53 protein-coding genes (2 of these 53 cut by a window edge) are annotated in these 56541 nt (G+C 69.3%); 33 read left to right on the forward strand and 20 right to left on the reverse strand.

Annotated features, from left to right (window positions below; all coding sequences use genetic code 11):
* Positions 1-654 carry the 5' portion of a glycosyltransferase family 2 protein gene (locus tag D9R14_RS11330; RefSeq protein ID WP_170168582.1) on the reverse strand. The gene continues 255 nt to the left of window position 1, outside the view, so the window shows 654 of its 909 coding nt (coding positions 1-654); its start codon is at positions 652-654; the stop codon falls past the left edge of the window.
* 103 nt (positions 655-757) lie between these two features.
* On the opposite strand from D9R14_RS11330, the gene D9R14_RS11335 reads away from it, so the two are divergent.
* Positions 758-2041: an alpha/beta hydrolase family protein gene (locus tag D9R14_RS11335; protein WP_121623448.1), complete on the forward strand. Its 1284-nt coding sequence runs from the start codon at positions 758-760 to the stop codon at positions 2039-2041.
* Between the two features lie 12 nt (positions 2042-2053).
* Positions 2054-2644, forward strand: coding sequence for a protein-S-isoprenylcysteine O-methyltransferase (locus tag D9R14_RS11340; protein WP_121623449.1), 591 nt, complete (start codon positions 2054-2056; stop codon positions 2642-2644).
* Positions 2645-2763: 119 nt separating this feature from the next.
* Here the strand turns inward: D9R14_RS11340 and D9R14_RS11345 are convergent, their stop codons facing one another.
* The gene (locus D9R14_RS11345; protein ID WP_121623450.1) at positions 2764-3033 is read right to left on the reverse strand and encodes an exodeoxyribonuclease VII small subunit; all 270 of its coding nucleotides are present in this window, start codon (positions 3031-3033) and stop codon (positions 2764-2766) included.
* A gap of 131 nt (positions 3034-3164) precedes the next feature.
* On the opposite strand from D9R14_RS11345, the gene D9R14_RS11350 reads away from it, so the two are divergent.
* From D9R14_RS11350 to D9R14_RS11365, 4 genes are all read left to right on the forward strand, one after another.
* Complete coding sequence (locus D9R14_RS11350) at positions 3165-4328, forward strand: ATP phosphoribosyltransferase regulatory subunit (protein ID WP_245420749.1); 1164 nt, start codon at positions 3165-3167, stop codon at positions 4326-4328.
* Positions 4325-5302 carry an ATP phosphoribosyltransferase gene (gene hisG, locus D9R14_RS11355; protein WP_121623452.1) on the forward strand — a complete coding sequence of 326 codons (978 nt, stop codon included), beginning with the start codon at positions 4325-4327 and terminating at the stop codon, positions 5300-5302. Before D9R14_RS11350 ends, hisG begins: the two co-directional genes overlap by 4 nt.
* 170 nt (positions 5303-5472) lie before the next feature.
* Positions 5473-6204, forward strand: coding sequence for a cytochrome c biogenesis CcdA family protein (locus D9R14_RS11360; protein ID WP_121623453.1), 732 nt, complete (start codon positions 5473-5475; stop codon positions 6202-6204).
* A 600-nt stretch (positions 6205-6804) separates the two neighbouring features.
* Positions 6805-8307: an amino acid permease gene (locus D9R14_RS11365; protein WP_121623454.1), complete on the forward strand. Its 1503-nt coding sequence runs from the start codon at positions 6805-6807 to the stop codon at positions 8305-8307.
* Positions 8308-8349: 42 nt separating this feature from the next.
* Here D9R14_RS11365 and D9R14_RS11370 read toward each other — a convergent pair whose 3' ends face one another.
* Together D9R14_RS11370 and D9R14_RS11375 are read right to left on the reverse strand one after the other, a co-directional pair.
* Positions 8350-9480, reverse strand: coding sequence for a helix-turn-helix transcriptional regulator (locus tag D9R14_RS11370; protein ID WP_121623455.1), 1131 nt, complete (start codon positions 9478-9480; stop codon positions 8350-8352).
* A gap of 242 nt (positions 9481-9722) precedes the next feature.
* Positions 9723-10109 (reverse strand): hypothetical protein, encoded by a 387-nt coding sequence (locus D9R14_RS11375; RefSeq protein WP_121623456.1) that lies wholly within the window; start codon positions 10107-10109, stop codon positions 9723-9725.
* A 234-nt stretch (positions 10110-10343) separates the two neighbouring features.
* Here D9R14_RS11375 and D9R14_RS11380 point away from each other — a divergent pair, with 234 nt between their 5' ends.
* Positions 10344-10694, forward strand: coding sequence for a hypothetical protein (locus D9R14_RS11380; RefSeq protein ID WP_121623457.1), 351 nt, complete (start codon positions 10344-10346; stop codon positions 10692-10694).
* Positions 10695-10751: 57 nt separating this feature from the next.
* Here the strand turns inward: D9R14_RS11380 and hydA are convergent, their stop codons facing one another.
* The gene (gene hydA, locus D9R14_RS11385) at positions 10752-12152 is read right to left on the reverse strand and encodes a dihydropyrimidinase (protein WP_121623458.1); all 1401 of its coding nucleotides are present in this window, start codon (positions 12150-12152) and stop codon (positions 10752-10754) included.
* Positions 12153-12200: 48 nt separating this feature from the next.
* On the opposite strand from hydA, the gene D9R14_RS11390 reads away from it, so the two are divergent.
* The 6 genes from D9R14_RS11390 to D9R14_RS11415 all read left to right on the forward strand — a co-directional run bounded on the left by D9R14_RS11390 (position 12201) and on the right by D9R14_RS11415 (position 18178).
* Entirely contained in the window at positions 12201-13055 is an 855-nt protein-coding gene (locus D9R14_RS11390; protein ID WP_210210841.1) for a GntR family transcriptional regulator, read from the forward strand.
* Positions 13056-13399: 344 nt separating this feature from the next.
* A complete protein-coding gene (locus D9R14_RS11395; RefSeq protein WP_170168583.1) occupies positions 13400-14302 on the forward strand; it encodes a transporter substrate-binding domain-containing protein in 903 nt (300 codons plus the stop codon).
* Positions 14303-14555: 253 nt separating this feature from the next.
* A complete protein-coding gene (locus D9R14_RS11400) occupies positions 14556-15209 on the forward strand; it encodes an amino acid ABC transporter permease (protein ID WP_121623461.1) in 654 nt (217 codons plus the stop codon).
* A 5-nt stretch (positions 15210-15214) separates the two neighbouring features.
* Positions 15215-16024, forward strand: coding sequence for an amino acid ABC transporter ATP-binding protein (locus D9R14_RS11405; RefSeq protein WP_121623583.1), 810 nt, complete (start codon positions 15215-15217; stop codon positions 16022-16024).
* Positions 16025-16029: 5 nt separating this feature from the next.
* Positions 16030-17388, forward strand: a complete 1359-nt coding sequence (locus D9R14_RS11410; RefSeq protein ID WP_121623584.1) for an amidohydrolase family protein — start codon at positions 16030-16032, stop codon at positions 17386-17388.
* A gap of 4 nt (positions 17389-17392) precedes the next feature.
* Positions 17393-18178, forward strand: a complete 786-nt coding sequence (locus D9R14_RS11415) for an aspartate/glutamate racemase family protein (RefSeq protein WP_121623462.1) — start codon at positions 17393-17395, stop codon at positions 18176-18178.
* Between the two features lie 35 nt (positions 18179-18213).
* On the opposite strand, the gene D9R14_RS11420 is transcribed toward D9R14_RS11415, so the two are convergent.
* From D9R14_RS11420 to D9R14_RS11445, 6 genes are read right to left on the reverse strand one after another with little or no spacing between them, the layout of a single operon-like run.
* On the reverse strand, positions 18214-18831 hold the full coding sequence (locus D9R14_RS11420; RefSeq protein WP_245420751.1) for a MarR family winged helix-turn-helix transcriptional regulator: 618 nt from the start codon (positions 18829-18831) through the stop codon (positions 18214-18216).
* Positions 18832-20076, reverse strand: coding sequence for an amidase family protein (locus tag D9R14_RS11425; RefSeq protein ID WP_121623464.1), 1245 nt, complete (start codon positions 20074-20076; stop codon positions 18832-18834).
* Between the two features lie 4 nt (positions 20077-20080).
* Positions 20081-20890 carry an SDR family NAD(P)-dependent oxidoreductase gene (locus D9R14_RS11430; protein WP_121623465.1) on the reverse strand — a complete coding sequence of 270 codons (810 nt, stop codon included), beginning with the start codon at positions 20888-20890 and terminating at the stop codon, positions 20081-20083.
* Between the two features lie 7 nt (positions 20891-20897).
* Complete coding sequence (locus tag D9R14_RS11435) at positions 20898-22403, reverse strand: AMP-binding protein (RefSeq protein ID WP_121623466.1); 1506 nt, start codon at positions 22401-22403, stop codon at positions 20898-20900.
* Positions 22404-22405: 2 nt separating this feature from the next.
* Positions 22406-23188 carry an enoyl-CoA hydratase-related protein gene (locus D9R14_RS11440; RefSeq protein WP_121623467.1) on the reverse strand — a complete coding sequence of 261 codons (783 nt, stop codon included), beginning with the start codon at positions 23186-23188 and terminating at the stop codon, positions 22406-22408.
* Positions 23185-24045: an alpha/beta fold hydrolase gene (locus D9R14_RS11445; RefSeq protein ID WP_121623468.1), complete on the reverse strand. Its 861-nt coding sequence runs from the start codon at positions 24043-24045 to the stop codon at positions 23185-23187. Before D9R14_RS11445 ends, D9R14_RS11440 begins: the two co-directional genes overlap by 4 nt.
* Positions 24046-24444: 399 nt before the next feature.
* Between D9R14_RS11445 and D9R14_RS11450 the strand changes: the two genes are divergently transcribed.
* The 8 genes from D9R14_RS11450 to D9R14_RS11485 all read left to right on the forward strand — a co-directional run bounded on the left by D9R14_RS11450 (position 24445) and on the right by D9R14_RS11485 (position 33434).
* A complete protein-coding gene (locus tag D9R14_RS11450; protein WP_121623469.1) occupies positions 24445-25611 on the forward strand; it encodes an ABC transporter substrate-binding protein in 1167 nt (388 codons plus the stop codon).
* Between the two features lie 39 nt (positions 25612-25650).
* Positions 25651-26550, forward strand: a complete 900-nt coding sequence (locus D9R14_RS11455) for a branched-chain amino acid ABC transporter permease (RefSeq protein ID WP_147453009.1) — start codon at positions 25651-25653, stop codon at positions 26548-26550.
* On the forward strand, positions 26550-27533 hold the full coding sequence (locus tag D9R14_RS11460; RefSeq protein ID WP_121623471.1) for a branched-chain amino acid ABC transporter permease: 984 nt from the start codon (positions 26550-26552) through the stop codon (positions 27531-27533). The genes D9R14_RS11455 and D9R14_RS11460 overlap by 1 nt, the downstream gene beginning before the upstream one ends.
* Positions 27530-28306, forward strand: a complete 777-nt coding sequence (locus D9R14_RS11465; RefSeq protein WP_121623472.1) for an ABC transporter ATP-binding protein — start codon at positions 27530-27532, stop codon at positions 28304-28306. The genes D9R14_RS11460 and D9R14_RS11465 overlap by 4 nt, the downstream gene beginning before the upstream one ends.
* On the forward strand, positions 28306-29010 hold the full coding sequence (locus D9R14_RS11470) for an ABC transporter ATP-binding protein (protein ID WP_184759436.1): 705 nt from the start codon (positions 28306-28308) through the stop codon (positions 29008-29010). Before D9R14_RS11465 ends, D9R14_RS11470 begins: the two co-directional genes overlap by 1 nt.
* A gap of 70 nt (positions 29011-29080) precedes the next feature.
* Entirely contained in the window at positions 29081-31480 is a 2400-nt protein-coding gene (locus tag D9R14_RS11475) for a xanthine dehydrogenase family protein molybdopterin-binding subunit (protein WP_121623474.1), read from the forward strand.
* A complete protein-coding gene (locus D9R14_RS11480; RefSeq protein ID WP_170168584.1) occupies positions 31477-32298 on the forward strand; it encodes an FAD binding domain-containing protein in 822 nt (273 codons plus the stop codon). Before D9R14_RS11475 ends, D9R14_RS11480 begins: the two co-directional genes overlap by 4 nt.
* A complete protein-coding gene (locus D9R14_RS11485) occupies positions 32295-33434 on the forward strand; it encodes a 2Fe-2S iron-sulfur cluster-binding protein (RefSeq protein ID WP_121623476.1) in 1140 nt (379 codons plus the stop codon). Before D9R14_RS11480 ends, D9R14_RS11485 begins: the two co-directional genes overlap by 4 nt.
* 27 nt (positions 33435-33461) lie before the next feature.
* On the opposite strand, the gene D9R14_RS11490 is transcribed toward D9R14_RS11485, so the two are convergent.
* The 8 genes from D9R14_RS11490 to D9R14_RS11525 form a co-directional block, all read right to left on the reverse strand.
* Positions 33462-34085 carry an HD domain-containing protein gene (locus tag D9R14_RS11490; protein ID WP_121623585.1) on the reverse strand — a complete coding sequence of 208 codons (624 nt, stop codon included), beginning with the start codon at positions 34083-34085 and terminating at the stop codon, positions 33462-33464.
* 245 nt (positions 34086-34330) lie between these two features.
* Complete coding sequence (locus tag D9R14_RS11495) at positions 34331-34921, reverse strand: GAF domain-containing protein (protein ID WP_121623477.1); 591 nt, start codon at positions 34919-34921, stop codon at positions 34331-34333.
* Positions 34922-35085: 164 nt separating this feature from the next.
* The gene (locus tag D9R14_RS11500) at positions 35086-36585 is read right to left on the reverse strand and encodes an amidohydrolase family protein (protein ID WP_121623478.1); all 1500 of its coding nucleotides are present in this window, start codon (positions 36583-36585) and stop codon (positions 35086-35088) included.
* Positions 36582-37646: an ABC transporter ATP-binding protein gene (locus D9R14_RS11505; RefSeq protein WP_121623479.1), complete on the reverse strand. Its 1065-nt coding sequence runs from the start codon at positions 37644-37646 to the stop codon at positions 36582-36584. The genes D9R14_RS11500 and D9R14_RS11505 overlap by 4 nt, the downstream gene beginning before the upstream one ends.
* On the reverse strand, positions 37643-38626 hold the full coding sequence (locus tag D9R14_RS11510) for an ABC transporter ATP-binding protein (RefSeq protein ID WP_121623480.1): 984 nt from the start codon (positions 38624-38626) through the stop codon (positions 37643-37645). Before D9R14_RS11510 ends, D9R14_RS11505 begins: the two co-directional genes overlap by 4 nt.
* Complete coding sequence (locus tag D9R14_RS11515) at positions 38623-39549, reverse strand: ABC transporter permease (RefSeq protein WP_121623481.1); 927 nt, start codon at positions 39547-39549, stop codon at positions 38623-38625. Before D9R14_RS11515 ends, D9R14_RS11510 begins: the two co-directional genes overlap by 4 nt.
* A complete protein-coding gene (locus D9R14_RS11520; protein WP_121623482.1) occupies positions 39546-40529 on the reverse strand; it encodes an ABC transporter permease in 984 nt (327 codons plus the stop codon). Before D9R14_RS11520 ends, D9R14_RS11515 begins: the two co-directional genes overlap by 4 nt.
* Before the next feature lie 205 nt (positions 40530-40734).
* Positions 40735-42336, reverse strand: coding sequence for an ABC transporter substrate-binding protein (locus D9R14_RS11525; protein ID WP_121623586.1), 1602 nt, complete (start codon positions 42334-42336; stop codon positions 40735-40737).
* 297 nt (positions 42337-42633) lie between these two features.
* On the opposite strand from D9R14_RS11525, the gene D9R14_RS11530 reads away from it, so the two are divergent.
* The 11 genes from D9R14_RS11530 to D9R14_RS11580 all read left to right on the forward strand — a co-directional run bounded on the left by D9R14_RS11530 (position 42634) and on the right by D9R14_RS11580 (position 53503).
* Entirely contained in the window at positions 42634-43410 is a 777-nt protein-coding gene (locus tag D9R14_RS11530; RefSeq protein WP_121623483.1) for a maleate cis-trans isomerase family protein, read from the forward strand.
* A gap of 20 nt (positions 43411-43430) precedes the next feature.
* A complete protein-coding gene (locus tag D9R14_RS11535) occupies positions 43431-44102 on the forward strand; it encodes a GntR family transcriptional regulator (protein ID WP_121623484.1) in 672 nt (223 codons plus the stop codon).
* A gap of 246 nt (positions 44103-44348) precedes the next feature.
* The gene (locus D9R14_RS11540) at positions 44349-45443 is read left to right on the forward strand and encodes an extracellular solute-binding protein (RefSeq protein ID WP_170168585.1); all 1095 of its coding nucleotides are present in this window, start codon (positions 44349-44351) and stop codon (positions 45441-45443) included.
* Between the two features lie 24 nt (positions 45444-45467).
* Positions 45468-46325: an ABC transporter permease gene (locus tag D9R14_RS11545; RefSeq protein WP_170168586.1), complete on the forward strand. Its 858-nt coding sequence runs from the start codon at positions 45468-45470 to the stop codon at positions 46323-46325.
* Positions 46322-47143 (forward strand): ABC transporter permease, encoded by an 822-nt coding sequence (locus tag D9R14_RS11550; RefSeq protein ID WP_121623487.1) that lies wholly within the window; start codon positions 46322-46324, stop codon positions 47141-47143. The genes D9R14_RS11545 and D9R14_RS11550 overlap by 4 nt, the downstream gene beginning before the upstream one ends.
* On the forward strand, positions 47140-48222 hold the full coding sequence (locus D9R14_RS11555; RefSeq protein WP_121623488.1) for an ABC transporter ATP-binding protein: 1083 nt from the start codon (positions 47140-47142) through the stop codon (positions 48220-48222). The genes D9R14_RS11550 and D9R14_RS11555 overlap by 4 nt, the downstream gene beginning before the upstream one ends.
* Entirely contained in the window at positions 48219-49712 is a 1494-nt protein-coding gene (locus tag D9R14_RS11560; protein ID WP_121623489.1) for an amidohydrolase family protein, read from the forward strand. The genes D9R14_RS11555 and D9R14_RS11560 overlap by 4 nt, the downstream gene beginning before the upstream one ends.
* Positions 49709-50179, forward strand: coding sequence for a GAF domain-containing protein (locus tag D9R14_RS11565; RefSeq protein WP_121623490.1), 471 nt, complete (start codon positions 49709-49711; stop codon positions 50177-50179). Before D9R14_RS11560 ends, D9R14_RS11565 begins: the two co-directional genes overlap by 4 nt.
* 69 nt (positions 50180-50248) lie before the next feature.
* The gene (locus D9R14_RS11570) at positions 50249-51481 is read left to right on the forward strand and encodes an amidohydrolase family protein (protein ID WP_121623491.1); all 1233 of its coding nucleotides are present in this window, start codon (positions 50249-50251) and stop codon (positions 51479-51481) included.
* A 10-nt stretch (positions 51482-51491) separates the two neighbouring features.
* Positions 51492-52721, forward strand: coding sequence for an amidase (locus D9R14_RS11575; RefSeq protein WP_121623492.1), 1230 nt, complete (start codon positions 51492-51494; stop codon positions 52719-52721).
* A gap of 110 nt (positions 52722-52831) precedes the next feature.
* Positions 52832-53503: a TetR family transcriptional regulator gene (locus D9R14_RS11580; protein ID WP_281042000.1), complete on the forward strand. Its 672-nt coding sequence runs from the start codon at positions 52832-52834 to the stop codon at positions 53501-53503.
* Between the two features lie 38 nt (positions 53504-53541).
* Here the strand turns inward: D9R14_RS11580 and D9R14_RS11585 are convergent, their stop codons facing one another.
* Positions 53542-54036 (reverse strand): Lrp/AsnC family transcriptional regulator, encoded by a 495-nt coding sequence (locus D9R14_RS11585; protein ID WP_121623494.1) that lies wholly within the window; start codon positions 54034-54036, stop codon positions 53542-53544.
* A gap of 372 nt (positions 54037-54408) precedes the next feature.
* Between D9R14_RS11585 and putA the strand changes: the two genes are divergently transcribed.
* Positions 54409-56541 carry the 5' portion of a trifunctional transcriptional regulator/proline dehydrogenase/L-glutamate gamma-semialdehyde dehydrogenase gene (gene putA, locus D9R14_RS11590; protein ID WP_121623495.1) on the forward strand. Its footprint extends 1575 nt past the window's final position, so 2133 of the gene's 3708 nt are visible here — the first part of the coding sequence; the start codon lies at positions 54409-54411; its stop codon lies off the right edge, out of view.

Below are 56541 nucleotides of genomic sequence, written 5' to 3' on the forward strand. Positions count from 1 at the left end.
CGCGCCGGGGACGACGATGATGGGCACCCCGGCCGCAATGGCGCGCAGGGATAGGTCGTCGTCCTCGTGGTAGAGGAAGATCGCCTCGTCGAACCCGCCCATGGCCAGGAAGGCGTCGCGCGCCATCATGAAGGCGGCCCCGTGGACGAAGCGGGTGCAATAGTCGCCCGCCACCTCCTCCGGCCGCAGCCGCGCGCCGCGCCGCACCGGCTCGAAGATGGTGCCCTCCTTGCGCATCAGCCGGCCGTCCTCGCCGACGATGGCCGGCATCAGCACTGCGGGCGCGCCATAGCGGGCGGCGGCGGCGCGCAGGGCGTCCACCGCGCCGGCTTCGAGCGCCGCATCGGGATTGAGGAACAGCACGTAGCGGGTGCGCGCCTCCCGCGCGCCGGCATTGCAGCCGGCGCCGAAGCCCACATTGCGCGCCATCGGCACGAGGCGCGCCGGCCGTGCGAGGCCCGCATGCCAGGCGGTGCCCTCGGGGCTGGCATTGTCCACCACCACCACGTCGCAGTCCGGCGGCACCGAGGCCACCGCCCGGCCGATCACCGCGCCGCTGTTATAGGTGACGAAAACCACCGTCACCCCGTCGGCCGCCGCGTCCGTAGCGGGCGGGATCGCGGGATCGGGTGTGGTCGCACTCACCTCGGGCATGCCTTTCGCCTCTCGGATGCGCCCTCTCCTGCCCTCGCGCCGGAGCGAATGCAAGGCCGCGCCCCGGTAGCCACCCGGCGCGAACTTCGCTAGAAGGCCGCCCATGTGGGATGGCGCGAGATGGCGGACCGAGCGCCGGCACCTGTTCCTGGTGCCGGGCTACGACCCGATGCCGGTGGATGGCCACCGCCGCATCTTCGAACGCGAGCTGAACCGCTTCCGCGAGACCTGGAGCCTTGAGGAGGCCACCTGCCTGGAGGACGCGCCGCGCGCCACCCCGACCGGCGCCGCCTGGTCGATCGCGGCGCGCGGCGGCAACTGGCGCACCGGCGCCACCTTCGAGCTTCTCGCCTGGAACGACCTGGTGCAGGCCGACATGGCGCGCAGCCCGCTCTCCCACATGGGCGGAACGCTCCGGGCGCTGGCCGACATGGTCACGAGCGGGACACTGGGGCGCTATTTCCGCAGCAGCCCGCGCTACGGCTTCTTCTTCCTCTTCACCTATGCGCTCACGCTCCTGTTCTGGGCCATCGGCGCCGGCCTCGGCCTACTGGCCTATGACGCCGCGGCGCCGGCGATCGGAACCCTCGGCGCGGCGCTCTTCGGGATCGCCCTCGCGGCCGGCGCCGGCGCGGTCCTCATGCGCTGGCCGGGGCGCAAGTTCCGCCTCAAGCAGTCGCTGGACCTCGCCGAATTCTCGGTGGACTTCGTGCGCGGGCGCCATCCGGCCATCGACGCGCGGGTGGAGGCGTTCGGCGCGCGCATCGCCGCGGTGGCGGCGGCCGGCGAGGCGGACGAGATCGTTCTCGTCGGCCACAGCCTCGGGGCCATGCTGGCCGTGAGCGCGCTCGCTTACGCCTTGAAGCTGAACCCGGCGCTCGGCCGGAGCGTGCCGGTGCGGCTGCTGACGGTGGGCTCCACCACCGCCAAGTTCGCGCTCCACCCGGCCGGCGGACGGCTGCGCGAGGCCGCCCGCATCGTCGCCGAAGCCGAGGCCATCGGCTGGCTGGAGATCCAGGCGCGCGACGACGTGGTGAGCTTCTACCGCATCAATCCAGTGACGCTGGAGGAGGCCCGCTTCGCCCCCCTGCGCACGGTGACGGGCGACTTCTCCGAGCGCCCCTTGATCCGCGCCCATCCGATCCGCGACATGCTGAGCGAGGCGACCTTCGCCCGCTTCCGGCTCGACATGATGCGCCTGCACTGCCAGTACCTGCTCGCCAACGACAAGCGCGCCGGCTACGACTTCTTCGCCGTGCTGGCGAGCCCGCTGCGCTTCGACCTCCTGGCGGCGAGCGCCAACGGCCTGCGAACCTATCTCGACGCACGCGGCCTCTTGATGCGGCCCTATTCCCCGGCCGATCCGGGGCCGTGGCGTGCGCTTTGACCTGAGGAAACGATGAGCCTGCTCGCCTTCTCCAAGATCGCCTGGGCCCTGGGGGTCGCCGCCTGGTTCGTCATGCGCCTGCCGTTCGAGCGCAAGGCGCGGCGCATGAAGGTGGCGGACGCGCGCCACCGCACCGCGCGCGAGATGGCGCTCCTGTCGATCTCCACCCTCGGCCTCGGCATCATCCCCGCGATCTATGCCGCGACGGGCTTCCCGCGCGCCTTCTCCTATGCGCCCTCGGCGGTGCAGGTGGCAGCGGGCGTCGCGGTGTTCCTGGCCGCGCTCTGGCTGTTCCGGCGCACCCATAGCCAGCTCGGGCGCTACTGGTCGGTGACGCTGGAGATCAAGGACAGCCACGAGCTCATCACCTCGGGCGTCTACGAGAGGGTGCGCCACCCCATGTATTCCGCCTTCTTCCTGTGGGCGCTGGCGCAGGCGCTGCTGCTGCCGAACCTGGTGGCCGGGCTTTCCGGGCTGGTGGGCTTCGGCATCCTGTTCTTCTTCCGCGTGGGCCGCGAGGAGCAGATGATGCGCGAGGCCTTCGGCGCGAAATACGACGCCTACATGGCGCGCACCAAGCGGATCATCCCGGGCATCTACTGAGGGGCATGGCGAGCGCTGGACGGCGAACGAAGCGCGAAGCGGACGCCGCCGCCGATTCGGTCACGCTCGGTTCGCCCTGCGTCCCGCAAACGGCGCGCCGGTGTCCCGTTCCGGGACGCCTACCCCTCCGGATCGAGCGGGGCGGTGCCCGCCGGGCGGCCGTCGGCGTCGCGGGTGATGGTGGCGACGCGGGCCTCGGCCTGGGCGAGCAGCGTCTCGCACCGCTTCTTCAGCGCTTCCCCGCGCTCATAGATGGCGATGGACTGCTCCAGCGGCACATTGCCCTTCTCCAGCGCGGACACGATGGATTCCAGCTCCGCCAGAGCGTCCTCGAAGCTGAGCTTCGCCACGTCCGCCACGCCTTGTGCGCCCTTGGTTGTCTCGGCCATGTCAGCCTCGATCCTTCGCCTCGATCCGCCTCGCGGGTGATTCCCAGCCGACACCATAGCCGAGGTGGCCGGCCGCCTTAAGGCCGGCGGGGTGGCTAGCGGGCCGCGGCTTTGCTAGAAGCCGCGCGACCATGGAAGACACGCTCATGCCCAAAGAGGCGCCAACGACTGCCGTGCGCGAGCCCCGCGCGCTGGAGGAAGCCCTGCTCGCCCGCTTCGAGGCGGCGGGCTTTGCCCATCTCGACCCGCCTTTGCTCCAGCCGGCGGACGTGTTCCTCGATTTGTCCGGCGAGAGCATCCGCCGCCGCATGTACCTGACGGTGGACGCGGAAGGGCGCGAGCTGTGCCTGCGGCCCGACCTCACCATTCCCGTCGCCCGCGCCGTGCTGGAGGCGAAGCGCCCCATGCCGGCGGCGGTGAGCTATCTCGGGGCGGTGTTCCGCTTCCGCGGCGAAGGCTCGGGCGAGTTCCGGCAGGCCGGCGTGGAATCCTTCGGCCGCGCGGACATCGCCGCGGCCGACGCCGACATCCTCGCGCTCGGCCTTGACGCCTGCACGCTCTATGGCCTGCCGGAGCCGCAGATCCGGCTCGGCGACGTGGGGCTGTTCGCGGCGCTCTTGGAAGCGCTGCCGCTGGCGCCCGCTATGCGGCGCCGCCTGCTCAAGGATTTCGGCCAGAGCCGGCTCGATGCCGACCTCTCGCGCGTCGACGCCCCGGCGCCCGAGGCGGCGAACACCCATTCCGGCGTGCTGGCGGCGCTGACCGGGGCCGACCCTGAGGCGGCGCGCGCGCTCATCACCGATCTTCTGTCCATCGCCGGCATCTCGACGGTGGGCGGGCGCTCGGTATCGGAGATCGCCGCACGGTTCCTGGAGCAGGCGGCGCTGGAGAGCGGTGCCGGCCTGTCCAGCGAGGCGGGCGCGGTGCTGAAACGCTACCTCGCCATCGCCGGCGATCCCGATGCCGCGTCCGCCGACATGCGCGCGCTGGCACGCGACGCAGGGCTCGACCTGTCCCGTGCGCTCGACCTTTTCGACGCCCGCGCCGGCTTCCTCACCGCGCACGGCGTGAGCCTGCCGGCGGTGCGCTTCTCCACCGCTTTCGGCCGGCCGCTCGATTATTACAGCGGCATGGTGTTCGAGCTGCACGACCCCGCCGGGCGCGGCGCCGGTCCGCTGGTGGCAGGCGGGCGCTACGATCGCCTTCTGTCGCGCCTCGGCGCGGCGGACTGCGTGCCGGCGGTGGGGCTGGCGGCCTGGGTGGAACGCCTTGCGGCGGTGGAGGACGCGCGATGAGCGGCAAGCTGATCCTCGCCGTGCCCTCCAAGGGCCGGCTTCAGGACAATGTCCACGCCTTCTTCGCCCGCGCCGGCATGCCGCTGATGCAGGCGCGCGGCGCGCGCGACTATCGCGGCGCGCTGGGCGGCGTGGACGACGTGGAGGTCGCCTACCTCTCCGCGTCCGAGATCGCCGCCGCGCTCGCCTCCGGCGCCGCCCATCTGGGCGTCACCGGGGAGGACCTGGTGCGCGAAAACATCCTCGACGCCGACGCGCGCGTCACCCTGCTGGAAGGCCTCGGCTTCGGCCATGCCAATGTGGTGGTGGCGGTGCCCCAGGCCTGGATCGACGTGCGCACCATGGACGACCTCGACGACGTGGCCGGCCATTTCCACGGCCGCACCGGCCGGCGCATCCGGGTGGCGACGAAGTACGTCAACCTGACCCGCGGCTTCTTCGCGCGCCACGGCATCGTCGACTACCGCATCGTCGAGAGCGCTGGGGCGACCGAGGGCACGCCTGCCGCGGGCACCGCGGAGCTGATCGTCGACATCACCACCACCGGCGCGACGCTGGCGGCCAACGCGCTGAAGGTGGTGGACGACGGCGTGATCCTGAAGTCCGAGGCCAACCTCGTCGCCTCGCTCTCCGCGTCCTGGACGGCGCCGGCGCGCAATGCCGCGCGGGTGATGTTCGACCGCATGGCGGCGGAGAAGCGCGCCCGCACCATGCGCGAGGTGCGCACCCGCTTCGCGAGTTGCGACGCCTCGCTGGTGGACGAGGCGGTGGCGCGCTTCCACTGCGTGGCGCCGTTCGGCGGGCCGACCTCCTCCGGCATGCTGACCCTGCACTGCCCGCCGGGCACGCTGCACGGCCTCGCCACCTATCTGCGCGAGAAGGGCGCGAGCATGGTGACGGTGGGTGCCATCGACTACGTGTTCTCCACGGAAAACCCGCTGTTTGCGGCGCTGGAGGCGCGGCTCGGCGCCTGAGGCGGGCGGCGCGCGCCCGCAGCGCGCGCCCCTCACAAGGCGGAGAGCGCGGCATTGCGCGCCTTGCCGGCGCGCGCACAGGGGGCGCAAAAGGGGGCGCGCCGGCAAAGCGGGCCGAAAGGTCCGGGGCCGGCGCCCGCCCTGAGCACGGGGCGCACCCGAAGGACCCCATGGCCGACGTCACCCTCCCCGCCGCCTTCCTTGCCGGTTTCGTGAGCTTCGTCTCGCCGTGCGTGCTGCCGCTGGTGCCGCCCTATCTCGCCTATCTCGGCGGCTCGACCCTGGACGACCTCGCCGGCAGCGAGCCGGTGAAGGAAGTGGGCCGGCGCGCCATGCTCGGCGCGGTGCTGTTCGTTCTCGGCTTCACCGTCGTGTTCGTGGCGCTCGGCGCCGGCGCCTCGGCCGTGGGCGACCTGCTGCGCGCCCATCTCGACACGCTCTCCATCATCGCCGGCATCGCCATCATCATCATGGGGCTGAACTTCCTCGGCGTGTTCCGCATCCATCTCCTGCACCGCACGGCGCGGCCGGACGTGCGGGCGCCGAACGGGATCTGGGGCGCCTTCGTGATGGGCCTCGCCTTCGCCTTCGGCTGGACGCCGTGCCTCGGCCCGGTGCTGGGCGCGATCCTGGCCGTGGCCGGCTCCGAGGCGACGGTATCGAAGGGGGCGATGCTGCTCGCGGTCTATTCGCTCGGGCTCGGCGTGCCGTTCCTCGTGGCGGCCATGGCGGTGCGCCCGTTCCTCGCGGGGCTCAAGCACATGCGCCGCTTCCTGCCCGCCATCGAGAAGGGCATGGGCGCGCTGCTGGTGCTCACCGGCATCGCCTTCATGTCGGGCTGGATCGCCCATGTGAGCTACTGGCTGATCGAGACCTTCCCCGCCCTCTCCACCATCGGCTGACGCGCGGTCGAGCCTCGCCCCCGCCAACGGCGAACCCGGGCGACGCTCCGCCGCCCGGCACCGGTTGCTGCCGTCATCCCCCGGCGTGTCGGGGGATCCGCGGCGGTCGGGCCTATGGCCGGCTTTGGGGCGCGCGACGGGCGTCGCCGTGGATGCCCCGGTCAATCCACCTGTGTCATGCTCGCTCTCCCCAGGCTTGTGCTGCGGGCTCGGGTCCCGGAAGACTGGCCCTGCCAACTGTTCGGGGTTTCGAGGGAGCGGACGGGGCCTTGCTCGACCTCGGCCTCAGGGTCCTCGCCGGACCCCCGGCCTGCCGGAGTAAACGGCCTCCCGCCCGCGCCTGCGGAGCGTTAGGGGCGCTCCGCAGGCGCTCTCATTCCAACACATCTCAAACAGACAAGCCGGAGGGCGACGGTCCGAGAGATGGCGACGTTGCGCGTGCCCCCCCTCGCTCCTCTCCGCATGGTAGGAGACGCGGCCGCAGGGCGCCGCGAAGGAGCGGATCTGACGTTAAGTAAGATTATGAAAAGGCATGCATTTTGCTTTTCCGAAGCCTATGGGTCGCGGGCGGTGCATTCCCGCTACGGAAGGGCTGGTGTCATGGCTGACGGCAAGCATGCGGGCGTGACCTATACGCGTGTCGACGTTTCCTATTTCGAGCAGCGGGCCCTGAAGCGCCATGCGCGGGTCTGGTCGCTCTGGGCGCTCGGCGTGGGCGCGGTCATCTCGGGGCATTTCTCGGGCTGGAACCTCGGCCTCGCCTCGGGCGGCTGGGGCGGCATGTTCATCGCCGCAATCGTCATCGCCGTGATGTATCTCGGCCTCACCTTCTCCATCGCCGAGATGTCGCCCGCTTTGCCGCACACGGGCGCGGCCTATTCCTTCGCCCGCACCACGATGGGTCCGTGGGGCGGCTTCATCACCGGCCTGTGCGAGAACGTGGAATATGTCATCACCCCGGCGGTGGTGGTGTCGTTCATCGGCTCCTATCTCGGCTCGATCTTCGGCACCCCGCCTGCATTTCAGCCGGTCTATTGGATCTTCGGCTACGCGATCTTCGTCGGGCTCAACATCGTCGGCGTGGAGCTGTCGTTCCGGGTGACGCTGGTGGTCACGCTCGCGGCGCTGGCCTGCCTCGTCGCCTTCTGGGTGAGCGCGATCCCGGTCGCCGACTTCTCGCGCTGGGCGCTCAATATCGGCGTCGGCCCGGACGGCGCGGCAGTCGAGCTGCCGAACGGCGGGGGGCCGTTCCTGCCGTTCGGCATCGGCGGGGCGCTGGCGGCGCTGCCGTTCGCCGTCTGGCTGTTCCTCGCCATCGAGCAATTGCCGCTGGCGGCGGAGGAATCGGTCGACCCGAAGACCGACATGCCCAAGGGCATCATGCTCGGCATGGCGACGCTGATCGTCTCCGCCTTCATGATCCTGTGGCTCAATTCCTCGGTGGCCAAGGGTGCGTTCGGCCTCTCCACCTCGCTGGAGCCGCTGCTCGACGGGTTCAAGGCGATCTATGGCGACGGCCTCGCCAAGCTGCTCGCCGGCGTGGCGGTGATCGGGCTGATCGCCTCGTTCCACACCATCATCTATGCCCAGGGCCGGCAGATCTATTCGCTCTCGCGCGCCGGCTATTTCCCGCGCGGCCTCTCCGTGACCCACGGCGGGCGCAAGACGCCGCACGTCGCGATGGCGGCGGGCGCGGCGGTGGGGCTCGCCATCATGCTCGCCATCTGGTTCGCGCTCGGCGCGGAGGCGGGCGCGGCGGCGATCGGCGGCACGCTGCTCAACATGGCGGTGTTCGGCGCCATGCTGTCCTACGTGATGCAGGCACTGTCCTTCATTCTCATGCGGAAGAACATGCCGCAGATCGAGCGGCCCTATAGGAGCCCGTTCGGCGTGCCCGGAGCGGCGGCGACCATCCTCATCGCCCTCGTGACCATCGCCTACCAGCTCGCCGATCCCGTCTACCGCAATGGGGTGATCGGGGTGGCGATCTGGTTCGCGGTGGGCATCGCCTATTTCGCGGCCTTCGGGCGGCACAAGCTGGTGCTCTCGCCGGAGGAGGAGTTCGCGCTCTCGAAGGGCACGGCGGACTACAGGAGCTATTGACCGGAAAGCCCCGCCGGGCGGCCGGCGGGGTGCTTTCCGGGCCTACTTCTGCGCGCGGCCGACCGCGTAGAGGCGCGCCAGCAGTTCCGCCTGGCGCCGTGTCCCGGTCTTGGCGAACACCTGCTTCAGGTGCGCCCGGGTTGTCTCATAGGAGATGTTGAGGGTCGCGGCGATCGCCTGCAGGGAATGGCCGGCCACCAGGGCCATCGTCACCTCCGCCTCCCGCATCGTGAGGTTAAAGGTCGCCGCCACAAGGTCTGCGGGCAGCATGCCCCCGTGCTGCTCCTCGCTCAGCAGCACGGTCACGGTCGGCCCGGCGAAATAGCGCTCGACGAGGCTCTGGCCGGAGCCGGCGAGGGTCACCCGCAGCGCGGCTCCGGAGCGGCGGATGATGCCGGTCAGGGTCCGCGAGCGCGCATCCTGCGGCACGCCCAGTTCAACCATCTGCCCGAGCGCGGCATCCAGGGTCTCGTCCGCCAGCCGCAGGCGGTCGGCCGCATCCCGGTGCAGGCCGTCGCCGCTGCCCACCAGGGCGCGTGCGGCGTCGTTGAGCCATTGGATCTTCCGTCCGGGACCGACGCGCATCACGCCGGTCTCGTGGGCCGCAAGGGCCTGCCCAATCGCCAGCAAAGACGAGCGCTCGTGCGCCTGGCCATAGATCTTGAAGACCCGGGTGAGGTGCGGCGCGAGCCGGGTCAGCATGTCGGCGGCGCGCTGCTCGTCCGCGTCGGGCTGCCTGGCGCCGATGACGCTCAAGAGGAAATTCAGCGACCCGGAGCGTTGCAGGGTGATTCCGATGCCAGACTCGATGCCGAACGATCTCAGGAGATCATTGTAATATTCAGACTTCTTTACTTCGGCGAACGGGACCATGAACTCCGAACGGACGCCGAGCCCGATCGGCCTCTTGTGCAGGTTCTGCATCCATAGATTCTTGGGCGCATACTGGGGATAGAGGCGCTCGAATTCGCGGTCCACGCCGTGGGAGAGCGAAATCGACCCCGCCGCGGAGAATTCATCGTGGAAGAACAGGGTGCTCTGCCCGTTCGGGGTGCAGGTGGCGAGTTCCCTCAGAAAATCGCCCCATGCGCCCTCGTCCACCAGCGCGGCGTAGATCAGGTCGATCAGCCGGCTTTCCAGCCGATCATACTGCGCGGCTGATCCCAGATGCATGGCGCCCCGACCCGCGACGACCGGACACCGGAGAGCCCAGGCCCGTCGTCGCTCGTTGACGCAGCGGCTATCTGGACCACCTTTCCGAATGAGCCGGCGTCAATCGCCATTGTCCGACGGGTGAGGCGCGGCCGCACCCCCCATTTGGGTCTTGCCATCCGCACACAATGGCCGGCGGCATCAAGGGTGCGGCGATGCCACAGGCGTCCGGGGGTTGAGCGCGGGCGTCCCGGAGGCGCGTCTCAGCGCAGGGATTCCACCGACACCACGCGGAAGGTGTGGATCTCGTCCTCATCCTCGCGGATGGAGACGTATTCGCCCACGTCGAACTTTTCCTCGCCGAAGCGGTAGCCCGCCTCGTCGTCGTCGGAGCCGTGGATGTCATAGCGGAAGGCCCAGCTCCCGCCGGGGCGGCGCACCAGGTGGCCGCTCTCATCCGCCTCATCGGGCCGGAAGCGCAGCACGCGGCAGGCGTCGCGGTGCTTGGCCCAGAGCGCGGGGTCGATGTGGCCGCTCTCGTCGAGCGGGGCCACGAAGCTGTAGCCGAAATTGCGCGCGCCCTCGGGGTGGCCCTTCTCGCGCGCAAGCTCCAGCCGGATCTGGCGGAAACCGGGGGGCAGTTCGGTCATGGGGGCGTCTCCTCGATGGCGGAACAAAACGCAGGCTCGGGCGTTAAAAATCGATCGGCGGAGCCTAGCCAGCGGCGCGTGCCGATCGATCCATTGGCGCCGCATTAGAGTGATTATCTCGCGCGCTGTTTGACGTGGCGCAAGGACCCATTCGGCGCGGATGAGGATTTTGGGGCCGGGCAATCACCGGACCGCCGGCGCAGGGGCGCGGGCGGCAGAAAGGGAGGCGCTCAGATGAACGATTCCGCCATATTCCAGGGACTGACGCGCGCCTGGAGCGTTGGCACGCCCCCTGTCGCCTGGCCCGTCGCGTTCTGGAAGAACTGCTTCTTCGACTGCCCCGTGGAGGTCGCCTCGCACATCCAGCGCTTCGCCGGGCGCCAGATGCAGGACCAGGTGCAGCTCTTCTCCGAGCTGTCCAAGGAGGAGAACATGGCCAACGCCTTCACCAAGGAGGCGGCGTTCCTCCAGCAGTCCGCATTGGCGTGGAACAGCGAGATGCTGGAAGTGGCGGAACTGGTGCAGTCGAAGCTGCTCGCCTCCACCCAGACCGTGCTTCCGGATACGGACGCGGCCCCCAACTGAGACGGCGCGGGCCGCGCGGGCGCAATGTGCCCCGCAGCGGCCCACCTTCCGCGCCCCTCACAGCCTTCGCGGCACGTGCTGCCCGAAGCCCTTGGCGCCCGTCAGGACGCCGTCGCGCGCCACCACCCTGCCCCGCACCATGGTCAGCACCGGCCAGCCGGTGATCTCCATGCCCTCATAGGGCGTGTAGTCGGACCCGTCCTGAAGCGCGTCATGGGTCAAGGTGCGCGTCAGCTCCGGGTCCCAGATGGCGATGTCGGCATCCGCGCCGACGGCGATCGTGCCCTTCTTCGGATAGAGCCCGTACACCTTGGCGTGGTTGGTGGCGGTGACGGCCACGAACCGGTTGATGTCGATCCGCCCCTTCACCACGCCTTCCGAGAACAGGATCGGCAGGCGCGCACCGACGCCGGGAATGCCGTTCGGCACCCAGCGGAAGCTGGTGCGGCCTTTGGGGGTCAGCTTGCCCTGCGGGTCGTCGTAGCGGAACGGGCAGTGGTCGGACGAGAAGGTCGCGAACACGCCCTGCTGGAGGCCTTCCCAGCAGGCTTCCTGGCTCGCCGGATCGCGCGGCGGCGGCGAGCAGACATATTTCGCCCCCTCCATGTTGAGGCCGTCCAGGTCTGCCGCCGTCAGGACGAGATATTGCGGGCAAGTCTCCCCGAGTATCTTCAGTCCCTTGGCCTGGGCCCGGCGAATCTCCTCCATGGCTTCGCGGTTCGAGACGTGGACCACCATCAGCGGCACGTCGGACAGCTCGGCCAGCGAGATGGCGCGGGACGTGGCCTCCCGCTCGGCGATGATCGGCCGCGAGGCCGCGTGGTAGCGCGGCGCGGTGCGGCCGTCCTGCTCCAGCCGGTCGGTGAGGAAGCGGATGATGTCGTAATTCTCCGCATGCACCATCACCAGCGCCCGCGTCTGGCGCGCCACCTCCATCACTTCGAGGATCTGCCGGTCGGTCAGCGCCAGCCCCTCATAGGTCATGAACACCTTGAAGGAGGGATAGCCGTCCGCCACCAGCGCCGGCAGTTCCTGGCCGAGCACGCTTTCGCTCGGATCGGTGATGATGAGGTGGAAGGAGACGTCCACATAGCATTCGCCCTCCGCCTTGGCGTGGTAGGCGCTGACCGCGCTGCGCAAGGTGGTGCCGCTCTCCTGCATGCAGAAGGGCAGCACCGTGGTGTTGCCGCCCAGCGCCGCCGAGCGGGTGGCGGAGGCGAAGTCGTCCGCCATCACGATCCCCTCGCCCGAGGGCTGGGAGATGTGGACATGGCTGTCGATGCCGCCGGGCAGCACCCACTTTCCCGTAGCGTCGATCTCCTCCCGCCCGGCGAGACCCTCGCCGAGGGCCGCGATGCGCCCGTCCCGGATGCCGATGTCGCAGGCGAAGACGTCGGCGGCTGTGGCGATCCGGCCGTTGCGGACGACGAGATCGAAGGCGGGCGGGCGCTCGGACATGGACAGGTCTTTCACGGTGGCAAGTCTTTCACGGTGTTGGAGTTGTTTTTGCTAGAACCGGTCGGCGGGCGCGATTCCCGCGGCGAGGCGGACGGCACCACGATGGACGGGACGGCGGCGAAGACGGGCACGGCGCGCAAGCGCGGCGCGGGAGCGCGCGCCGCATCGGCTTCCGAGGCCGCCCGCAAGGCGGCGCCCCAGAAACCGGCGCCGCTCTCGCGCCGCGTGCCGTTCGCGCGGCAGGTGGCGGACCTGCTGCGCGACCAGATCATCCGCGGCACGCTGCCGCCCGGCGCGCGCATTGTCGAGCGCAGCCTGTGCCAGAGCCTCGACGTCTCCCGCACGCCGCTGCGCGAGGCGCTGAAGCTGCTGGAGGCCGAGGGCCTCGTGGAGATCTCGCAGAACAAGGGCGCGCGCATCATGTCGTTCACGCCCCAGGAGGCGGAGCGGCTGTTCGAGGTGATCGCGGGGCTGGAGAGCCTCGCGGCCGAGCTGGCCGCCCAGCGCATGGGCGCGGACGAACTGGCGCAGCTCGATGACCTGCATGCGCGCATGTGCGCTCACTACGATCGCCAGGAGAAGGACCCCTATTTCAAACTCAACACGCTGATCCACGACGCGGTGGTGCGCGCCAGCGACAATCCGATCCTGATCGCCACCCATGCAAGCCTCATGCTGCGCGCCCGGCGCGGCCGCTACATGGCGATCATCGATCCGTTCCGCTGGGAGGAATCGGTCGGCGAGCACGCGGCCCTGATGGATGCCCTCCATGCCCGCGATGCGGAGGCCGCGCGGCGCGTGTGGCGGCGCCATCTGATCCGCACCGGAGAGACGGTGTCCGCGGTGCTGGAGGCGGCCGGCATCGCCGATGCCGAAGGGGACGAAGCGGGCGGACCGGCCTGAGGCCTGCGCCGGCCGCGCGGCGGCCGGTCCGCTGCGCAGATTGTCGGCACCGCGCACCCGCGCTGCCGCTGGAGCACACCGCGAGCCGCGCGGCGCTCCTGCGCGAACTTTCCCATAGAGACCAGACAGATGCCGGGCGGAAGCAGCCGTGCCCGCTCTGGCGACGCTGCGAGCGTCGCCGCCGACTGCCTGCTTTCGCGCCACCCGTTGCCCAATCATTCAGCGTCACCGCCCCTAGCATTGCGCGACTAACTCATTGCATATAATATCGAAAATCAAATGGAATGCAATTTTATCCGGTTCGTTCGCCTCCCCAACCCCTTCTGAACGAGAGAGAATTCCCCATGGCACGTCCCTCGTCCGACCGCCCGTCGCGCGGCCCGCTCGCCTCCCGGCGCCGGTTCCTCGCCCTGTCCGTCTCCGCGCTCGCCGCAGCCACCGCCACCCCCGCGCTGCTGGCGCAGGTGGCCGGCCGCGCCGAGGCCGCGCCGCTCACCATCGAGGACATCAAGAAGCGCGGCGTGGTGCGCATCGGCGTCGAGGCGGCCTACCGGCCCTTCACGTTCCGCGAGGGCAGCGCCATCGTCGGCTATGACGTGGACCTCGCAAAGGAAATCTTCGCCCCGCTCGGCGTTAAGGTGGAGATGGTGGACACCGCCTGGGCCGGCGTCATCCCGGCGCTCTATGCGGGCAATTTCGATGTCATCATGACCTCGCTCACCTACACCAAGGAGCGGGTCGCCAAGGTCGGCTATTCCATCCCCTACACCGAGGCGACCCAGGAACTGCTGGTGCGCGCCGGCGATGCCGGCACCATCAAGGACCTCTCGGGCATGTCCGGCAAGGTGCTGGGCGTGAAGCTGGGCTCCGCCGGCGACACCATGAAGACCGGCCTCGACGAGAAGCTGAAGGCCGCCACCGGCAAGGGCTTCGCCCAGGTGAAGACCTATGACGACCACCCGGCCGCCTACCTGGCGCTGGCCCAGGGCTCGGTGGATGGCGTCATCAACACCCTCGCGACCCTCACCCAGGTGGTGAAGGACGCGCCCGGCAAATATGCCATCGTGCGCGACATCGGTCCGCGCAACTGGGCCGGCATCGGCACCCGCAAGGAGGACGAGGACCTGATCTCCTTCCTCAATCAGCGCATCACGGCGCTGAAGGAGAGCGGTGAGCTCTACAAGCTGCAGGAGAAGTGGTTCGGCGTGCGCATGCAGCTCGCGGACAAGGTCCCGAGCTTCTCCTGATCCCGTCGCCCCGGCTGCCTGCGGCCGCCGCGGTCCATGCGGCCGGGCGCGGACCGGCACCACCAGGGACTTAGCCGCGCCGTCATCCCCCGGCTCGTCCGGGGGATCCACCGGAGGGCATATCCAGCCGCCGGGGTGGATGCCCCGGACGCGCCCGAGCATGACGGGGTCCTGCCGCCATGCTCCCCGGCTGACGGCGGAAGCGAACGCGCGCCCGCCGCGCCGTAGCTGAAACTGAGGAAGCACCCACCCCATGTCCATCGACTGGTCCGTCGTCCAGATGGCCATCCCCCTGCTCGCGGAGGGGACGGTGATGACGCTGAAGATCGCCGCCATCGCCGGCATCCTCGGCCTTGCCGGCGGCGTCGCCCTCGGCCTCATCTCGCTCGGCGGCCTCGCGCCGGCGCGCTGGATGGTGCGGGCCTATGTGGACTTCATCCGCGGCACGCCGCTGCTGATCCAGATCTTCATCGTCTTCTTCGGCCTGCCGGCGATGGGCCTGAGGCTCGGCGAATTCTGGGCCGGCGTCATCGCGCTTTCGCTCAATTGCGCGGGCTATGTGGCGGAGGTGGTGCGCGGCACGGTGGGCGCGGTGGAGAAGGGCCAGACCGAGGCCGCCAAGTCCATCGGCATGACGCACGGGAAGATCCTCGTCTACGTCCTTCTGCCCCAGTCGATCCGCCCCATGATGCCGGCGCTCACCAACGACGTCATCACCTTGCTCAAGAACACCTCGCTCCTGTCGGTGATCTCGGTCTACGAGCTGACGCGCTCGGGCCAGGCGATCATCGCCTCCCACTTCGCGCCGGTGGAGATCTTCACCCTGCTCGCCATCTACTACTACGCCATCATCAGCGTCCTCTCCTGGATCTCGCGGGTGATCGAGCGTCGCCTGCCGGCCTGGTGATCGCCATGACCTCCATCGCTCCCACCCCCGTGCCGCGCGGCCTGAAGCCGCTGCTCGCCGTGCGCGACCTGAGGAAGTCCTTCGGCAACCGGGAAATCCTCAAGGGCATCTCGTTCGACCTCATGGCCGGCCAGACTTTGGTGCTGATCGGGCCGTCCGGGTCGGGCAAGACCACGGTGCTGCGCTGCCTCAATCATCTGGAGACGCCCGACGGCGGCACCATCGAACTGCTCGGCGAGCCGATCGGCGGCGCCTATATGGGCGAGGGGGCGAAGTGGCGCGCCCTGCCCGAGGCCGACATGGCGCGCCAGCGCCGCAAGTTCGGCTTCGTGTTCCAGCGCTTCAACCTGTTCCCGCACCTCACGGCGCTGGAGAATGTCGCCATCGGGCCGGCGAAGGTGCTCGGCCTGTCCCGCAAGGAGGCCGAGGCGCGCGCCGCGGTGCAGCTCACCCGCGTCAGCCTCGCCGACCACATGGACAAGCGCCCGTCCCAGCTTTCCGGCGGCCAGCAGCAGCGCGTCGCCATCGCCCGCGCGCTCGCCATGGAGCCGCGCCTGATCCTGTTCGACGAGCCCACCTCCGCGCTCGATCCGGAACTGGTGCACGAGGTGCTGGACGTGATGGCCGAGCTCGCCCGCGAGGGCATGACCATGGTGGTCGTCACCCACGAGATGAGCTTCGCCCGGCGCGTCGCCGACCACCTGATCTTCATGGCCGATGGCGAGATCGTCGAGGAGGGCCTGCCCGAGGCAGTGTTCTCCGCCCCGCGCGAGGAGAAGACCCAGCGCTTCCTCGCCCATGTGCTGAACCGGTGAGCGTCATGACCGAGACCAACCAACCCGCGCTCGATCTCCTCGTCACCGGCGCGAGCGTCCTGACCGGCGATCCGGCCCGGCCCGAAATCGAGAAGGCCTGGATCGGCGTGAAGGACGGCCGCTTCGCGCTCATCGAAGAGGCGCGCGCCGACGCGCCCGCTCCTGCCGCCCACCGGCGCATCGACCTCACAGGACGGGTGGTGACGCCCGGATTCCTGAACATCCACACCCACGCCAACCTTTCCATGGTGCGCGGGGTGGCGGAGGACCTCGGCTTCGCGCCGGCCTATACGCCCGGCATCCCCCAGGGCCACATGGTGACGCCGGACGAGGCCTATGCCATCGCGCGCCTCGGGGCGCTGGAGGCGCTCCTGTTCGGCTCCACCCTCATCAACGACACCTTCGTCCATGCGGACGTGGTGACGCCCGCAATGGCCGAGGTCGGGCTCAGGGTCTGGTCGTGCGGGCGCATCCACGATGTCGACTTCTCCGGCGTCTCGGTGGGCCGCTGGGAGCATGTGGACGCCATCGGCGACGAGAAGCTGAACGATGCGCTGGAGCTTGCCGCCCGCTACGAGGGCAAGAGCGGTGGCCGCATCGGCGTGCAGCTCGCCGCCCATGCGCCGGACACCTGCTCGACGCCGTTCCTGAAGCGCATCGCGCGCGCCGCCGAGGAGACCGGGCTGCGCGTCACCACCCACCTGTCGCAGAGCAAGGTGGAGGTGGCCCGCATCCGCGCGCGCGACGGCAAGAGCCCGCCGGAACTGCTGGAGGAGCTGGGCCTGCTCAACGACCGCCTGCTGGCGGCCCACTGCATCCATGTGAGCGAGGACGACATCGCCCGCATCGGCCGCGCCGGCATCCATGTGGCGCACATCGCCAAGGGCAACGCCACCGGCGCCACCATCGCTCCCACCCAGAAGCTGCGCGCGGCCGGCGCCAAGCTCACGCTGGGCACCGACAACATGCACGCCGACATGGTGGAGGTGATGCGCTGGGCGCTGGCAGTCGGCCGCATCCAGATGGGCGCAGTGACGGACGACTGGCAGCCCTCGACCGTGTTCGAGATGGCCACCATGGCCGGCGCCCGCGCCATGGGCCTGGAGACCGAGATCGGCTCCATCGCGCTCGGCAAGAAGGCGGACTTCGTCGCCTTCGACTTCCGCCGCGTCCACCTCACGCCCCGCACCAACGTGCTCGGCAACCTCGTCCATGTGGCCCACGGGCGCGACGTGGAGCTGGTGGCGGTGGACGGCGAGGTGGTGGTGGAGGCCGGCGCCCCCACCAAGGTCAACGAAAGCGACATCCGGCGCGACGCCGAGGCCGCCATCGCCGCGCTCTGGCAGCGTGCGCGCGGGAACTGACGACATGCGCATCCTGCTCATCAATCCCAACACTTCGGCCGACATGACCGAGCGCATGGTTGCGACCGCCGGCCCGGTGCTGGCGCCGGACGTGGAACTGGTCGCCCTCACCGCGACGCAGGGCCTGCCCTACATCGCCAGCCGCGCCGAGGCGGTGGTCGCCGGCGCGCTCACGCTGGAGATGATCGCCGCCCACCAGGACGGCATGGACGCAGTGGTGCTCGCCGCCTTCGGCGATCCCGGCCTGATCGCGGCGCGCGAACTGTTCGACCTGCCGGTGGTCGCCATGGCGGAGGCGGCGATGCTCACCGCCTGCATGCTGGGGCCGAAATTCTCCATCGTCACCTTCTCGCCCGCCCTCACCCCCTGGTACGAGGACGCGGTGGCGCTCAGCGGCATGCAGGCGCGCTGCGCGTCCATCCGCGTGCCGGAAGCCGGCTTCCGCTCGGTGGCCGACGTGCAGCACGAACTGGAGGCCGAACTGGTGGAGACCACGCGCCGGGCGGTGGCGGAGGACAAGGCGGACGTGGTGATCCTCGCCGGGGCGCCTCTCACGGGCCTCGCCCAGCGGGTGGCGGACCGCGTGCCGGTGCCGCTGATCGACCCGCTCAGCGCCGCCGTGGGCCAGGCGCAGGTACTGGCGCGGCTCAAGCCCCGCCCGGCCGCCGCCGGCCGCTTCGCCCGTCCCGGCCCGAAGCCCGCCACCGGCCTCTCCCCGGCGCTCGGCGCCTGGATCGAGCACCGGCCTGCGGCTGCGCGCACCAACGGGGCGCATCGCAGCGGGGGGTGACGGGCCCCGGGCGCCTCAGAACACGACCAGACGATTCAATTTGATCGGATCGCTCTCTCGGCGCCCGTCATCTTGCGCAGCAGGCGGATCAAGCGGGTCCGCTCCGTCGGCGTGAGGGCGGCCAACGTCTCGGCGGTGATCTCGACGCCGACGGTTTCCGCCTTCGCCATCACTTCTGCGCCCTTGCGCGTCAATTCCAGGAACTGGCGGCGGCGGTCCGACGGATCCTCGGAGACGGCGATGAAGCCGCGCGCCTTCATCCGGCTGATCACGCCGTTGATGGTCGCCGAATCGAGGCCGATGAGACGCACCAGGTCGCTCTGCGAACAGGAGCCCATCTCCCTGATCTTCGCCATCGCTGCGAACTGGGTCTGGGTCAGGTTCGCCACCATGCGATCGGTGAAGATGGCGGTGTGGAACTGGAACGCCAGGCGCAGGATGAAGCCGATCTGGTCGTCGATCTGGTAGGCCCGTGCCTTGGAGGCGGGGCTACTGTCCTTCGCGCGGCGCGGCATCATGCTGTTTTCGGATCGGTTGCGTGGCACGGCGCCAAGAACCTGAAGCCGGCGCTCAGCGGCATTCCTAGCATATCCGCCCTGCCGCGGAAGAAGCGACTTTGCACGGCGACCGGGGATTTTCGACTTGTCCGACATTTACATTGCCATGTTGGAGAGGCCCGCGCGGATGCGCTCGGCCATGCCGAGCAGCGCGAGGTCATGACCGGGACGCCCGGTGAGATGAAGGCTGAAGGGTGCGGCGCCCAGCGGCAGGCCGATCCCCGGACATGCGGGAAGCGGCATCGCCAATGAGGGAGCGCCGAGCACGTTGGCGAACGCGGTGGCACTCAAGGTGGCTGCCAGGAGCGGCCAGCGCCGACCGCCCGTCTCGATGTGGTGCACGCCGCGGGCTGGCATCGGCGCGAACAGGGTCGGCGAGAGCAAGGCGTCACTGTCCGCGAGGCAGGCGTCATAGCGGCGCGCGGCGGCGGCGAGACGGGTGCGCGCGGCGGCCACGTCGGCCGATGCGGCACCGCGCAGCGCGCGGGCGGCTGCTTCTCCGAGGCCGTCCGCCGGCATGCCCAAGTACAGGGGCGCGGCTTCCGCCACCACCACGGCGCCGAATGCCGCGGCGGACGCCAGCCGGTCCGGCAGATCGAACCGGACGATGTCGTGACCTGCGGCGCCGAGGGCCTCGACCACGCGCTCGAATGCGGAACGGATGCCGGGATCGATGAGATCCGGCATCCGTTCCTCCACCGCGAGACGCAAGCGGTCAGGGCTTGCCGCGCCTGCAGCGGAATCGGCGAGAAGGATCGGCACCGCAGCACGGATCAGATCGAGATCGCGTGCGAGGAGGCCCACATGGTCGAAGGAGGGAGCGAGCGGCCACACACCCTCCAGCGGCACCGAGCCCCGGCTCGGCTTGAACCCGAAAAGTCCCGTGGCGGCGGCGGGAACGCGAATGCTGCCGCCGGTGTCCGTTCCGAGGCCGAGATCGGCCAGCCCCGCCGCCACCGCCGCCGCCGCCCCGCCCGAGGAGCCGCCGACGCTCCGGCCGGCTTCCACGGGATTGGCGACGCCCGGCGTGGTCATGCCGAAGCCGCCGGCATCGGTGCGCGTCATGCCGACGAACGCGGCGCCTGCATCGAGCAGCCGCTGGACCGCCGGAGCGGTCTCCGCCGCGCGCCGCCCCGCGAAGACCGGATGGCCGGCGGTGAAGGGCTCGCCCGCCACCGCGATATTGTCCTTCACGCACAGGCGCACGTGCGCAAGCGGCCCGCGGCCCGCCGTGCCGGCATGCCGCGAGAGGAAAGCGCCGAAGGGATCAAGCCCCGTCTCGCCGGACGTATCCATTGGATTGGGAATCGCGGCGATGGCGCCGAGCGCCATCGCCGTCATTCGCTCACTGGTCCCGCAGGCGGTCCATGAGGGCCTTCTCCTGGCCGCCGTCGATCTCGATCATGGTGCCGTTGAGATAGTGCATCAGCGGCGAGGCGAGCATCACCACGAGGTCCGCCACTTCCTTGGTCTCGGCGATGCGGCCCATGGGGATCGAGGCCGGGGCGAGCCGGTCGGCCTCCTCGTAGGAGAGCTTCATGTCGCGCGCCATCGCGTTCACCAGACCCGACCAGCGCTCGGTGCGCACCGGGCCGGGATTGACCGCCACCAGGCTGATGCCGTGCTTGCCGTACTGGCCGGCGAGCGAGAGCGTGAGATTGTATCCGGCGGCATTGGCGGCGCCGGGGGCGATCTCCCAGTAGGAGGGCTTGCGGCCGTCATTGCCGATCAGGTTCACCACCCGGCCGCCGCCCTGCTTCACCATCAGGGGAAGCGCGTAGCGCATGCAGCGCACATAGCCCATGAACTTCAGCTGGAGGGCCTGCGCCCAGTCGTCCTCGCTCAGGTGCTCCAGCACGCCACCAGGCGCGGAGCCCGCATTGTTCACCAGGATGTCGATCCGGCCGAGGGCCTCGTGACCCTTGGTGACGAAGGCCTTGGCGTCGGCATCCTTGGTGAGGTCGGCGGCAATCGGGATCACCTTGCGCCCGGTGGCGTCGGAGATCTCCTTGGCCGCCGCTTCCAGCTTGTCGAGACGGCGGCTGCAGATGGCGACATCGACGCCCTCCTTCGCCAGGCCCCAGGCGATGGCCTTGCCGATGCCTTCGCTGCCGCCCGTCACCAGCGCGGTCTTGCCGGTAAGCTCAAGGTCCATTTCATCCTCACTTCGTTTGTTGCTTGGGGTCGGTAAACAGGTCGCCATGGGCCGTGCGCAGGTCGCGCTTCAGCACCTTGCCCATGCGGTTGCGGGGAATGGCGGTGACGGGAAGGATGCGCTTCGGCACCTTGTAGGCGGCGAGCGTCAGCTTCATCGCGCGCTGAAGCTCCGGCTCGTCGACGACGGCGCCCTCCACCACGGCCACCACCGCCTCGCCGAAGTCGGGGTGAGGCACCCCGAAAACGCAGGATTCCCCCGCCCCGAGAATGCCGTCGAGCACGTCCTCCACTTCCTTCGGGTAGACGTTGAGGCCACCGGTAATGACGATGTCCTTGCTGCGGCCGAGCAGACGAACGCAGCCGCCGGCGTCGATCTCGGCCACATCGCCGGTGATGAACCAGCCGTCCGCGGTGAAGGCGTCGGCGTCCGCCTCCGGGCGCCGCCAATAGCCGGCGAAGACATTGTGGCCGCGCGTCTCAAGTCCGCCGACGGCGTCTTGGGACGCCGTTGTCCCATCGTCCGCGCGGGTGCGGATCTCCACTCCAGGCAGCGCCCATCCGACGAAGCCGGCGCGGTCCTCGGTGCCGGCAGGCAGCGCGGTGACGATCGCGGTCTCCGTGGCGCCGTAGCGCTCGATGATCCGCACGCCGGTGGCCGCCAGGAAGCGATCGGCGAGTTCGAGGGGCAGCGGCGCCGAGCCGCTGATGGCGAGCCTCAGCCCGCGCGTCGCGGTGGCGATCCCCGCCTCGCTCAGCAGACGCGCATAATGGGTCGGCACGCCCATGATCACGCTCGCATCCGGCAGCGCCGCCACCACCTCGGCGGCCTCGAAGCGCTCCAGGAGCAGGATCGATGCGCCTGCGACCAGCGCGGTGTTCACCGAGGTGAGCAGGCCGTGGGCGTGATAGAGCGGCAAAGCGTGCAGCAGCCGGTCGCCGGGCGTCATGCGCCAGACCTCGGCGAGCGCGCGGGCGCTTTCGGCGAGATTGCCGTGGGTGATGCAGGCGCCCTTGGGCCGCCCGGTGGTTCCCGACGTGTACAGGATCGCCGCGACGGCGTCCGTGCCGAGGGGGTGCACGTCGCAGAGCGGATCGGCCGATGCCGCCGCAGCACCCAGCGCGCCGCCCATGCCGGCCTCCAGGCTGGCGGTGCGGATCCCCGTGAGTGCGCCGAGTTCATCGGCCTCGGCAGCGGACGCAACCAGAAGGCGCGGCGCGGCATCGGCAACCAGATAGGTAATCTCAGCCGGCGTATAGGTGGTGTTCAGAGGATGGATCACCGCTCCGAGCTGGAAGCAGGCATGGGCCAGCACCAGCACCTCCGGCGACTTCTCCAGCTTGAAGGACACCCTGTCGCCCGGCGCGACGCCCGATGCCTTGAGCGCCCGCGCCACCTGGCCGACCTTGCGCCGCAGCGCATCGGTCGACCAGACCTCGCCGCCGGCGAAGCGAAGCGCCTCTGAGGCAGCGGCCCGCGGCGCGTAGAGCGCATGAACGAGGTTGCCGTCCATGGTCAGGCGCCGGTGAAGCGCGGGTGGCGCTTTTCCGCGAAGGCGGCGCGGCCTTCCGCATAGTCGGCGCTGGCGTCGGCGCGGGCGCAGAGGGCGGTGGCCGCCTCCAGCATCGCCCCGTCCTGCGCGCGCAGCGCCCGCAAGGTGAGCTTGGCCGCCGCGAGGGTAAGCGGCGCATTTTCCGCGAGGCGGAGGGCGAGAGCGAACGCCGCCGCCTCCACCGCCTCGGCCGGCAGAAGGCGATGCACGGCGCCGAGCGCAAAGGCGCGCGCCGCCGCAAGGCGCTCGGCGGTCAGCAGCAGATCGCCGACGGCGGGTCCGAAAACCTTGAGAAAGCGGGCGACGCCGCGCGGATCATAGCCCAGCCCGAGCCGCGCGGCCGGGACGGCGAAGTGGGCGCCCTCGCTGGCCACCCTGAGGTCGCAGCTCGCCGCCAGCGAGGCGCCGGCGCCGATGCAGGGACCCTCGACGAGGGCGACGGTCGGCTGGGGGATGGCCTCCACCGCCCGGCAGGTGAACTCCACCAGGTCGTCATAGGCCACCGCATCGGCAGCGCCGGAGCGGGCGGCGGCGAAGCCCGAAATGTCCGCCCCCGCCGAGAACACGCCGCCGGTGCCGCGCAGCATGACCACGCGCACGTCCGGATGGTTCGGAACCTGCTCCGCGAAGGCCCCGACCTCGCGCCACATCGCAGCACTCACCGCGTTGCGCCGACCGGGATTGTCGAGCCGCAGCACCGCCAGCGACGGTCCCGAGGGGAACTCGACGTGGACCGCGCCGCTCATGCGCCGCCCCCGCGATTGCGATGGCTCATCCAGGTGCCCGCCTCGGCGGCGGCGAACAGCTCGCCGAGCGCCGCATTCACCGCCGCCGGCTCCTCGCTGGTGATGGTGTGACCGGCACGCGGCAGCATCAGCAGGCCAGCGGTGGGCACCACGCGCTTGAGGAAGACACTCCCCTCGATGCAGGGGAAATCCTCATCGCCGACGATCACCAGAAGCGGCGGCTCGAACGCCTTCAGATCGGCTTCGAGCTCCCACAGGGTCGGGCGCTTGATCTGCAGGTTGAGCATGGTCAGCGCCGAGCCGAGCCCGGAATGCTCGGCGAGCATGCGCTCGAACTCGGCGAATCCGCGCGGATCCTTCGCCTCGAAGGTGAGGCGCATGGGCGCGCGGGCGTACTTGGCAGCCGCCTCGGCGATGGGCTCGCTGCGGAACATGTCGGCGATCGCCTCGCAGGCGATGATGGAGGCGTCACGCTCCGCCGGGTTGGAGCCCCATCCGCAGCCGAGGGCGGCGACCGAAAGGCAGCGCTCGGGATGGAAAAGACCCACGTGAAGCGCCGTATAGGCCCCCATGGAGTGCCCCACCACGTGGGCGCGGTCGATGCCGAGCCCATCCATCACCGCGATCACGTCGGCACGGGCGCGATCCTGGCCATAGGCGGCGGGATCCTCCGGCACATCGGAGGGCAGGTAGCCGCGCGCGGCGAAGGTGACGCACCGATGGGCGCGCGAGAAGAAGCGCATCTGCGGCTCGAACGAGCGATGGTCCCCCGCGAACTCGTGAACGAACACGACGGGCGAACCGGAGCCCACATCCTCCACGTGGAGGCGGACATTGTCGTCGGTGATCACCTGCATGTTTCGCACCCTCTAAATTGGCACGCACGCTAGTCGTAAAAACACTTGCACGCAAGTCTATTTCGGACTGAGATGCTGACGTTATGCGGCTGAAAATATGTGACGATACGTGAGCAGGATTTCCCGCATGATCCGTTCTGAATAAAGAATTTTATCGAAATCGCGGATCTTCAAAATACGCTTGTACGCAAGTGATAAAATCGCTAGCATGCGAGCATATAAAGCGAGGGCCGAACATGGCTGACTTCTGTGCAGGCGAGCGCCTCCGATCGTGCTTGCCGCCCTCGATCCAGCCATGCCGCATCTGCCCGAGCAAGCACACGGGACGGCTCGCAAGCTGGGCCTCCCGCCAAAGAAAAAAGCCAGAATCCAGAAATTGAAAGCCAGAAGGGACGCAAGATGAAGAGGTTGCTTCACACGCTATTGCTGCCGGCCGCGCTCTTCGCCTGGTCCGCCAGCGCCCAGGCCCAGGATGCACAGACCCAGGGCATCACCGACACCGAGGTGAAGGTCGGGGCGTTCGGCCCGTTCGGCGGCCCCGCCTATCTGTTCGGCAAGATCGCCATGAACGGCATCGAGGTGGTGTTCGACAAGGTGAATGCCGAAGGCGGCATCAACGGCCGCAAGCTGGTGCTGATCCGCGAGGACGACAGCTGCCGCGCCGAAGGCGCCATCGCCGCCGTCAAGAAGCTGGTCTATGATGAGAAGGTGTTCGCTCTGATCGGCGGCGCCTGCTCCAACTCCACCCTGGCCGCCCGCGCCGAGATCGAGAAGGCGGGCGTGCCGTTCATTCTCAATTCGGCCACGTCCGACGCGATCACGACGCCGGTCGCGAGGAACATCTTCACTTCGCAGATCACCGCCTCGGTGGAGAGCCGCGCGCAGGTCGACTTCGCCATCGCCCGCGGCGCCAAGAAGATCGCCGTGGTGGCGATGAAGGACGCCTGGGGCATGTCGCGCTACACGCCCCTGATGAAGTATCTCGACGAAAAGGGCATCAAGCTCGTCGCCAATCTCGAACTCTCGCCGGATGCATCGGACGCCACCCCCCAGGCGCTTCAGCTCAAGGCGGCCGGCGCCGACGCGGTGATCCTGCTGCTCTATCCGAAGCCGGCGGCGATCATGGTGCGCGACGCCACCAAGCTCGCCTTCGATCCGATCTGGATCGGCCAGTCCACCATCAACGATCTGAAGGCGTTCAACGCCCAGGTGGGCATGCCGGGTGCGCTGAAGAACTTCGCCTCCATCACCTCCACCAAGTTCGACCCCTCCGACCCCGCCATCGCTGCGTGGAACGATCGGCTGAAGGCACGCTTCCCCAACGACGAAATCTCGCCCTTCAACATGTATGGTCTGGGCAGCGCGCAGGTGTTCGTGGAGGCGCTCAAGCTCGCCGGGCGCGACCTGACGCGCGACAAGTTCCTGGCCGCGCTGGGCCAACTGAAAAACTTCAAGTCCGACGCCTATTTCGGTCCCATCACCTGCAACGCCCCGACCGACCACCAGTGCAACCGTACGCCTGGGTGGTTCGCCTGGAAGGACGATAAGCTCGTTACCCTCGACTGATCGGGCGTGGCGCCGGCCGGCAGCGGCCGGCGCCCGAGCATGAAGACGCAGGACATGATGATCTTTGGCTATCTCATGGCGACGGGATTGACCACGGGCGCTCTCTACGCGCTCGTGGCGATCGGCGTCGTCGTCGTCTTCCGCGCCACGGGCGTGGTCAATTTCGCCCACGGCGAGATGTTCATGATCGGCGGCTTCCTGGCGTGGACCGCCCATGTGATGTTCGGGCTGCCGTTCCTGGTCGCATTCGCTGCCGCGGTCGCCGGCACGTTCGTGCTCGGCATCATCACCTATCAGACCACGTTCCGGCCGCTTGCCTCCACCGGCAACCAGAACGCGATCCTGCTGGCGATGGTCGGCCTGTCCTTCGTGCTCAAGGGGATCGCGCGCGATCTGTGGGGCGGGAGAGGCGACTATCTTTCCTTCCCGCCGCTGGTCTCGCCGACCCCGGTGGACATCTTCGGTTTCATGATCATGTCGCAGCAGCTCATCGTGCTGGGCGCCGCCATCGCGGTCATGATCGGCTTCTGGCTGTTCTTCCGCTTCACCCGGGCGGGCAAGTTCATGCAGGCCACCGCGGACAACACCAAGGCGGCCCGGCTTGTGGGCCTGCGGGTGGACCGCGTGTTCATGCTTACCTTCGCCGTGGGCGCGGCCATCGCCGGAGCGGCAGCCACCCTCATGGCGCCGCTCACCCTGCTTTATCCGGACGTGGGCTTCAGCCTGTTCGTCAAGGGCTTCGCCGCCGCTGCGCTGGGTGGCCTGGGCAGCATTCCGGGCGCCATCGTCGGAGGCTTCCTGCTCGGCGTCACGGAGCAGCTCTCGGCCAACTACATCGCCACCGGACTTCAGGAGGTCGCGGCCTTCATCCTCATCTTCCTGGTGATGATCTTCATTCCCAACGGACTGTTCGGAACCGCGGCGCGGAGGCGCGTGTGATGCTGCTTCGCCTGACCTCGCCGATGGCGGCGGGAATCGCGCTGTTCGCGCTCCTGTTCGCCGCCCCCCTTCTGGGAGCCAACGAGTACTACAGCTACATCCTCAACCTGATGATGATCCATGTCATCGTCACGGTGGGGCTCAATCTGGTCATGGGCCATGCCGGCCAGCTGGTGTTCGCCAATGCCGCCATCTTCGGCATCGGCGCCTACGGGACGGCCCTGCTGATGAAGCATTTCGGCCTGCCGTTCTGGCTGTGCCTGCCGCTCGGAGCGATGCTGGCGGTCTCCATCGGCCTCGCGCTGGTGTTCCCGGCCCTGCGCCTTTCCGGCATCTATCTCGCGCTTGCGACGCTCGCTTTCGCGCAGTGCGCGCTCTGGGTGATGGTGCACTGGACCCCGGTGACGTTCGGCGCCGGCGGCTTCACCATTCCCGCGGTGTCGTTCGCCCCCCTGCCGATTTCGCCCGACATGGGCATGTACTATCTGGCCTGGGCCGTCTGCGCATTGCTGGTGGTGCTGGCGCGCAACATCGTGCGCTCGCGCATCGGCCGCGCCTTCGTGGCGCTGAGCGACAATGAGATCAGCGCCCAGTCCCTCGGCATCGATCTCCTGCGCTACAAGGCGGCCGCGTTCGGCCTCTCCAGCCTGTTCGCCGGCATCGCCGGCGGCCTGTTCGCGGGAACGCTGCGGTTCGTCGGCCCGGAGAGCTTCGACCTGCACCAGATGATCCTGCAACTGGTGGCGGTGGTTCTGGGCGGGATCGGCTCGCTCGCGGGCTCGGTCATCGGCGGCGTGCTCATCGTCGTCGTGCTGGAATTCACCAAGGCGACGAAGATGTCGGTCGAGATCGTGTTCGGCGGCCTCCTGCTCGTGTTCGTGCTGTTCGCGAAAGGCGGCCTCGTGGTGTTCATCCGACGCTTCCTGCCCTCGTGGAACGAAACGCTGCACGCATCGCCCGCGCCGCGGAGCAAAGCGCCATGAGCATCGCCCTCGAACTGTCGAACGTGTCGCTCGCCTTCGGCGGCGTCTATGCGCTCAGCGACGTGTCGGTGGCCTTTCCCAAGGGCAAGATCATCGGCATCATCGGCCCCAACGGCGCCGGCAAGACCAGCCTGCTCAATGTCGCAAGCGGGCTGTCCGTGCCGCTCCAGGGCCGGGTCCTTCTCAAGGGGGCGGACGTTACCGGCCAGAAGCCCAACCGCATCGCCGGGCTGGGGCTGAGGCGCACGTTCCAGGCCTCCCAGCTCTTCCCAAGCATGACGGTGCTGGAAAACATGATGGCCGGGCTGCATCTCGGCAGCCATGCGGGGCTGTTCGCCTGCGCGCTGCGCACGCCGCGCATGCGGCGCGAGGAGGAAGAGATGCGCGAGCGCGCCATGGCGGCGCTCGATTATGTGGGCTTCGCCCATTTCGCGGACCGGCCCGGCAACGCCCTGTCGTTCGGCCAGCAGCGCATCGTGGAAATCGCCAGGACCCTCATCGATGCGCCCGAGGTCGTCCTGCTGGACGAGCCGGCCGTCGGCCTCTCCGTCAACCGGGTCGCGGAGCTCGATGCGCTGCTGCGGCGCATCCGCGACGAACGCGGCGTGACCATCGTCATGATCGAGCATGTGATCCGCCTGGTGATGGGCGTGTCCGACCACATCGTGGTCATGAATTCCGGCCGCAAGATCGCCGAGGGCTCCGCCGACGAGGTGCGGGAGAACCAGGAGGTGGTGACCGCATATCTCGGCGCGCAGGGGAGCGGGCACTGATGCTTCAGGTCGAACATCTCAACGTCTTCTACGGCATAACGGAAGTCCTGCGCGACGTCTCGTTCACCGTGCCCCAGGGCGAGATCTTTGCCCTCCTCGGCGGCAACGGCTCGGGCAAGACCACCATCATCAACACCCTCTGTGGGCTGGTGAAGCCGCGCAAGGGGTCGATCCGGTTGCTCGGCCAGGATCTCGCCGGCCGGCCGTGCGACCAGATGGTGCGTGCCGGCCTCATCCAGGTGCCCCAGGGGCGCGAGGTGTTCGCGTCGATGACGGTGCGGGAGAATCTGGAGATCGGCGCGGCGACCCGTCCGGCCGGCGAGATCGCCGGCGACCTCCAGGAAATGTATGCCCTGTTCCCGCGCCTCCGGGAGAAGCGGGACCGCCTGGCCGGCGCCCTTTCGGGCGGCGAGCAGCAGCAGGTGGCGATCGCCCGCGCGCTCATGGGCCGCCCGCGCCTGCTGCTCATGGACGAGCCCTCGGTGGGCCTGTCGCCCATCGTGGTCGAGGGCATGGTCGAGACCATACGGGACCTGAACCGGACCCGCGGCCTGACCATTCTCATCGTCGAGCAGAATGTGGGGGTCGCGGCCGCGGTGGCGAGCGGCGCCTATGTGCTGAAGGACGGCGAGATCGCCTATTCCGGTTCCGCCCCGGACCTGATCGGCAATCCGGAGGTTCTGGCCTCATATCTCGGGCGATAGAGGATGTACCGGTCGGCCGGATACCGGCCGGCCAGATACGTCGATGCGGCAATTTGAGTGAGGTGACGGCATGAACGCCGAGGCAAAGACCGGCCAGGGCATCGGCGCGCGCGTCCTGCGAAAGGAGGATGCGCGCCACCTCCACGGCCGCGGCCGCTTCATCGCCGACATGAAGATGGCGGGGCTGAAGGAGGTGGCCTTCCTGCGCAGCCCCGTGGCCCACGGGCTGATTCGCGCCGTCGGCAAGCCGGCGGGCGCCGAGGGCGAGGTGTTCACGCGCGCCGATCTCGCCCGGGTGAAGCCGATCCGCTCCACGATCCAGCTGCCCACCTTCAACGGCTCCGACCAGCACCCCCTCGCCTGCGGGAAGGTGCGCTTCGTGGGCGAGCCGGTCGCCATGTGCGTGGCCTCCGGCCGTGCCGAGGCCGAGGACCTTGCCGAACAGGTCACGCTCGACATCGACCCCCTCCCCGCCGTGGTGGATGCGCGGGCGGCGCGCGACGACGGTGCCGGCCCGTTCCTTCACGACGAATGGGGCAGCCACCTCGTCCTCACCACCGCCCTCGATACCGGCATCGACGAGGTCGCGCGAACGGCGCCGGTCAAGGTGACGCGCAGCTACCACATGGCCCGGCAGGTCATGAACCCGCTCGAAGGCAAGGCGGTGCTCGCCTATTGGGACGATCTCAAGGGGCAGCTGGTGGTCTACACCTCGACCCAGGTGCCGCACATGATCCGCACCGCCATCGCCGAGCACCTGGGCCTCGACCAGCGGGAGGTGCGGGTGGTGGCGCCCGACGTGGGAGGCGGCTTCGGCTACAAATGCGTGCTCCAGGCCGAAGAGCTGTGCCTCGCCTGGCTGGCCCTGACCTTCCGCGCCCCGTTCCGCTGGACCGAGGATCGGCGCGAGCACCTGACCTCCGGCGCCAATTGCCGCGAGCACGTCTACGAGGTCACCGCATACGCGGACACGCAGGGCCGGCTGCTCGGCATCGATGCGGACATCACCGTGGATGCCGGCGCCTACTCGGTCTGGCCTTTCACGGCATGCCTTGAGGGCACCATGGCGGCGCGCCAGCTGCCCGGGCCCTATGCCTTCCGCGCCTATCGCGCGCGCACCTGGACGGTGGCGACCAACAAGCCCTCCATCGTCCCCTATCGCGGGGTTGCCAGGACCGGCATCTGCTTCGCCATGGAACTGACCCTGGACGCGGTCGCCCGCGCGGTCGGCCGGGAGCCGTGGCAGGTCCGGCGAGAAAATCTGATCGCCGCCGAGGCGATGCCGTTCACCAGCCCCGGCGGCGCCGTCTACGACATCGGCAACTATGCCGGCAGCCTCGATATGGCGCTCGGCGAGATCGACGTCGGTGCGGTTCGCCGGCGCCAGGCGGCGCGGCAGGCCGGCGAGCCGCTGGTCGGCGTCGGCTTCGCGAACTTCATCGAGATGACGGCGCACGGCACCCGTGCCTTTGCCCTCGCCGGCCTGCCCTTCGTCCCCGGCGCCGAGCCGGCGGCGGTGCGCTTGACCCCCGACGGCGGCCTGGAGGTACGCGTCGGCGTGCAGTCCCACGGCCAGGGCATGGAGACCTCGCTGGCGCAGATCGCCCACGAGGTGCTGGGCATCGACGTGGCCCGGATCGCGGTGGTCCACGGCGATACGGAGCTGACCCCCTTCTCCACCGGGACCTATGCCTCGCGCTCCATCACCATGGCGGGCGGCGCCGTGGCCGAGGCCTGCGACCAGCTGGCCCGGCGCCTCGCCAAGGCGGCAGCGCACCTGCTGCAGTGCGCGCCCGAGCAGGTCGAACTGTCGGCCGGCCTGTTCCGCGGCCCGTCGGGCGACATCGCGGTGAGCGAGGTGGCGCGCATCTGGTACCTGAAGCCGGAGCTGCTGACGCCGCAGATGAGCCTGGAAAGCCTGGAAGTGACCGGCATGTTCCGCCCCAAGACGGACACCGGACAATACAGCTACGGCACCCATGGCGTTGTGGTCGCCATCGACCCGGCGACCGCGACCCTCGCCATCGAGGACTATGTGATCGTCGAGGATTGCGGAACCCGCGTGAACCCGCTGATCGTCGAAGGCCAGACCTATGGCGGCGCGGCCCAGGGCATCGGCACGGCGCTGCTTGAAGAGATGCCCTTCGACGGCGCCGGCCAGCCGCTCGCCTCGACCCTTGCCGACTACCTGATGCCCGGCGCCGCCGAGATGCCCCCCATCCGCCTCCGCCACCTGGAGATCCCCTCCCCCAACACGCGCTTCGGCATCAAGGGCGTCGGCGAAGGCGGGGCGATCCCGCCGCCCGCGGCCATCTTCAATGCCGTCAACGACGCGCTCGCCTCGGCCGGTGTCGAAGTGTCGGCGACGCCGCTCACCCCGCGACGCCTGTTCGCAGCGATCGCCGCGTGGGAAGCCGCCCAGCCGGGCGCGACGCCTCCGGTTCCGGCCCCGCGGGAGCGGGCGCCGTGAAGCCCGCCCGCTTCGACTATGTCCGCCCCCGCTCCGTGGAGGACGCCCTCGCGCGCCTGGCCTCCGAGCCGGGCGCCAAGCTCATCGCCGGCGGCCAGTCGCTGGGGCCGATGCTGAACCTGCGCCTTGCGCGGCCATCGCTGCTGGTGGATATCGGCGGCCTGCCGGAACTGTTTCAGGCCGACGCCGGAGCGGACGAGAGCTTCGTCGGCGCCGGGATCACCCACGCCATGATCGAGGATCGAATGGTGGCGGACGGCAGCGCGGGATTCATGCCCCATGTGGCACGCACCATCGCCTACCGCGCGGTGCGAAACCGCGGCACCATCGGCGGCAGCATCGCGCATGCCGACCCGGCGGCCGACTGGCTCCTGGCTCTGACGGCCCTCGGCGCGGATGTGATCGTGGCCCGCAGCACAGGTGAACGGCGGATCGCCCTCCCGCAATTCGTCATCGCCGCCTTCACGCCGGCCCTCGGCGAGAGCGAGATGGTGCTCGGCTTCACCTTTCCCAGCCTGTCGGCTGGCGCGCGCTTCGGCCATGCCAAGCTCGCCCGCAAGTTGGGCAAGTTCGCCGATGCCGCGGCGGCGGTGATCGTCGATCGCCCGCGCGGCGTCTGCCGCATCGCGCTCGGCCGGCCCGAGGGGCAGCCCGTGCTGCTGCCCGGCCTCGCCGATCAGGTCGCCGCCGACGGGCAACCCTCGCCGCAGGACATCGCCGCAGCCCTCGCATCCGCCCTGCCGGAACTCGATGCCTTCGAGCGACGCATCCTGAGCGGCGCCCTCGGGCGCGCCCTTGCACAGGCCCTCATGCCATGACCCACACGATCCGCCTGCGCGTGAACGACGTGCACCGCGCCGCCGACGTCGAGCCCCGCACCAGCCTCGCCGACTTCCTGCGCGACGCGTGCGGGCTCACGGGCACCCATCTGGGCTGCGAGCACGGGGTGTGCGGCGCCTGTACCGTGCTTCTGGATGGCGCGCCCGTGCGCGGCTGCCTGACCTATGCGGTTCAGGCGGATGACCGCGCGGTGGAAACGGTCGAAGGCTTCGCCGACGATGCCATCGTCGCGGACCTGCGAACGGCGTTCTCCCGGCATCACGCGCTCCAGTGCGGCTTCTGCACGCCCGGCATGCTGGTGACCGCGCAGGACATCGTCCGGCGCCTCGGCGCGGTCGACGAGGCACGCATCCGCGAGGAGCTTTCCGGCAATCTGTGCCGTTGCACCGGCTATGCCGGCATCGTCCGCGCCATCGCCGAGGTTGCGGCGCGCCATCCCCAGGGTGGCGCGCCGCGCGCCGGCGCCGTGCCGGCCGTGCCGGAGCCCGTCGCCCGCACGCCGCGCCCGCCGGTCCAGGCGGCCCCCGCGCCTGCTGCCGCGCCTTCAGCCGCGCGCACGCCCGCCGTGGTGTCCCGCGAGGGGGCCGGCTTCCGCGTGGACCAGGAGATCATCATCCGCCATCCGCTCGATGCGGTGTGGTCGGCGCTCGCCGATCCGGCCGCGGTGGCGGCCTGTCTGCCGGGCGCCGAGATCACGCGCCAGGAGGGCGATGCCCTCGAAGGCGTGGTCCAGGTGCGCATGGGGCCCATCCGGGCGCGCTTCGAAGGCGCCGCCACCTATCAGCGGGACGCCGCCGCCCATCGCGGCACGGTGGAAGGCGGCGGACGGGACTCCCTGTCCGGCTCGCGCATCGCCGGGCGAATGGCCTTCGCCGCTGCAGCGGCCGAGCCCGGCGCCACGCGGCTGCGCGTGGAGCTCGCCTTCACGCTCCAAGGCATGCTGGCGCAGTTCTCGCGTCCCGCGATCGTCAGCGACTTCACCGCCTACATGGTGGGCCAGTTCGCGGACAATCTCGACCGCAGGCTGGCCGGAGACCTGTCCGCCGCCGCGACCGGCCCCATGGATGCGCTGAAGATGCTGCGCTGGTGGATCGGCCGCCTGCTGCGCCGCTGAGCCGGGAGGCCCCGGCTTTCCGGGGATCTATCTCAGCAGCCCGCGCCGCTCGGCGTCGGAGATCATGTCCTCCGCCAGCGTCGCGAGCCGGGGCGAGCTATCGCCGATAATGGCCATGGCGCGCCGGACATCGGCGGCGGCGACGGCGTTCTGCCGCCAGACCCGGCCCTCGGTGTGATAGCTGTGGAGCAGCGGCTGAAGCCGGTCGATGGCGCGCGCGAAGCGCGCCTCCCGGGTGTCGCGCCGCTCGAAGGCGCGCCACACCTCCCTGAGATCGTGCGCATGGGGTTCCGGCAGAAGACCGAACAGCCGTTCCGCCGCGCGCTCCTCGCGCTCCGCCTGGGTCTGCGACGCCGCGGCGTCGTAGACGTAGGTGTCGCCGGCATCGATCTCGACGATGTCGTGGACCAGCAGCATCTTGAGCACCGTGAGCAGATCCGTCCCCGGCTCCGCATAGGGGTGCAGCACCAGCGCCATGGTGGCCATGTGCCAGCTGTGCTCCGCGTCGTTCTCGACCCGCGAGGCATCCAGCAGAAGGGTGCGGCGGAGCACCTGCTTGAGCTTGTCGATCTCCAGGATGAAGGCGACGCGGCGGGCGAGGTCCGGTGCGTCGGGGAAGAGGTCGACGGCGGATGCTTGGGGTTCGGTCACGCTCGGGTCCTGGCGCTCGTTCGAGCACGCGCCGGTCAGCCTGCGCCGCAAGCTGACCGGATGACGCGGTCTCAGCCAATAATTCAGAGGGCGATTCACCGCTCCAGGTCTGGCGCGGATCACATCGCGGGCGCCTTGACCTCGGAGCGGCACGCGCCCGTTCCGCGCGCGCAAGGTAGGCCAGGATGGAGAATGCTTCCATCCCGCCCCGGTCGGAAAGATGCGGCAAACCGGGTAGGCAGCCTTCAGCCCGGCCAGGGGCCAAGCTCCTTTGCGACCGCAGCCACCTTGTCCGGGCCGCCGAGGCCCATCCACACCGCCACGGCGCAGGCGGCGAACAGCTTCTGCACCTTCATGTCGGTTTCGTCGAACATGTAGCGCGCCTGCGAGGCGGTGTTGAACATGCCCACCACCTCGCCCTTCCACATCACCGGCACATAGACCGAGCAGCCGACGCGGCCGGTCTTGATGATCTGGCGGAAGATCGCATCCTCGTCGGTGTTCTTCACCACCGCCGCCTGCTTGGTCTGCACCGTGTGGCCGGGACGGCTGTCGGTGACCGAGATGCGGGCGCGGCCGAGGCCGAAATTGTCGGCGAACACGATCATGTGGTCGCGGCTCGGGGCGATGAAGAAGCAGGCCGAGACGATGAACTGCGTCTCTCCCGGCTTCAGCGCGCCCGGCTTCATCGGCGCATCGGGATCGCCGAGCAGCCCACGGGTGGCATTGGTGAAATGGCGCACGCCCTCCTCGGGGTCGCTCTCGCGCCAGGCGGCCTCGTTGACATCGTGCAGCACGTCGATGGCGCGCACGTGGAAATCCGCGGGACGGGTCATGGGGGATTGGCTCCTGCAAGGGTGCGGTTTCGGGTGAAGACGGGCGCGCGCGCCGGAACGCTCAGGCGGACGCGCCGCCTCGGCCTATCTGGCGCGCTCCCCTCCCCCTGCGGAGGGAGCGGGACGGTGTCGACGGTGCGAGGGCCCGGCACGGCTTCCCGATCTCAGTGGCTCAAGCGCGCGGGGAAGGTGTCGGCGGCGATCTCCATGCACTGGCAGCGCCGGAAGATGCGCTCGTAGTGCGGGGAGATGCGCTCCACATCCTTTTCGGATTCGGTGAGCAGCGGCGCGATGCGGGCGTGCGCCTCGGCGATCTCGTCGAGGATCGCCGCCTCGTCGATGCGCGTGAGCTTGCCGTCCTTCTCGATCACCGCGCCGTCCACCATGACGAGGTCGACTTCGGCGCGCGAGGCGGAATAGACCAGCTGTTGCAGCGGGTTGTTGAGCGGCGTGAAGGGGATGGAATCGAGCTTGTAGCCCACGAGGTCGGCGATGCGGCCGACCTCCACCGCGCCCAGCTCCTTCTCGCGGCCGAGCGCGCGGGCGCCGCCCATGGTGGCGGCATGGAACGCCTCGTCCGCCCCCACCCATTCGGTGTGGTCGCCGCGCAGCTTCTGCAGCAGCGCCGAAAGGTAGAGCGCATTCTGCATGTCGGTGCCCTCGATGGAGCCGCAGCCGTCCGTGCCCATGCTCACGTTCACGCCCGCCTTGAGCAGCGCGCGGATGGGCGCGAGGCCCGAGCCGACCTTCAGGTTCGAGGGCGGGTTGTGCTGGATGGTGACGCCGGTGCGCGCCATGATCTCGATCTCGCGCGGGTTCAGCCAGATGCCGTGGATGAAGGCGGTCTTCGGCTTCATGAACCCGATGCGGTCGAGATACTCGATCATGGTGGAGCCGTAGAACAATTGGCCCGTCACCACCTGCATCCGCGTCTCCTGCACGTGGATCATCAGCGGCAGGTCGTAATCGTCCGCCATCCGGCGCACCGCCATCAGGAAGTCTTCCGTGCAGCGCTGCGGCGCCGAGGGCGCGGCGATGTAGGAGACGCGGTTGGTGGACGGATGGCGCGTGCGCGCCAGGCCGGTGACGAAGTCGAGAAGCTCGGCGCCCGAATACATGGGCGTGCCGTCGAGTTCGGCGAGCAGCTCCTTCGGGAATTCCTCGTCCACGAACGGCACGGCGCGGAAGAACGGCTTGTCGAACAGGGTGATGCCCACATTCGCGCGGATGCCGATATCCTCATAGGCCTGGAACACCTGCTCCACGTGCTCGGGGCGGATGCGCGGGCTCTGGTTGGTGTCGTCGCTGATCGTGGTGGTGCCGCTCCGGACCGCCTCGATGGCGCCGATCATGGTGCGCAGATAGATGTCGCGCGCCGAGAACTCGATCGGCTTCAGCGGCCGCACATAGTTCATCCACAGTTCGAGCGGCAGGTTGTCCTTGCGGCCCTTGTAGAAGCCCTCGTGGCTGTGGTGGTGGCCGTTGATGAGGCCGGCCGCCACCAGCATGCGGCGCCCGTCGATCACCTCGCCCTCGGGGGCGCGGGCGCCGGCGGGACGGATGTCGGCGATCAGCCGGCCGTCGATCTCGATGTCGACCGGGCCGGGAGCCGGGGTGGCCGTCTCGCCGAGCAAAGCATGGCAATTGACGATGGTCGTCTTCACGCGGCGTCTCCACTCTGTTCGAGGCTTTGTTGGTCTTTGGGGCGATCGGGTTGCGCGGCGTCGATGCGTCCCTCCGCCACCGCATGGCAGGCGACGGAAACGGCATCGACGCGGATCGGCTCGGGCCGCTCCGCGGCGCAGCGCGCGTCGGCGAGCGGGCAGCGCGGATGGAAGGCGCATCCGGAGGGCGGCGCGAGCGGGCTCGGCACCTCGCCCGAAAGCCGCGCCCGCGGCCGGTGCGGGGCATGGGGATCGGGCACCGTGTCGAGCAGCGCGCGGGTATAGGGATGAAGCGGGCGGGCGAGGATCTGCTCCGCGTCCCCCTGCTCCACGAGGCGGCCGAGATACATCACGCCCAAGCGGTCCGCCATGTGGGCCACCACGGCGAGGTTGTGCGAGATCAGGAGGAAGGTGAGGCCCAGCTCGCGCTGGAGCTGCTTCATCAGGTTCAGGATCTGCGCCTGCACCGACACGTCGAGCGCGGAGGTCGGCTCGTCGCACACCACGAAGGCGGGGTTCGCGGCGAGCGCGCGGGCAATGGAGATGCGCTGGCGCTGGCCGCCGGAGAACTGGTGCGGATACTTCTGGGCATCCTTGGGCGAGAGGCCCACCGTCGCCAGCAGTTCGGCGATGCGGGCATCGAGCGCCGCCCCGCGCGTCATCAGCCGGTGGGTCAGGATCGGCTCGGCGATGATGCGGCCGATGCGCCAGCGCGGGTTGAGGCTGGCGTAGGGGTCCTGGAAGATCATCTGCAGGTTGCGGCGGTAGGGCAGCGCCGCATGCCGGGTCCTGAAGCCGGCGACGTTCACGCCCATGAACGAGACCGCGCCTTTGGTGGGCGCCTGGATGCCGGCGATGGTGCGGGCGATGGTGGACTTGCCGCACCCGCTCTCCCCCACCAGCGCGAAGGTGGAGCCGCGCTCCACCTGGAAATCCACCGCCTCCACCGCGTGCACCGTGCGCCGCTTGGCGCCGGTGACGAGCCGCTTCAGGAGCGGCGGCGAGGCGTCGAACCGCACGGTGAGCTGATCCACCGAGAGGATGATGTCGGTGCCGTTCATGCGGGCACCCCCTCGAACGCCGGATCGGCGAGCCAGCAGGCGACCCGCGCGGCGCCCACCGGGAACGCCGGCGGCCGCTCGGCGGCGCAGCGCGCGAAGGCCTGCGGACAGCGCGGATGGAAGGCGCAGCCGGCGACCGGCGCATCCGGGCGCGGCATGGCGCCAGGGATCTGCGTCAGCTCCTTTTCGCGCCGGCGCATGGAGGGGATCGAGGCCATGAGGCCGCGCGTATAGGGATGGGCCGCGTGCGCGATCAGCTGCCGCGTCGGGCCGATCTCCGCGACGCGCCCCGCATACATGACGGCCACGCGGTCGGCGACCTCGGCGATCACGCCCATGTCGTGCGTCACCAGCATCACCGCGGTGCCGCGCTCGCGGCACATGCGGCGCAGCAGGTCGAGGATCTGCGCCTGGATCGACACGTCGAGCGCGGTGGTGGGCTCGTCGGCAATGATGAGGCGCGGCGCGCAGCAGAAGGCGAGCGCCAGCACCACGCGCTGGCGCATGCCGCCCGACAGTTCGTGCGGATAGGCCTGGAGGCGCTCGCGCGGCGCCGGGATGCCGACTTCCGCCAGCAGTTCGCCGGCCCGCGCCTCACCCTCGGCGCGCGTCATGGGCAGGTGGGTGAGCATGGTCTCGGTGAGCTGGTCGCCGATGGTCATCAGCGGGTCGAGGCTGGTCAGCGGGTCCTGGAACACGGCGGCGATCTCCTTGCCGCGCAGCGCCCGCATCCCCTCCTCGCTTAGCGTGTCGATGCGCCGGCCGTCGAACAGGATGCGCCCGCCCGCCTGGACCGCCGGTGCTTCCAGAAGGCCGAGCACGGCGGTTCCCGTGACCGACTTGCCGGCCCCGGATTCGCCCACCACGCCGAGCACCTCGCCGGCGGCGATCTCGAACGACACGTCGTCGATGGCGACCAGACGCCTTTTGCGGGCGGCGATCTCGACGCGGAGGTTCTCCACCTGAAGCAGCGCGTTCATGAGGCAAGCTTCGGGTTGAGCGCGTCGCGCAGGAAATCGCCGAAGATGTTCACCGACAGGGACAGGAGCACCAGCAGCGCCCCGGGTGCGGCGCTGATCCACCAGTCGCCGGAGAACACGAACTCGTTGCCGATCCGCACCAGCGAGCCGAGCGAGGGCTGGGTGGAGGGCAGGCCGACGCCGAGGAAGGACAGCGTCGCCTCGGTGAGGATGGCGAGCGCGAGGTTGATGGTGGCGATCACCAGCACCGGCCCCAGCACGTTGGGCAATATGTGGGTGAACAGGATGCGCGGCGTGCTGACCCCGATCACCCGCGCCGCCAGCACGTATTCGCGGTTGCGTTCCACCAGGACGAGGCCGCGCACCGTGCGCGCATACTGCACCCAGAACGAGGCGGCGATGGCGAAGACGAGGATCGGCACGGCGAGCGCGTCGTGCACCTCGCGCGGCAGCGCGGTGCGCGTCACGCCGTCGATCAGCAAGGCGATGAGGATGGCGGGAAAGGAGAGCTGCACGTCGGCGATGCGCATGATGACGGCGTCGAGCACACCGCCAAAATAGCCGGCGACGAGCCCCAGCAGCACGCCCACGAGGGCCGCCAGGACGACGCTGGCAAGGCCCACCATCAGCGAGGTGCGCAGGCCGTAGATCATGGCCGAGAGCATGTCCCGGCCCTGCGGATCGGTGCCCAGGAGATAGGTCTCGCCATACATGCCGGCGCTGCCGGGCGGCAGGCGGGCGTCCACCACGTTGGCCGCAGCGGGGTCGAAGGCGTCGTAGGGCGCGATGGCGTCCGCCCCCAGCGCCACGGCGAACAGCAGGACCGCGACGAGCAGCGAGACGATCGCCACCGGCGAGCGGCGGAAGCGGTAGAGAAGGTCGCCGTCCCACCAGGACGCGAGCGTCGCGCGGGCGGCGGTCATGTGGCCCGCCCCGCCGCCCGCGAGCCGCGCACCCGCGGGTCGATGGCCACATAAGCGAGGTCCACCGCCAGGTTGATGACCGCGAAGCACAAGGCGATCAGCACCAGGTAGCCGGCGAGCAGCGGCACGTCCGCGAACTGGATCGCCTGGATCACCAGCAGGCCGAGGCCGGGCCACTGGAACACCGTCTCGACGATGATGGAGAAGGCGAACACGTTGCCGAACTGCAGCCCGACGATGGTGATGACCGGCAGGAGCGTGTTGCGCAGCGCGTGGCGATACTCGATGGCCCGCGGCTTGAGGCCCCGCGCCTTGGCGAAGCGGATGAAGTCGGTGCGCATCACCTCCAGCATCTCGGCGCGGGCGAGCCGCATGATGAGGGCGAGCTGGAACACGCCGAGCGTCACGGAAGGCAGCACCAGCGCCTTGAGGCCGCTCACCGTGAGAAGGCCCGTGGTCCAGCCGCCCAGCGCCACCACCTCGCCGCGCCCGAACGAGGGCAGCCAGCCGAGCCCGACCGAGAAGATGAGGATCAGCGCGATGCCGATCAGGAAGGTGGGCAGCGCCACGCCCACCAGCGACACGGCGAGCAGCACCTGCGAGAGGACGCTGCCCCGGTGGAGCGCGGTCCACACGCCGAGCGGCACGCCGAGGCCGGTGGCGATGACCATGGAGATGAGGGAGAGCTCCAGCGTCGCCGGGAAGCGCTCGCCGATCAGCGCCGCCACCGGCTGGCCGAACCGGTAGGAGATGCCGAAGTCGCCTCGAAGCGCGTTGCCGATGAAGCGGGCGAACTGCACCACCATGGGATCGTCGAGCCCGAGCGCCCGGCGCACCGCCTCGCGGTCCGCCATGCTCGCCGCCTGCCCCACCATGTTGTTCACCGGATCGCCCACATAGCGGAACAGGGCGAAGGCGACGAAGCTCGCCACCAGCAGCACGAGGACGGTCTGACCCAGCCGGCCGAGGAGGAAGCTCATGGGGCGGTCTTCCTGAAAACGATTGGAAATCCAGCCACCATCCCAACCTCTCTCCCCTCGTCATGCCCCGGCTTGTCCGGGGCATCCACTCAGCCGCATCCGTGACGCTCTTGCCACCCGTGACGCTCGCGGACCGGGCCGCCAGAATGTCCTGAAGTGGATCCCCCGGACGCGCCGGGGGACGACCGTCTTGCAGCGACCGCGATCAGTCCAGCGTCACCCACTTCAGTTCCAGGCTGTCGTCGGAGCGCAGCACGGCGTTCACGCCCTTGCGCACGCCCCAGGCGATGCCGGCCTGATGCAGGGGGATGTGGCTGTAGTCGTCCTTGCTCAGCATCATCGCCTCGAAGATCAGGGCATTGCGCTTGGCCGGGTCCACCTCGACCTCGATCTTCTGCGTCAGCTCGTCGATCTTGGGGTTCGAGTAGTTGCCGATATTGTAGGTGCCGATCTTGCCCTCCGGCGTGTTCATCGTGTCCTGGAGGGTGGAGTGGGCATCATAGCTCAAAGGCTGCCAGCCGAGCATGGCGAACGAGGTGTCGCGCGCCAGAACCTTCTCGAAATACTTGCTGCGGGTCTGGGCGTTGAGGTTCACCTTGAGGCCGACGCGCCCGAGCATGCCGACGATGGCCTGGCAGATGCGCTCGTCGTTCACGTAGCGGTCGTTCGAGCAGTCCATGGTGAAGGAGAAGCCGTCCGGATAGCCGGCGTCGGTCAGGAGCTGCTTGGCCGCCTTGGGATCATAGGGTGCGGTGCGGCTGTCGAGCTTGGCGTCATAGCCGTTGATGCCGGGCGCGATCATGGTGCCGGCGACGTGCGAGGTGCCGCCCATGATGCGGTCCTTGATCGCCTCCATGTCGATGGCCTGATAGATGGCCTGGCGCACGCGCTTGTCCTTGAAGGGATTCTTGCCCTTCACATCGGAGGTGTGCAGCTCGTCGCGCTTCTGGTCCATGTTGAGGAACATGGTGCGCAGCTCGGCGCCCTTCAGCACCTTGGCGTTGCCCGAGCCGTCGATGCGCGCGGCGTCCTGCTGCGGGACCGGGTAGACCATGTCCACCTCGCCCGAGAGCAGCGCCGCGACGCGGGTGGCATCGGCCTGGATCGGGGTGAAGATCACCTTGGTGACGTTGGAGGTCTTGTCGCCCCACCAGTTGGGGTTCGGCACCAGCACGGTGCGCACGCCCGCCTGGCGGGTGTCGATCTTGAAGGCTCCGGTGCCGTTGGCATTGGTGGATGCGAAGTTCTCCACCTTCGCCTTCACGCTCGCCGGCGCGGTGGCGCCGTTCTTCTCCGCCCAGTCCTTGCTCATGATGTAGGTGGAGGTGATCTGCACCGGCAGGATGGGATTGGGCTTGGCCATCACGAGGTCGACGGTGTGGTCGTCCACCTTCTTGATGTCGGTGACGGAGGCCACCGTATAGGCCATGTCCGAGCCGTCCTTCTTCACCCGCTGGAGCGAGAACACCACGTCGTCGGCGGTGAAGGGCGTGCCGTCGGCGAACTTCACGCCCTTGCGCAGGTGGAAGCGCCAGGTGGTGGGATCGACCTGCTCCCACTTCTCGGCCAGCGCCGGCACCAGCTCCAGGTTCTTGCCTCGGCCGACCAGCGGCTCGTAGACCTGCCCGAGCCAGGAGAGCGTGAAGGTCTCGGCGAGCGCATGCGGGTCGAGCGAGGCCGGGTCCACGCGATAGGCGTAGCGGAAGACCTTCTCGGGCGCGGTCGGGGCGGGCGCCTGCGCCGCGGCGGGCGCGGCGGCGACGAGAAGCGCGGTGAGCGCGGTGGAGACGAGCAGCGTAAGACGCATGGGGTGATGCTCCTGGAAGGTCATTTTTGAATTCATTTTCTCCTGAAAGTGTGCACCAACTAAGCGGACGCTTAAATATCAAATTGTAGGCATCAAACTCCCGGCGGGACCGGCCGGCTGCCGCACCGCGCGCCAGACCCTGCCTGTTTCCTGTGCAAAAACCGTTGCAACTGCGCGCTTATCGCGGATTGACGAATGTCACGCCGCAGGGCACAGCTAAGGGCAGGTTCCGGCTTCGCTTTGCCGCCTTCTGGCTTGGCGCCGCAGGACGCAGGTTTTCGACCGGATCATTTTTGCATGCAAAATCGAACCCCCGCCCCCCGCTGCCGGATCGGCATGCTGACCCCCTCGTCCAACACCGTGCTGGAGCCCATGACCGCGCGCCTGCTGGCGCCGCTGTTCCCAGACGTGACCGCGCATTTCGGCCGCTTCCGCGTCACCCGGATCGCGCTCGACGATGAGGCCAACGACCAGTTCGGCCAGGAGCCGATCCTCGCCGCCGCCGAGCTTCTGGCCGACGCCCGCGCCGACATCATCGCCTGGAACGGCACCTCGGCGAGCTGGCTCGGCTTCGACTGGGACGCGCGGCTCACCACCGCCATCGAGGCGCGCACCGGGGTGAAGGCGACCAGCGCCATGGCGGCCATCAACGCTTTGATCCGCAAGGACGGGGTCGAGCGCCTCGCGCTCGTGACGCCCTATACTGCGGACGTCGAGCAGAAGATCATCGCCAACTATGCCCGCCTCGGCATTTCCGTGGTCGCGGGACGCCACTGCTCGCTGAGCGACAACTATTCCTTCGCAGAGATCAGCGAGGCGGAGATCGAGGCCATGTGCCGCGAGGTCGCCGCCGCGCGGCCGGACGCCATCGCCATCGTCTGCACCAACATGCGCGGCGCCCTCATCGGCGCCGAGATGGAGCGGCGGCTCGGCCTGCCGGTGTACGATTCCGTCTCGGCGACGCTCTGGGGCTGCCTCGCCGAGCTTGGCGTGCCGGCCGGCGCCCTGGCGCCGTTCGGCTCCATGTTCGCGGCGCCCGACCGGGCCGCCGCCCTCGGCGTCGCGGCACAGTAGGCCGGACGAGGGAGACCAAGGTGGACATCGCCGCAACCGACACGCCGGAGCAGACCACGCTCCACGAGCAGATCGTGGAGCGCCTGCGCGCCGTGCTGCTCGACGGCGAACTCGGCTACGGCGCCAAGATCCCCGAGGCGGAGCTGTGCCTCCGGTTCGGCGTCTCCCGCACGCCTTTGCGCGAGGCGCTGAAGGTTCTTGCGGCGGAAGGCTTCGTCGAGCTGCGGCCGAACCGCGGCGCCATCGTCGCGCCGGTGGACCCGGACGACGTCGCGCATCTGTTCGAGTTCAAGGGCGCGATCGAGCATCGCATCGGCCTGCTGGCCGCCGTGCGGGCCACCGCCGCCGACCAGGCGCGGCTGGAGGAGTGCCACGCGCTGCTGCGCACCCACCCCGAGCCCTCGGCCTACACCGCGCTCAACCAGGACTTCCACCGCGCGCTTGCCGCGGCGACCCACAATCCGGTGCTGGTGCAGACCTATGACAACCTGCAGAAGCGCGTGCTGCGCCTGCGGTTCGTGGTCAACGTGAACCCGGTGCGGGTCGCCCAGTCGTTCGACGAGCATGAGGCCATCATGGTGGCGTTCCGCGCCCGCGCGCGGCTCGACCTCGCCGAGCGCCTGGAGGCCCACAACCGCCTCACGGGCGAGGCGGTGCTGCGCGCCCTGGCGGGGAGCGCCGTCCCAGGCTGAGGACCGCTGCCGCGCGTGGCGAGCGGTGGAGAGAATTTGGGCAGGGCGGCCTGCTGCGGCGCCCAAGGAACCGGCAGCGGTGCGATACATCCATTTGATATCAATGACTTGCGAATGAGTGCGCTGGCCAATCTATCGGCTTGCCGAGTCCCTGTCCGATACGCAAACTAAGTAAGTACTTAATTCATTCGCCGCCATGTCCCGCCGCCCCCGATGCCCGCCGCCCAGACCGCCTGGAGACCCGCAATGTCCTTGAGCCGCAGAGACTTCACCCGCGCCGCCCTCGCCGGCACGGGGCTTGCCGCCACCGGCCTGTCCACCCTCGGCCTGCTGACGCCGGCCCAGGCCGCCGAGCGGCTCCTGGTGGTGCAGTGGGGCGCCAACTGGATCGAGGTATCGAAGCAGATCCTCGCCGAGTTCCAGAAGACCAACGACACCCAGGTGGCGTGGGAGCTGCACTCCGGCGGCTCGGCCGCTGTGGTCGCCAAGATCAAGGCGACGTGGCCGCGCACGCAGTACAATGTGCTCTCCGTGTGGGACCCGGTGTTCCGCGCGATGATCGCCGAGGACTGGCTGCTGCCCATCGACGAGAGCATCGTCACCAACCTGAAGACCATTCCCGACCAGTACATCCAGAAGAACGCCAAGGGCGAGAAGATGACGGTGCCGCTCAGCACCGCCGGCGCCTTCTGGGGCTATCGCGACGACCTGCTGCCGGGCGGCTTCTCCTCGCTGGAAGACCTGCTGAAGCCGGAATTCAAGGGCAAGCTCTGCGTGCCCTACCCCATCAACCTCACGGGCCTGCTCATCGTCAGCGCCGCCATCCAGCGCGGCGGCAACGAGCGAAACCCCGAGCCCGGCTGGGACTTCATCAAGGAACTGGCCTCGAAGGGGCAGATCGGCGAAATCTGCACCTCCAATTCCGAATACATCAACGCCATGGCCACGGGCCGCTATTCGGTCGGCTTCTGGAACAATGGCGGCTGGTTCGCCACCGCCAAGAACTTCCCCGTGAAGCTGAAGAACCGCATGCCCGACAACAAGGGCTTCCTCTACAACGAAGGCTTCTGCGTGCTGAAGGGCTCGCCCGCCAAGGCGGCCTTCGAGTTCGCGAACTTCTTCGCCGAGCCGAAGATGAACGAGATCTACAACATGCCGCTCGGCTCGGGCCCCACCCAGCCCTCCGCCAAGGCCAACCCGATGATCGCGGACTGGTACTACACCCCGGAAGAACTGCCGAAATATGCGTACTTCGCGGACTTCGCCTATCTCTCCTCGGTGATGAACGAGTGGAATGCCCGCTGGGAGCGGGAGATCGTTCCCCTCGTGCGGCGCGGCTGACCGGGCCGCGTGAGCGCCATGGCGATGCGGCGTCCCTCCCTGAGCACGGCCCTGTTGTGGCCGGCGCTCCTCGTCATGGTGCCGCTGCTGCTCGGCCCGTTGCTCCTGCTCGCCCACGAGAGCCTCAAGCCGTTCGTGGGCGGGCGCATCGGCGGCGACGAGAGCGGCGCGCTCACGCTGCAGAACTACGCCCAGATCGCCGACCCGCAATATGTGCGCTACTTCCTGGACACGTTCCGGGTCGGTCTCCTCGCCACCGCCTTCGCACTGGTGCTGGGCTTTCCCGTCGCGCATTTCATCGTCCGCCGCGCCGGGCCGACGATGCGGCGCCTCATGGTGGGCGGCCTGGTGGGCACGCTGTTCCTGTCCATCATCGTGCGCGTCTACGCCATCGCCATGACGTTCGGGCCGCACGGCCCGCTCTCCGATTTCAGCCGTCTGTTCGGCATCTCGGCATCGAGCCCGGACGGGGCGGAGCTGATGGTGGTGCTCGGCCTGCTCAATTCCACGCTGCCGCTGGTGGCGCTGACGCTCATCGGCACGCTCCAGAACATCAATCCGCGCCTGGAGGATGCCGCGCTCTCGCTCGGCGCGCCACGCTGGAAGACCTTCTTCCAGATCACCGTGGCCATGAGCCTGCCGGGCATCCTGTCCGCCGCGATCATCGCCTACGCCTTCTGCATCAGCAATCTGGTGGTGCCCATGCTGGTGGGGCGCGGCTTCATCGTGTTCGTCTCCAACCTCATCTATTTCCGCTTCTCGGAAGTGGCGAACTTCCCGAGCGGCGCCGCGCTCTCCATGGTGATGATGGTGATCTCGGTGGCGCTGTTCTACGGGCTGCTCTCGCTGGTGCGCAGCCACTGGCAGGAGGCGGGCAAATGAAGCGCTTCGCGGATGCCCTGTTCCAGACCGCCTACCTCTCGCTGGTGACGCTGTTCGTCGCCTTCTCGGTGATCCCGGTGGTGGTGGCGGTGGTGCTGTCGTTCGATGCGCGCGGCTTCGTCGGGCCGTTTCCGCCGACGCAGTTCTCGCTGCGCTGGTACGACCGGTTCCTCGCCGACAGCTATTATCACGACGGCCTCGTCACCAGCCTGGTCCTCGCCACGAGCGCGACCTTCATCGCCACCGTCGTCGGCGCGCTGGCGGCCATCGGGCTGCATCACGCCACCTTCCGCGGCAAGGGCCTGATCCAGGCGGCGCTGCTCTCCCCCCTGGTGATCCCCAACGTGGTGCTGGGCTTCGGCGTGCTGATCTTCGCGAGCCGCCTCGGCATCCTCGACGGCATGACGCGGCTCATGATGGGCCACGTGCTCATCACCTTTCCCTATGTGATGCGCACCACCGCCGCCTCGCTGGTGGGCATCCGCGCTTCCTATTATGAAGCGGCGCTGAGCCTCGGCGCGAAGCCCCTCGGCGCGCTGTGGCAGGTGACGCTGCCTCTGGCGCGCACCGGCATCATCGCCGGCGCGGTGTTCGGCTTCGTCACCTCGTTCGACGACGTGGGGGTGAGCCTGTTCCTCACCGACGCCTTCACCTTCACCTTGCCGGTCGCGATCCTCGCGCAGATGCGGGCGAACCTCGACCTCACCATCGCGGCGCTGTCGGTGATGTTCATCGTCGCGACCGTGCTTATCATCGTCATCCTCGATCGCGTCGCCGGCCTCGACGCCATCACCGGGCGCGGAGTTTACGGGCGATGATCCAGTCGGTTCTCGATCTCCAGCACGTCACCAAGCGCTTCGGCGACACGGCGGCGGTGGACAACGTGACCTTCGAGGTCGCGCGCGGCGAGATCGTCGCTCTGCTCGGGCCGTCCGGCTGCGGCAAGACCACGACGTTGCGCATGATCGCCGGCTTCGAGCAGCCGGACGAAGGACGCATCTTCATCTCCGGCGTGGACGTCGCCCGCAAGGCGCCCTACGAGCGCAATGTCGGCCTCGTGTTCCAGGACTACGCGCTGTTCCCGCACATGAGCGTGGCGCAGAACATCGCCTTCGGCATGAAGAACCGCGGCGTGCCTGCCCGCGACATCGCCCCGCGCATCGCCAGGGTGCTGGAGCAGGTGCGCCTGCCGGGCATCGAGGGCCGGCGCCCCTCCCAGCTCTCCGGCGGCCAGCAGCAGCGCGTGGCGCTCGCCCGCGCGCTCGTCACCCGGCCGGACGTGATGCTGCTGGACGAGCCGCTGTCGAACCTCGACGCGAAGCTCCGGCTGGAGCTCAGGCACGAAATCCGCGCCATCCTCGCCACGTTCGACTGCACCTCCATCATCGTCACCCACGACCAGGAGGAGGCCATGGGTCTCGCCGACCGCATCGTGCTGATGAACAAGGGCCGCATCGAGCAGGTGGACACGCCGGTCGGGCTCTACCAGCGGCCGCAGACGCTGTTCGCCGCCGACTTCATCGGCCATGCCAACTGGATTTCCGGCACGCTCGCGCGCCGGGCCGCCGAGGCGGGCGTGGTGGAGACCAAAGTCGGCGGCATCGCGGTGGCGCCGGGCGCGGTCGCGGACGGGCCGGTGACGTTGTGCATCCGGCCCGAGCGGCTCGCCATCGTCGCAGCGGACGCGCCGGCCGACACGCGCCTTGCGGCGGTGGTGGAGCGGCTGGACCCGGTGGGCGCGGACCTGCGCATCTGGTCGCGCCTCGGCGACGGCACGCTGGTGCAGTCGCTGGAGAAGAATGTGGGCCGCGCGCTGCCGGCCCCCGGCGTCGGCGTCACGCTGGGCTTCAAGGTCGCCGATTGCATCGTCCTTCCTGCCGACGGAGCCGCCCGATGACCGCCCGCCCCCTCGCCATTCGCGGCGGCCTCGTCGCCTTCCCCACCGACGGCGTGGTGCGCGCGGCGGACCTGCTCGTCATCGACGGCCGCATCGCCGACATCGCCGCGCCGGGCACCCCCTTCCCGGAGGACGCCGCGGCGATGGACGCCGCCGACCGGCTGGTGATGCCGGGCCTCATCAACGCCCACACCCACAGCCACCTCGCCATCGCCAAGGGCGTCTCGCGCTCCTGGACCCTGGAGCTGCACCTCCACAACGGACCCTGGACCGGCGGCGGCCAGGCCTTCGCGGACCGGCATCTGCTCGCCCAGGCGAGCGCCGCGGAGATGCTGCTGAAGGGCTGCACCGCCTGCTACGACCTCGTATTGGAGATGCCCGCGCCGACGCCGGAGGGCCTCTACGCCACCGCCGCCGGCTATGCGGATGCCGGCATGCGCGCCGTGGTGGCGCCCATGATGGCGGACCGCACCTTCTGGCAGGCGATCCCCGGCCTGATGGCGGCGATCCCGGAAAGCCTGAGGCCTGCGGTCGAGGCGATCCGCCTCGCCGGCGCCGATGCCGCGCTCGAAGCCTGCGCCCGCATGCTGGAGGACTGGCCGCACGACCGCACGTTGGTGCGCCCGGCGCTCGCCCCCACCATTCCGCACCACTGCTCGGATGTCTTCTGGACCGGCTGCCGCGCGCTCGCCGACCGGCACGGCGTCGGCCTCCACGCGCATCTCGCGGAATCGAAGATCCAGGGGCTGGTGGGGATCGCGCGCTATGGCGAGAGCCTCACCGCCCATCTCGACCGGCTCGGCATCCTCGGGCCGGACTTCACCGCCGCCCACGGCATCTGGCTCGACGCCGACGACATCGCCTTGCTCGCGCGCCGGGGCGCCTCGGTGGCGCACAATCCATCGAGCAACTTCCGGCTCGGCAGCGGCATCGCCCAGGTGCCGGCCATGCGCGCCGCCGGCCTCAATGTGGGCATCGGCTCGGATGCCTGCAGCTGCTCCGACCACCAGAACCTGTTCGAGACCATGCGGCTCGCCTCCTACCTCTCGCGCACCGCCTCCTTCGATCCCGACGACTGGCTGACCCCTCAGGACGTGTTCGCCATGGCCACCACCGGCAGCGCGAAGGCGCTGGGCATCGCCGACATCGCCGGCGACATCGAGGTGGGGCTCGCCGCCGACCTCGTCTTCCTCGACCTCGGCTCGGTGAACTTCACGCCGCTGAACGATCCGCTCTACCAGATGGTGTTCGCCGAGGAGGGGCGCAGCGTGCGCCGCGTGATGGTCGGCGGGCGGGTGGTGGTGGAGGATGGGGCGCTGACCACCATCGACTATCCCGCCTTGCGCGGCCGGCTCAACGATCGGGCGCGCGAGATCTTCGCCGCCAACGGGCCGCGGCGGCAGGAACTGGCGGCGCTGGAGCCGTTCGTGAAGCATTTCTGCGTCGGCCTCGCGGAGGGCCGGTTCGCGCTTGAGAGAGAGACGGCATGACGGCGAGGAGTTTCGCGGCGGCGTTCGAGCCCATCCTGAGCACGCTCATGGACCGCACCGGCGCCATGCGCTGCACGGTGCGCATGGATTTCCCGGCCATGGGCCTCAGCGTGAACGTGCCGTGCGCCGAGGTGCTGGCGCTGGGCGCCGCCTCCATGATGGAGAGCCGCTCGGTGGACCACCGCCGCGCCCGCACCGTGCGCTGGGTCGAGGCGAACCGCCGCACATTGGTGCAGGGCGACGTGTTCGCCGACCCGGCGCTCGCCCCGCCGCCGGCTTTGGTGCGCCAGTTCGGCACCACGGCGCAGATGGTGGCGCCTCTGGTCGGCACGGACGGCTATCTCCTGGGCTGGACCTCGGCCCACTTCGCTGGCGGCCCGCGCGAGTTCGGGCCCGGCGAGATTGCCGCCATCGAGGCGGCCGCCGCGGCGGTGCTCGCGGTGCCCGGCATGCCGCTGGACATCTGAGATGACGCGCCCCCAACTCCCACCCCCTTCGGCCGCCCGGCCGCCGTGCACCGCGAGGAGCCCCGATCCATGGATCTGATCGTCAAGCACGCCCGCCTGCCCCACGATCCGGGGCGCGAAGTCGACATCGGCATCGAGGGCGGACGCTTCGTCGCCATCGAGCCGTCGATCGCCGCCGATGCCGAGGTTCTGGACGTGGCTGGCCGCCTCGTCTCCCCCGGCTTCGTCGAGACCCACATCCACCTCGACAAGTCGTGCATCCTGGAGCGCTGCCACGCCCAGCGCGGCGACCTCGCGGAAGCCATCGGCGAGGTCGCGAAGGCCAAGGCCAAGTTCACGCCGGAGGACGTCTATGCGCGCGGCAAGCGCACGCTGGAGAAGTGCATCCTCAATGGCACGACGCGCATGCGCACCCAGCTGGAGGTGGATCCCGGCATCGGCCTGCGCGGCCTGGAGGGCATCCTGCCGCTGATCGACGAATACAAGTGGGCCATCGATATCGAGATCTGCGTGTTCCCGCAGGAGGGCCTGCTCAACAATCCCGGCACCGACGAACTGATGGTTGAGGCGCTGAAGCGCGGCGCCCGCGTGGTCGGCGCCGCGCCCTATACCGACAAGAGCCCGCACGGCCAGATCGACCGCGTGTTCGAGATGGCGCGGGAGTTCGACGCCGACATCGACATGCATCTCGACTTCGGCCCCACCGCCGAGACGCTCGACCTCGATTATGTGTGCGAACTGGCGAACAAGTATCGCTGGGGCGGACGCACCGCCATCGGCCACGTCACCAAGCTTGCGGCCGCGAGCCCGGAGCGCTTCAAGGCCGCGGCCCAGTGCATGTGCGACGCGGGCGTCGCGCTCACCGTGCTGCCCTCCACCGATCTGTTCCTGATGGGCCGGGAGAGCGAGGCGAACCAGCCGCGCGGCGTGACCCACACCCACAAGCTGCTGCACCACGGCGTGAACTGCTCGCTGTCCACCAACAATGTGCTGAACCCGTTCACGCCGTTCGGCGACTGCTCGCTGATCCGCATGGCGAACCTCAATGCCAACATCTGCCATATCGGCGCCACCGCGGACATCCGCGAGTGCTTCAACATGATCACCGAGCGCTCGGCGCGGCTCCTCAATGCCCGCGACTACGGCCTGGAGGTGGGCAAGGCCGCCGACTTCGTGGTGCTGGACTGCCAGACGCCGGAAGCCGCGGTCGCCGAGCTCGCGCCGGTGCTGTTCGCCTACAAGCGCGGGCGGCGCACGGTGACACGGCCGGCGGCTTCCCTGCATCGCCCGACTTCGCACTGAGCGCGCCCCGATGACCGAAAGCAGCCTTCCGTTCTTCCGCCCGCCGGCCGAGCCCTATGGCGCGTTCTGCCAGGACAACCACGTGGCGGTGGCCGCGACCGCGCCCGGTCCGCTCTCCGGATTGTCGTTCGCCATCAAGGATGTGTTCGACGTGGCCGGCAGCCGCACCGGCTTCGGCCATCCCCGATGGCTCGCCACCCACGGGCCTGCGGCGGAGACTGCGGCCGCGGTGAGCACGCTGCTCGACGCCGGCGCCGACCTCGTCGGGCGCACCATCAGCGACGAGCTGTGCTACTCCATCGCCGGCGAGAACCTGCATTACGGCACGCCCGTCAATCCCCAGGCGCCGGACCGCATTCCCGGCGGTTCCTCTTCGGGCTCGGCGGTGGCAGTGGCGGGCGGCATCGTCGATTTCGCCATCGGCACCGATTGCGGCGGATCGGTCCGCGTGCCGGCGGGCTATTGCGGGCTCTACGGCATCCGCCCCACCCACGGGCGCATCCCGCTCGACGGAGTGGCACGCTTCGCGCCCCGCTTCGACACGGTTGGCTGGTTCGCCCGCGACCCCGAGGTGCTGCGGCGGGTGGGCGAGGTGCTGTTCGGTGCGGGACGCCGCGGCGGCTTCACCCGCCTTGTGATCGCCGACGACGCCTTCGCGCGCTGCGACGCCGGCATCCAGCCTGTGCTGGCGGGGGCGCTCTCCCGTCTCGGCGCCCTGTTCACGGAGCGGGCCAGCGCGGACCTGAGCCCCGAGGGGCTCGACCAATGGCTGGACACGTTCCGCATCCTCCAGGCCGGCGAGATCTGGCAGTCTCTGGGCGGCTGGATCGAAGCGGAGAGACCGGAATTCGGCGTCGGCGTCGGCCAGCGTTTCGCGGCCGCCGCCGAGACCGCGCCGGCCGACGTGGACGCCGCCCGCGCCCGTGCGGAAGAGATCGCCGAGGGGCTGGCGGCGCGGATCAGCGAGGGCGACCTCGTGGTGCTGCCGACCACCCCCGGCCCTGCTCCGCTGCGCACGACATCCTCAAGCGAGGTGGAGACCGACTACCGGCGCCGCGCCATGGAGATCCTCTGCGTCGCCGGCATCGGGCGCCTGCCCCAGGTCACGCTGCCGGTGGGCACGGTGGACGGGGCGCCGGTGGGATTGTCGATCCTCGCCCGGCGCGGCAAGGATATGGACCTTCTCGATATCGCGGCGCGGGCCGGCTTCGGCGTCCCGGTGCCGCCGGAGCGCCGATGACAGCCGGACCGCCAAAGCGCGCGAGAGCAGACAAGCCTGCGATCAAGTCCGCGGCAAAGCTGGCGGCGAAGGGGAGGCCGGCGCCTGCGCGCAAGGATCTCGCTGGAGCCGTGCCGCTTCCGGCCACAGGAGCAGCCGCGCCACTGACGCGTTCTCCCGCCCGGCGCAACGCCGCAGCGACGCGCCAGCGCATCCTTGAGGCGGCCATGGCGGAATTCTCCGATCACGGCTTCAGCGGCAGCCGGATCGACCGCATCTGCGCCACCGCCGACGTCAACGTGGGGATGATCTACCATTATTTCGGCAACAAGGACGATCTCTACCTCGCCGCGCTAGAAGCCTCCTACAAGATCATCCGCGAGCTGGAGCAGACGCTGGACGTGAACGGCCTCGACCCCGTGACGGCCATGCGGCGGCTGATCGAGATGACCTTCGACTTCCTCGCCGGCGATCCCCATTTCGTACGTCTCATCATGAACGAGAACCTGATGATGGGACGCACCGCGCGCCGCTCGCAGACCATCCCGCATCTCACCCAGCCGCTGCTCTCCTCGCTGCGCACCATCCTGAAGCGCGGGCAGACGCTGCGGGTGTTCCACAAGGACATCGACGCCGAGAACCTCTATGTCTCGATCCTCGGCCTCAGCTTCATCCACGTCTCCAACCGCCACACGCTGGGCACCATGTTCCAGCAGGACTTCGCGGCCTCCGACTGGTTGGCGAAGCGCCGGGCGATCGTGGTCGACATCCTGACGAGCTACCTGTCGGCCGATCCGGGATAAGGCGCGCGGCCGGCGTCGCGGTCCCGAGGGCGCGGGCGTCATCCCTTCATCTTGCCGAAGCTATTGCCGGACTCCTTGACCGTCTCCATGGCCACGTTGGTGGAAGTGCTGGCGACGTAAGGCAGGCCGGAAATGCTTTCCCCCAGGATCAGCCGGTACCGGCGGATGTCCCGCGTGCGCACCTTGAGCAGGTAGTCGAAGCGCCCGGCGATCATGTGGCATTCCTCGACCTCCTTGATCTTCTTCACCGCAGCATTGAATGCCGAGAGGGCCTTTTCATCGGTCTGGGTCAGCTTCACCTCGGTGAACGCGACGTGGTCGAGCTCCATCTTCGCGGGGTTCAGGATCGCCTTGAAGCCCTCGATGTAGCCGGTGCTGAGCAGCCTCCTGAAACGCGCGAGACACGGCGTCTTCGACAGACCGACGCGTTCTGCAAGGTCGGTGATCGACATGCGCCCGTCTTCCGCCAGAACGTCGAGGATTTTCCGATCGAACTCGTCGATCGGACCACGATCGAGGCCTTCCTTGGTCATGATGCCCGGTCCTTCGGTCACTGATTGATCGCACCGGCCAGCGCGTTGGGCCATCAAGCCCGGATCGCCGACGCCGGCACGGCTGTGAGAACGGCGCGTCCGTGCCCGGCCGCCGGCTCCGCAAAACGCGCAGCAGCACTCCGGATGAGATGGTCATTTACACCAAAAATCATGCAATTTTGATCTTTTTGACCTATATAATAAAAAATTTCAGTCCAAATGATTTTATTCGGTGCGATTTGAAGCCTGATCGAATCCAGCTCAGATGCTAGTCTGCAAGCGGCAAGATTGGAGCAGAGAGCACGCGCTCCGCGCCCCGCCAGCGAGCAGGGTCGCGCCGCCGTTTCTCGCGAGACTTTCACAGGAGCCGAGATGCCAGATATCGCCTCCAACACCGCACCGGGCCTCGAAACCGGGTCGCCGCAGCCGTTCGCGCAGTTCGCGCCGGCGTGGCGGCCGCACGGGGAACTGCGCCGCGCCATCACGGCCGCCTGCCGTCGCCCCGAGCAGGCGTGCGTTCCTCCGTTGGTCTCCGATGCCAGGCTCTCCCCGCAGGTGAAGTCGGCGGTCGCCGGCACGGCCCGCAGCCTGATCGAGGCGCTGCGCGCCAAGCGCAGGGGCGGCGGCGTCGAGAGCCTGATCCAGGAATATGCGCTCTCCAGCCAGGAGGGCGTGGCGCTGATGTGCCTTGCGGAGGCGCTCCTGCGCATTCCCGATACGGCCACGCGCGATGCCCTGATCCGCGACAAGATCTCTACCGGCGACTGGGATGCCCACCTCGGCGGCGGGCGCTCGCTGTTCGTCAACGCGGCAACTTGGGGCCTCGTCGTCACCGGCAAGCTGACGTCCAGCGTCAATGACCGCGGGCTGGCGGCCGCGCTGACCCGCCTGATCACGCGCTGCGGCGAGCCGGTCATCCGGCACGGCGTCAGCTTGGCGATAGGCTTGATGGGCGAGCAGTTCGTCGCCGGCGAGACCATCGAGGAAGCGCTGAAGCGGGCCCGCCCGCTGGAGCAGCGCGGTTTCCGATTTTCCTACGACATGCTCGGCGAAGCCGCCATGACCGAGGAGGACGCCCAGCGCTACCATGGCGACTACGAACGCGCGATCCACGCGATCGGCAAGGCCTCGGATGGGCGCGGCGTCTACGAAGGTCCTGGCATCTCCATCAAGCTGTCGGCGCTCCACCCGCGCTACTGCCGCGCGCAGGCGGAGCGCGTCAGGACCGAGCTGCTGCCGCGCCTGAGCGCGTTGGCCCGGCTGGCTCGGCATTATGATATCGGCCTCAACATCGATGCCGAGGAAGCGGACCGCCTGGACCTGTCGCTCGATCTGCTTGAGGAGCTGAGTGCCGATCCGCAACTGGCAGGCTGGCAGGGCCTCGGCTTCGTCGTCCAGGCCTATGGCAAGCGCTGTCCCTTCGTGCTCGATCACATCATCGATCTTGCCCGTCGCTCCGGCCGTCGCATCATGGTGCGCCTCGTCAAGGGCGCCTATTGGGACGCCGAGATCAAGCGCGCCCAGGTCGACGGGCTCGAAGACTTCCCGGTCTACACCCGCAAGGTCCACACGGACGTCGCCTACATCGCCTGCGCCCGCAAGCTGCTCGCGGCCGCAGATGCCGTGTTCCCGCAGTTCGCCACGCACAATGCCCAGACGCTGGCGAGCGTCTATCACCTCGCGGGACCGGATTTCGCGAGCGGAAGCTACGAGTTCCAATGCCTGCACGGCATGGGCGAGCCGCTCTATGACGAGGTGGTCGGAAAGGATTGTCTCGACCGCCCGTGCCGCATCTACGCGCCGGTCGGGACGCATGAGACCCTGCTCGCCTACCTGGTGCGCCGTCTGCTCGAAAATGGCGCGAACTCGTCTTTCGTGAACCGCATCAGCGATCCCGAAACGAGCGTCGATGCGCTGATCGCGGACCCGGTCGACATGGTCGAGGCGATGCCGGCAATCGGCCTGCCGCACGACCAGATCGCCCAGCCCCGCGATCTCTTTGGTGCCGAGCGCGCCAATTCCGAGGGGCTGGACCTGTCCAGCGAGGCGGTGCTGGCTGCGCTGTCCCGCACCCTCGCCGCAACCGCCGCCGCGCCATGGCATGCCCTGCCGCTGCTTGCCGACGGCTCCGCGCCCGGGGTTGCACGGCCGGTCCTGAACCCCGCGGACCATGGCGACATCGTCGGCCAGGTGACGGAGCTGCCGGCGGAAGCCGCGGCGAGGATCGCCCGCCTCGCTTTGGAGGGCGGGCCGGCCTGGGCCGCCACGCCGCCCTCGGAGCGGGCGGCCTGCCTGGAGCGCGCGGCCGACATCATGCAGGCCCGCGCGGAAACGCTGATGGGTATCGTCATGCGCGAGGCGGGCAAATCCGCCGCCAACGCCGTGAGCGAGGTGCGCGAGGCGATCGACTTCCTGCGCTATTACGCGGCCGAGGCCCGCCGCACCCTCACGCCCTCCTGCGCGCCGCTCGGCCCGGTGGTCTGCATCAGCCCGTGGAACTTCCCG

It is taken from the genome of Xanthobacter tagetidis, assembly GCF_003667445.1.
In the GTDB taxonomy this organism is placed as follows: domain Bacteria; phylum Pseudomonadota; class Alphaproteobacteria; order Rhizobiales; family Xanthobacteraceae; genus Xanthobacter; species Xanthobacter tagetidis.

Bases quoted from the DNA above. Each gene is read 5' to 3' on its own strand.
- D9R14_RS11525 (WP_121623586.1), bottom strand. From the start codon at position 42,336: ATGCGTCTTACGCTGCTCGTCTCCACCGCGCTCACCGCGCTTCTCGTC.
- D9R14_RS11485 (WP_121623476.1), top strand. From the start codon at position 32,295: ATGACCCACACGATCCGCCTGCGCGTGAACGACGTGCACCGCGCCGCC.
- hydA (WP_121623458.1), bottom strand. From the start codon at position 12,152: ATGTCCGAGCGCCCGCCCGCCTTCGATCTCGTCGTCCGCAACGGCCGG.
- D9R14_RS11465 (WP_121623472.1), top strand. From the start codon at position 27,530: ATGAGCATCGCCCTCGAACTGTCGAACGTGTCGCTCGCCTTCGGCGGC.
- D9R14_RS11405 (WP_121623583.1), top strand. From the start codon at position 15,215: ATGACCTCCATCGCTCCCACCCCCGTGCCGCGCGGCCTGAAGCCGCTG.
- D9R14_RS11570 (WP_121623491.1), top strand. From the start codon at position 50,249: ATGGATCTGATCGTCAAGCACGCCCGCCTGCCCCACGATCCGGGGCGC.
- D9R14_RS11555 (WP_121623488.1), top strand. From the start codon at position 47,140: ATGATCCAGTCGGTTCTCGATCTCCAGCACGTCACCAAGCGCTTCGGC.
- D9R14_RS11540 (WP_170168585.1), top strand. From the start codon at position 44,349: ATGTCCTTGAGCCGCAGAGACTTCACCCGCGCCGCCCTCGCCGGCACG.
- D9R14_RS11475 (WP_121623474.1), top strand. From the start codon at position 29,081: ATGAACGCCGAGGCAAAGACCGGCCAGGGCATCGGCGCGCGCGTCCTG.
- D9R14_RS11505 (WP_121623479.1), bottom strand. From the start codon at position 37,646: ATGAACGGCACCGACATCATCCTCTCGGTGGATCAGCTCACCGTGCGG.
- D9R14_RS11425 (WP_121623464.1), bottom strand. From the start codon at position 20,076: ATGACGGCGATGGCGCTCGGCGCCATCGCCGCGATTCCCAATCCAATG.
- D9R14_RS11415 (WP_121623462.1), top strand. From the start codon at position 17,393: ATGCGCATCCTGCTCATCAATCCCAACACTTCGGCCGACATGACCGAG.
- D9R14_RS11345 (WP_121623450.1), bottom strand. From the start codon at position 3,033: ATGGCCGAGACAACCAAGGGCGCACAAGGCGTGGCGGACGTGGCGAAG.
- D9R14_RS11455 (WP_147453009.1), top strand. From the start codon at position 25,651: ATGAAGACGCAGGACATGATGATCTTTGGCTATCTCATGGCGACGGGA.
- D9R14_RS11360 (WP_121623453.1), top strand. From the start codon at position 5,473: ATGGCCGACGTCACCCTCCCCGCCGCCTTCCTTGCCGGTTTCGTGAGC.
- D9R14_RS11350 (WP_245420749.1), top strand. From the start codon at position 3,165: ATGGAAGACACGCTCATGCCCAAAGAGGCGCCAACGACTGCCGTGCGC.
- D9R14_RS11335 (WP_121623448.1), top strand. From the start codon at position 758: ATGTGGGATGGCGCGAGATGGCGGACCGAGCGCCGGCACCTGTTCCTG.
- D9R14_RS11410 (WP_121623584.1), top strand. From the start codon at position 16,030: ATGACCGAGACCAACCAACCCGCGCTCGATCTCCTCGTCACCGGCGCG.
- D9R14_RS11365 (WP_121623454.1), top strand. From the start codon at position 6,805: ATGGCTGACGGCAAGCATGCGGGCGTGACCTATACGCGTGTCGACGTT.
- D9R14_RS11380 (WP_121623457.1), top strand. From the start codon at position 10,344: ATGAACGATTCCGCCATATTCCAGGGACTGACGCGCGCCTGGAGCGTT.
- D9R14_RS11445 (WP_121623468.1), bottom strand. From the start codon at position 24,045: ATGCAGGTGATCACCGACGACAATGTCCGCCTCCACGTGGAGGATGTG.
- D9R14_RS11585 (WP_121623494.1), bottom strand. From the start codon at position 54,036: ATGACCAAGGAAGGCCTCGATCGTGGTCCGATCGACGAGTTCGATCGG.
- D9R14_RS11400 (WP_121623461.1), top strand. From the start codon at position 14,556: ATGTCCATCGACTGGTCCGTCGTCCAGATGGCCATCCCCCTGCTCGCG.
- D9R14_RS11515 (WP_121623481.1), bottom strand. From the start codon at position 39,549: ATGACCGCCGCCCGCGCGACGCTCGCGTCCTGGTGGGACGGCGACCTT.
- D9R14_RS11550 (WP_121623487.1), top strand. From the start codon at position 46,322: ATGAAGCGCTTCGCGGATGCCCTGTTCCAGACCGCCTACCTCTCGCTG.
- D9R14_RS11565 (WP_121623490.1), top strand. From the start codon at position 49,709: ATGACGGCGAGGAGTTTCGCGGCGGCGTTCGAGCCCATCCTGAGCACG.
- D9R14_RS11440 (WP_121623467.1), bottom strand. From the start codon at position 23,188: ATGAGCGGCGCGGTCCACGTCGAGTTCCCCTCGGGACCGTCGCTGGCG.
- D9R14_RS11470 (WP_184759436.1), top strand. From the start codon at position 28,306: ATGCTTCAGGTCGAACATCTCAACGTCTTCTACGGCATAACGGAAGTC.
- D9R14_RS11370 (WP_121623455.1), bottom strand. From the start codon at position 9,480: ATGCATCTGGGATCAGCCGCGCAGTATGATCGGCTGGAAAGCCGGCTG.
- D9R14_RS11530 (WP_121623483.1), top strand. From the start codon at position 42,634: ATGCAAAATCGAACCCCCGCCCCCCGCTGCCGGATCGGCATGCTGACC.
- D9R14_RS11435 (WP_121623466.1), bottom strand. From the start codon at position 22,403: ATGGACGGCAACCTCGTTCATGCGCTCTACGCGCCGCGGGCCGCTGCC.
- D9R14_RS11420 (WP_245420751.1), bottom strand. From the start codon at position 18,831: ATGTCGGACAAGTCGAAAATCCCCGGTCGCCGTGCAAAGTCGCTTCTT.
- D9R14_RS11520 (WP_121623482.1), bottom strand. From the start codon at position 40,529: ATGAGCTTCCTCCTCGGCCGGCTGGGTCAGACCGTCCTCGTGCTGCTG.
- D9R14_RS11450 (WP_121623469.1), top strand. From the start codon at position 24,445: ATGAAGAGGTTGCTTCACACGCTATTGCTGCCGGCCGCGCTCTTCGCC.
- D9R14_RS11545 (WP_170168586.1), top strand. From the start codon at position 45,468: ATGCGGCGTCCCTCCCTGAGCACGGCCCTGTTGTGGCCGGCGCTCCTC.
- D9R14_RS11510 (WP_121623480.1), bottom strand. From the start codon at position 38,626: ATGAACGCGCTGCTTCAGGTGGAGAACCTCCGCGTCGAGATCGCCGCC.
- hisG (WP_121623452.1), top strand. From the start codon at position 4,325: ATGAGCGGCAAGCTGATCCTCGCCGTGCCCTCCAAGGGCCGGCTTCAG.
- D9R14_RS11495 (WP_121623477.1), bottom strand. From the start codon at position 34,921: ATGACCCGTCCCGCGGATTTCCACGTGCGCGCCATCGACGTGCTGCAC.
- D9R14_RS11460 (WP_121623471.1), top strand. From the start codon at position 26,550: ATGCTGCTTCGCCTGACCTCGCCGATGGCGGCGGGAATCGCGCTGTTC.
- D9R14_RS11395 (WP_170168583.1), top strand. From the start codon at position 13,400: ATGGCACGTCCCTCGTCCGACCGCCCGTCGCGCGGCCCGCTCGCCTCC.
- D9R14_RS11375 (WP_121623456.1), bottom strand. From the start codon at position 10,109: ATGACCGAACTGCCCCCCGGTTTCCGCCAGATCCGGCTGGAGCTTGCG.
- D9R14_RS11575 (WP_121623492.1), top strand. From the start codon at position 51,492: ATGACCGAAAGCAGCCTTCCGTTCTTCCGCCCGCCGGCCGAGCCCTAT.
- D9R14_RS11560 (WP_121623489.1), top strand. From the start codon at position 48,219: ATGACCGCCCGCCCCCTCGCCATTCGCGGCGGCCTCGTCGCCTTCCCC.
- D9R14_RS11430 (WP_121623465.1), bottom strand. From the start codon at position 20,890: ATGGACCTTGAGCTTACCGGCAAGACCGCGCTGGTGACGGGCGGCAGC.
- D9R14_RS11340 (WP_121623449.1), top strand. From the start codon at position 2,054: ATGAGCCTGCTCGCCTTCTCCAAGATCGCCTGGGCCCTGGGGGTCGCC.